Source organism: Prevotella sp. oral taxon 313, assembly GCF_003043935.1.
GTDB lineage: Bacteria > Bacteroidota > Bacteroidia > Bacteroidales > Bacteroidaceae > Prevotella > Prevotella jejuni.
In genome coordinates, this window is the sequence record NZ_PYXE01000001.1 from 1 (window position 1) to 57671 (window position 57671).

At 42.0% G+C, this 57671-nt stretch carries 57 protein-coding genes and 4 pseudogenes; 21 read left to right on the forward strand and 40 right to left on the reverse strand.

Annotated elements, in window-relative coordinates:
* From AXF23_RS15880 to AXF23_RS16540, 20 genes and pseudogenes are all read left to right on the forward strand, one after another.
* Positions 1-376 (forward strand): annotated as a pseudogene (locus tag AXF23_RS15880) (ATP-binding protein); the annotation flags it as partial.
* A gap of 273 nt (positions 377-649) precedes the next feature.
* On the forward strand, positions 650-799 hold the full coding sequence (locus AXF23_RS15885) for a hypothetical protein (protein ID WP_158267671.1): 150 nt from the start codon (positions 650-652) through the stop codon (positions 797-799).
* Positions 800-805: 6 nt separating this feature from the next.
* Positions 806-1063, forward strand: coding sequence for a hypothetical protein (locus AXF23_RS00075; RefSeq protein ID WP_107623861.1), 258 nt, complete (start codon positions 806-808; stop codon positions 1061-1063).
* 30 nt (positions 1064-1093) lie between these two features.
* Positions 1094-1573, forward strand: a complete 480-nt coding sequence (locus tag AXF23_RS00080) for an RloB domain-containing protein (protein WP_255413680.1) — start codon at positions 1094-1096, stop codon at positions 1571-1573.
* Positions 1574-1997: 424 nt separating this feature from the next.
* Positions 1998-2138: a hypothetical protein gene (locus AXF23_RS16155; protein WP_233251196.1), complete on the forward strand. Its 141-nt coding sequence runs from the start codon at positions 1998-2000 to the stop codon at positions 2136-2138.
* Positions 2139-2161: 23 nt separating this feature from the next.
* Entirely contained in the window at positions 2162-2317 is a 156-nt protein-coding gene (locus AXF23_RS16160; RefSeq protein WP_233251197.1) for a hypothetical protein, read from the forward strand.
* Between the two features lie 98 nt (positions 2318-2415).
* Positions 2416-2634: a hypothetical protein gene (locus AXF23_RS15760; RefSeq protein ID WP_146156711.1), complete on the forward strand. Its 219-nt coding sequence runs from the start codon at positions 2416-2418 to the stop codon at positions 2632-2634.
* A gap of 138 nt (positions 2635-2772) precedes the next feature.
* The gene (locus AXF23_RS16165) at positions 2773-2916 is read left to right on the forward strand and encodes a hypothetical protein (RefSeq protein WP_233251198.1); all 144 of its coding nucleotides are present in this window, start codon (positions 2773-2775) and stop codon (positions 2914-2916) included.
* Between the two features lie 11 nt (positions 2917-2927).
* A complete protein-coding gene (locus tag AXF23_RS16170; protein WP_233251199.1) occupies positions 2928-3077 on the forward strand; it encodes a hypothetical protein in 150 nt (49 codons plus the stop codon).
* An 11-nt stretch (positions 3078-3088) separates the two neighbouring features.
* Entirely contained in the window at positions 3089-3346 is a 258-nt protein-coding gene (locus AXF23_RS00095) for a hypothetical protein (RefSeq protein WP_025838453.1), read from the forward strand.
* Entirely contained in the window at positions 3343-3786 is a 444-nt protein-coding gene (locus AXF23_RS00100; RefSeq protein ID WP_107623863.1) for an N-acetylmuramoyl-L-alanine amidase, read from the forward strand. The genes AXF23_RS00095 and AXF23_RS00100 overlap by 4 nt, the downstream gene beginning before the upstream one ends.
* Positions 3787-3796: 10 nt before the next feature.
* The gene (locus AXF23_RS00105; RefSeq protein WP_107623864.1) at positions 3797-4204 is read left to right on the forward strand and encodes a hypothetical protein; all 408 of its coding nucleotides are present in this window, start codon (positions 3797-3799) and stop codon (positions 4202-4204) included.
* 82 nt (positions 4205-4286) lie between these two features.
* Positions 4287-4562 carry a LysM domain-containing protein gene (locus AXF23_RS00110; RefSeq protein ID WP_107623865.1) on the forward strand — a complete coding sequence of 92 codons (276 nt, stop codon included), beginning with the start codon at positions 4287-4289 and terminating at the stop codon, positions 4560-4562.
* 11 nt (positions 4563-4573) lie between these two features.
* Positions 4574-5419 (forward strand): hypothetical protein, encoded by an 846-nt coding sequence (locus AXF23_RS00115; RefSeq protein ID WP_107623866.1) that lies wholly within the window; start codon positions 4574-4576, stop codon positions 5417-5419.
* Positions 5409-5924 (forward strand): hypothetical protein, encoded by a 516-nt coding sequence (locus tag AXF23_RS00120; protein ID WP_107623867.1) that lies wholly within the window; start codon positions 5409-5411, stop codon positions 5922-5924. Before AXF23_RS00115 ends, AXF23_RS00120 begins: the two co-directional genes overlap by 11 nt.
* A complete protein-coding gene (locus tag AXF23_RS00125; protein ID WP_107623868.1) occupies positions 5917-6729 on the forward strand; it encodes a hypothetical protein in 813 nt (270 codons plus the stop codon). Before AXF23_RS00120 ends, AXF23_RS00125 begins: the two co-directional genes overlap by 8 nt.
* 9 nt (positions 6730-6738) lie before the next feature.
* Positions 6739-9651, forward strand: coding sequence for a hypothetical protein (locus AXF23_RS00130; RefSeq protein WP_107623869.1), 2913 nt, complete (start codon positions 6739-6741; stop codon positions 9649-9651).
* A 306-nt stretch (positions 9652-9957) separates the two neighbouring features.
* Positions 9958-10200 carry a hypothetical protein gene (locus AXF23_RS00135; protein WP_107623870.1) on the forward strand — a complete coding sequence of 81 codons (243 nt, stop codon included), beginning with the start codon at positions 9958-9960 and terminating at the stop codon, positions 10198-10200.
* Between the two features lie 53 nt (positions 10201-10253).
* A complete protein-coding gene (locus AXF23_RS00140) occupies positions 10254-11087 on the forward strand; it encodes a DNA adenine methylase (protein ID WP_107623871.1) in 834 nt (277 codons plus the stop codon).
* Positions 11088-11112: 25 nt separating this feature from the next.
* Positions 11113-11199 (forward strand): annotated as a pseudogene (locus AXF23_RS16540) (thymidylate synthase); the annotation flags it as partial.
* A 161-nt stretch (positions 11200-11360) separates the two neighbouring features.
* Here AXF23_RS16540 and AXF23_RS00150 read toward each other — a convergent pair.
* A complete protein-coding gene (locus tag AXF23_RS00150; protein WP_107623872.1) occupies positions 11361-11591 on the reverse strand; it encodes a S1 RNA-binding domain-containing protein in 231 nt (76 codons plus the stop codon).
* Positions 11592-11757: 166 nt separating this feature from the next.
* Here AXF23_RS00150 and AXF23_RS00160 point away from each other — a divergent pair.
* Positions 11758-13058 (forward strand): annotated as a pseudogene (locus AXF23_RS00160) (IS1380 family transposase).
* A gap of 248 nt (positions 13059-13306) precedes the next feature.
* On the opposite strand, the gene AXF23_RS00165 reads toward AXF23_RS00160, so the two are convergent.
* From AXF23_RS00165 to AXF23_RS00360, 39 genes and pseudogenes are all read right to left on the reverse strand, one after another.
* Positions 13307-13894 carry a hypothetical protein gene (locus tag AXF23_RS00165; protein WP_107623874.1) on the reverse strand — a complete coding sequence of 196 codons (588 nt, stop codon included), beginning with the start codon at positions 13892-13894 and terminating at the stop codon, positions 13307-13309.
* A complete protein-coding gene (locus AXF23_RS16455) occupies positions 13878-14012 on the reverse strand; it encodes a hypothetical protein (protein WP_255413673.1) in 135 nt (44 codons plus the stop codon). Before AXF23_RS16455 ends, AXF23_RS00165 begins: the two co-directional genes overlap by 17 nt.
* Positions 14013-14080: 68 nt before the next feature.
* Positions 14081-14771, reverse strand: a pseudogene (locus tag AXF23_RS00170) (IS30 family transposase).
* 674 nt (positions 14772-15445) lie between these two features.
* A complete protein-coding gene (locus AXF23_RS00180; RefSeq protein ID WP_107623876.1) occupies positions 15446-16765 on the reverse strand; it encodes a class I adenylate-forming enzyme family protein in 1320 nt (439 codons plus the stop codon).
* Positions 16755-16985, reverse strand: coding sequence for a phosphopantetheine-binding protein (locus AXF23_RS00185; protein WP_009011799.1), 231 nt, complete (start codon positions 16983-16985; stop codon positions 16755-16757). Before AXF23_RS00185 ends, AXF23_RS00180 begins: the two co-directional genes overlap by 11 nt.
* A 9-nt stretch (positions 16986-16994) precedes the next feature.
* Positions 16995-18254 (reverse strand): alpha/beta hydrolase-fold protein, encoded by a 1260-nt coding sequence (locus AXF23_RS00190; RefSeq protein WP_107623877.1) that lies wholly within the window; start codon positions 18252-18254, stop codon positions 16995-16997.
* 15 nt (positions 18255-18269) lie between these two features.
* Positions 18270-21794: a 1-acyl-sn-glycerol-3-phosphate acyltransferase gene (locus AXF23_RS00195; RefSeq protein WP_107623878.1), complete on the reverse strand. Its 3525-nt coding sequence runs from the start codon at positions 21792-21794 to the stop codon at positions 18270-18272.
* Positions 21795-21796: 2 nt separating this feature from the next.
* Positions 21797-22921 (reverse strand): lysophospholipid acyltransferase family protein, encoded by a 1125-nt coding sequence (locus AXF23_RS00200; RefSeq protein ID WP_107623879.1) that lies wholly within the window; start codon positions 22919-22921, stop codon positions 21797-21799.
* A gap of 246 nt (positions 22922-23167) precedes the next feature.
* Positions 23168-24037, reverse strand: a complete 870-nt coding sequence (locus AXF23_RS00205; RefSeq protein ID WP_107623880.1) for an alpha/beta hydrolase — start codon at positions 24035-24037, stop codon at positions 23168-23170.
* A 240-nt stretch (positions 24038-24277) separates the two neighbouring features.
* Entirely contained in the window at positions 24278-25783 is a 1506-nt protein-coding gene (locus AXF23_RS00210) for a phytoene desaturase family protein (RefSeq protein WP_107623881.1), read from the reverse strand.
* Positions 25780-27282 (reverse strand): phytoene desaturase family protein, encoded by a 1503-nt coding sequence (locus AXF23_RS00215; RefSeq protein ID WP_107623882.1) that lies wholly within the window; start codon positions 27280-27282, stop codon positions 25780-25782. Before AXF23_RS00215 ends, AXF23_RS00210 begins: the two co-directional genes overlap by 4 nt.
* On the reverse strand, positions 27279-28769 hold the full coding sequence (locus tag AXF23_RS00220) for a glycosyltransferase (RefSeq protein WP_199222141.1): 1491 nt from the start codon (positions 28767-28769) through the stop codon (positions 27279-27281). The genes AXF23_RS00215 and AXF23_RS00220 overlap by 4 nt, the downstream gene beginning before the upstream one ends.
* Positions 28766-29161: an ApeI family dehydratase gene (locus AXF23_RS00225; RefSeq protein WP_107623883.1), complete on the reverse strand. Its 396-nt coding sequence runs from the start codon at positions 29159-29161 to the stop codon at positions 28766-28768. Before AXF23_RS00225 ends, AXF23_RS00220 begins: the two co-directional genes overlap by 4 nt.
* The gene (locus AXF23_RS00230) at positions 29145-29624 is read right to left on the reverse strand and encodes a hypothetical protein (protein WP_107623884.1); all 480 of its coding nucleotides are present in this window, start codon (positions 29622-29624) and stop codon (positions 29145-29147) included. The genes AXF23_RS00225 and AXF23_RS00230 overlap by 17 nt, the downstream gene beginning before the upstream one ends.
* The gene (locus AXF23_RS00235) at positions 29599-30222 is read right to left on the reverse strand and encodes a flexirubin biosynthesis/transport protein LolA2 (RefSeq protein WP_107623885.1); all 624 of its coding nucleotides are present in this window, start codon (positions 30220-30222) and stop codon (positions 29599-29601) included. Before AXF23_RS00235 ends, AXF23_RS00230 begins: the two co-directional genes overlap by 26 nt.
* A gap of 16 nt (positions 30223-30238) precedes the next feature.
* Positions 30239-30592 (reverse strand): EamA family transporter, encoded by a 354-nt coding sequence (locus tag AXF23_RS00240; protein ID WP_042856151.1) that lies wholly within the window; start codon positions 30590-30592, stop codon positions 30239-30241.
* Positions 30580-32358 carry a beta-ketoacyl synthase N-terminal-like domain-containing protein gene (locus AXF23_RS00245; protein WP_107623886.1) on the reverse strand — a complete coding sequence of 593 codons (1779 nt, stop codon included), beginning with the start codon at positions 32356-32358 and terminating at the stop codon, positions 30580-30582. Before AXF23_RS00245 ends, AXF23_RS00240 begins: the two co-directional genes overlap by 13 nt.
* Positions 32359-32401: 43 nt before the next feature.
* Entirely contained in the window at positions 32402-32671 is a 270-nt protein-coding gene (locus AXF23_RS00250; RefSeq protein ID WP_254919384.1) for a phosphopantetheine-binding protein, read from the reverse strand.
* 39 nt (positions 32672-32710) lie between these two features.
* On the reverse strand, positions 32711-34435 hold the full coding sequence (locus tag AXF23_RS00255) for a beta-ketoacyl synthase N-terminal-like domain-containing protein (protein WP_107623887.1): 1725 nt from the start codon (positions 34433-34435) through the stop codon (positions 32711-32713).
* A 29-nt stretch (positions 34436-34464) separates the two neighbouring features.
* Positions 34465-34893 (reverse strand): acyl-CoA thioesterase, encoded by a 429-nt coding sequence (locus AXF23_RS00260; protein ID WP_009011785.1) that lies wholly within the window; start codon positions 34891-34893, stop codon positions 34465-34467.
* A 23-nt stretch (positions 34894-34916) separates the two neighbouring features.
* The gene (locus AXF23_RS00265; protein WP_233251202.1) at positions 34917-35384 is read right to left on the reverse strand and encodes a hotdog family protein; all 468 of its coding nucleotides are present in this window, start codon (positions 35382-35384) and stop codon (positions 34917-34919) included.
* 16 nt (positions 35385-35400) lie between these two features.
* Entirely contained in the window at positions 35401-36243 is an 843-nt protein-coding gene (locus AXF23_RS00270; RefSeq protein WP_107625743.1) for an LpxL/LpxP family acyltransferase, read from the reverse strand.
* A gap of 22 nt (positions 36244-36265) precedes the next feature.
* Complete coding sequence (locus AXF23_RS00275) at positions 36266-36508, reverse strand: acyl carrier protein (protein ID WP_107623888.1); 243 nt, start codon at positions 36506-36508, stop codon at positions 36266-36268.
* A gap of 22 nt (positions 36509-36530) precedes the next feature.
* Positions 36531-37625, reverse strand: coding sequence for a FlxJ family methyltransferase (locus AXF23_RS00280; RefSeq protein WP_107623889.1), 1095 nt, complete (start codon positions 37623-37625; stop codon positions 36531-36533).
* 2 nt (positions 37626-37627) lie between these two features.
* Entirely contained in the window at positions 37628-38143 is a 516-nt protein-coding gene (locus tag AXF23_RS00285) for a hypothetical protein (RefSeq protein ID WP_107623890.1), read from the reverse strand.
* Positions 38144-38169: 26 nt separating this feature from the next.
* The gene (locus AXF23_RS00290) at positions 38170-38733 is read right to left on the reverse strand and encodes a DUF4410 domain-containing protein (protein ID WP_009011780.1); all 564 of its coding nucleotides are present in this window, start codon (positions 38731-38733) and stop codon (positions 38170-38172) included.
* A 40-nt stretch (positions 38734-38773) separates the two neighbouring features.
* A complete protein-coding gene (locus tag AXF23_RS00295) occupies positions 38774-39316 on the reverse strand; it encodes a hypothetical protein (protein WP_107623891.1) in 543 nt (180 codons plus the stop codon).
* A gap of 36 nt (positions 39317-39352) precedes the next feature.
* On the reverse strand, positions 39353-40582 hold the full coding sequence (locus AXF23_RS00300; RefSeq protein WP_107623892.1) for a beta-ketoacyl-[acyl-carrier-protein] synthase family protein: 1230 nt from the start codon (positions 40580-40582) through the stop codon (positions 39353-39355).
* Between the two features lie 131 nt (positions 40583-40713).
* Positions 40714-41442 carry a flexirubin biosynthesis SDR family reductase FlxB gene (gene fabG, locus AXF23_RS00305; RefSeq protein WP_107623893.1) on the reverse strand — a complete coding sequence of 243 codons (729 nt, stop codon included), beginning with the start codon at positions 41440-41442 and terminating at the stop codon, positions 40714-40716.
* A 491-nt stretch (positions 41443-41933) separates the two neighbouring features.
* Positions 41934-42698: an ASCH domain-containing protein gene (locus tag AXF23_RS00310; RefSeq protein WP_107623894.1), complete on the reverse strand. Its 765-nt coding sequence runs from the start codon at positions 42696-42698 to the stop codon at positions 41934-41936.
* A gap of 48 nt (positions 42699-42746) precedes the next feature.
* Complete coding sequence (locus tag AXF23_RS00315; RefSeq protein WP_107623895.1) at positions 42747-44156, reverse strand: DUF2130 domain-containing protein; 1410 nt, start codon at positions 44154-44156, stop codon at positions 42747-42749.
* A gap of 108 nt (positions 44157-44264) precedes the next feature.
* Positions 44265-44750, reverse strand: a complete 486-nt coding sequence (locus AXF23_RS00320) for a DUF488 domain-containing protein (protein WP_107623896.1) — start codon at positions 44748-44750, stop codon at positions 44265-44267.
* Positions 44740-45351 (reverse strand): DUF488 domain-containing protein, encoded by a 612-nt coding sequence (locus AXF23_RS00325; RefSeq protein WP_158267672.1) that lies wholly within the window; start codon positions 45349-45351, stop codon positions 44740-44742. The genes AXF23_RS00320 and AXF23_RS00325 overlap by 11 nt, the downstream gene beginning before the upstream one ends.
* Positions 45352-45973: 622 nt before the next feature.
* A complete protein-coding gene (locus tag AXF23_RS00335; protein ID WP_107623898.1) occupies positions 45974-47413 on the reverse strand; it encodes an ATP-binding protein in 1440 nt (479 codons plus the stop codon).
* A gap of 13 nt (positions 47414-47426) precedes the next feature.
* Positions 47427-47807 carry a DUF488 domain-containing protein gene (locus AXF23_RS00340; protein WP_107623899.1) on the reverse strand — a complete coding sequence of 127 codons (381 nt, stop codon included), beginning with the start codon at positions 47805-47807 and terminating at the stop codon, positions 47427-47429.
* 393 nt (positions 47808-48200) lie between these two features.
* On the reverse strand, positions 48201-52163 hold the full coding sequence (locus tag AXF23_RS00345; RefSeq protein ID WP_107623900.1) for an HsdR family type I site-specific deoxyribonuclease: 3963 nt from the start codon (positions 52161-52163) through the stop codon (positions 48201-48203).
* A gap of 15 nt (positions 52164-52178) precedes the next feature.
* Positions 52179-53384 (reverse strand): restriction endonuclease subunit S, encoded by a 1206-nt coding sequence (locus AXF23_RS16045; protein WP_199222142.1) that lies wholly within the window; start codon positions 53382-53384, stop codon positions 52179-52181.
* A 2-nt stretch (positions 53385-53386) separates the two neighbouring features.
* Positions 53387-55945 (reverse strand): type I restriction-modification system subunit M, encoded by a 2559-nt coding sequence (locus AXF23_RS00355; protein WP_107623901.1) that lies wholly within the window; start codon positions 55943-55945, stop codon positions 53387-53389.
* A 48-nt stretch (positions 55946-55993) separates the two neighbouring features.
* Positions 55994-57007 (reverse strand): helix-turn-helix transcriptional regulator, encoded by a 1014-nt coding sequence (locus AXF23_RS00360; protein ID WP_107623902.1) that lies wholly within the window; start codon positions 57005-57007, stop codon positions 55994-55996.
* Between the last annotated feature and the right edge of the window lie 664 nt (positions 57008-57671).

The window sequence follows — 57671 nt, forward strand, 5'->3', positions numbered from 1 at the left end:
TCCTTTTGCCAGTTTATTGACTATTAATGATGATATGCCTGTTTTATCAGATGAAAACATTGCTATTGCCAAGAATTGGTTTCATGAAGAATTATTACTAATCGGCTTTCATTCGTTCATCCCTGGCTTAATTGAACTTTTTAGAAGAAATAAAGAAATCACTGAGTTTACATCAGCTCTACTCAAGGCTGTTGATTTAGGAATCAATACGGTCAAAGTTCAAACAGAGGATTTTGATGAATGGATTCGCTCCCACGATGAGGCAGAACCGTTAATAGAGAAATTAAACAAAATGCAATCTGGTGGAATATCTCAAATAACAGAGAACAGAATTAGACGAAATATCACCGTTGAAAATGGGGTTAGAAAAGATTAGCCAGATGATTTGAACAGTTTGGGAGAAACGGCTATTCAAAAGATATGGATATTGTGGCGCAGTCAGACGGAACAGTTCGCCTACTTAACCTTGCTCCTGCTTTTTATGATGCGATAAGGGATGGTAAAACTGTCCTAATTGATGAATTGAACATAGTATCCATCCACATCTTATAAGAGAATTAGTAAAAATCTTTTCTAAACAGAACAACTGGCCAGCTAATATTCACAACGCATGAGACCTGTTTATTGGATCAAAAATTTATCCGTACAGATGAGAGTTTGGATGGTTGAGAAAAAGGATGGTAGCACCCACATGTACTCATTAAACGATTTTAAGATTCATAATACCATCAATATTGCAAATGGGTATATGGAAGGACGTTATGGTGCCATTCCCTTTATTGGAGACCTAAAGATGTAATGACTTATGGACTTTTCAAAGTTTTCATATAAAAAAGATGACTCCGAACAGGAGCCAAAAACGTCTATTTGTTATCGAGAAAATGAAGATCAGACTGATGCAGAGGATAGGCAGACAGACGTAGGGCATAGTGAAGCAAACAATGTCATCACAGCTTTCAATGCCTCCCCAAACTACCAAAAAAGGGATAGTTTTCGTGAGCCATCACTTTTTTTTATTATCTCAGGTGAAAAAAAAGGAACGGATTTCCAAGAACTTAAATAGCAGGAATCACTGCCTTAAAAGCAATTTTCTATCAAAAAAAGGCAAGGATTACATCCTGATCAAATGCAGAAAGAATGGCAGAAGATTAGAAAGGATGGGAAATTTATAATTGATGACCAGACTTATTATTTAGAAAAAATAGATGAGGTTTTCTTGTTGTCTGATGTCGATAACTTTTACGCAAAGTTGCAGGTAATTCTTTCTTCTAAGTCAAATGATGATACTGGCAGATGGATAATAAGTAACCCTGCTTTGGAGATATGGCTATACTATTGTTATAAAAATGACCCTAATAATGATTTGAATTGTATAACATCATTATCTTCCCAATCAACGAAGCAAATACTAAAACAACGTTGCAACGACGTTGTAAAAGGAGGACTAAATGGATTAGGGCTTCGGGTATATGAACAATGGTATAAAAAACAGCAAAGAACATTAACGCTGAGGATGCTAATGGCATTCCTGTTCTCTTTGCTACACAAATGCACGAAATGGCGCAGTGCATAATAGATAAACTTAAATAAAAGTCGCTATCATGTAATTTCCAGTGGCTTGTACTCTCCAAAGTGCAAGCCACTGTCGTTTTTCCACTCTTGCATGACAACCGTCCGCAAAGTCCACATCTAATACTTAATAAGCCCTGCTAACCCTGCTAACCGCTGAAAACCTCTACCCACTCTCGCACCCTTCCTATCTTTGCAACGTGATTACACACAGAGAAAGCAAATGTTTAACTAACAAGTAAAGAAAGGAACAACAACTATGATTCGTTACAAGATTTACGAGAACAAGAACAAGAAGAGTGCGGGCTATAAGAATTTTATGCACGTGCCGTAAGTGAAGAGACTATCGACCTCCGCCAGCTTGCCGACTACATGGCTACGCACAATGTGCCTTCTCAAAGGGTTGCATCTATGGTGTATTGCGCGATATGGTGGCTTGCATCAAGGAAATCATTATCGACGGAAAGAACGTCAAGATTGACGACCTCGCTATCTTCTCGGCTGGATTGCGCACACTGGGTGCTGCTTCTGTGGAAGACTTCCTGCCTGCGAAAACATCAAGTGCGTAAAACTACGCAGCAGAGCAACCGGAGTGCTCCGTACGCTAAAACTCACTGGCGATGCTAACTTACGTGAGTTTGCACTCTACACCGTCGCCAAGAAGAAGAAAAAGCAGAAAGGCGGTGGAGGCGAACATGTGGGACCTGAACCCGTAGGACCTGTTCCTTCAGGGAAGGATAAAATGTAGAATAATAAACGAGTAGATAGGTTGACGAGTAGACCAGTTGATAGTCAAGCAACTTGTCTACTCGTTTATTTTTTCAACCTTTACGTCTCAAATATGACGTGGAAATAGGAAGCCTTCTCGTACCAGATGTTCGCCTTCGTGCATCTGAAACAGATGATAATGGTGAGATGCTGATAGTTCCTAAAGTCGGTACTGCAGTCATCATTGGAAGTCTGTCAGGAGACTATTCAAGCCTTGTCGTCTTAGCTGTGGATCATGTTGAATCTATAACGATAAATGGAGGTAAGCTTGGGGATTGGTTAATATTGAGGATTTAACCAAGAGACTTAATGAACTGGTTAAAGCTGTCAATAGCCATACACACCAGGGTACTCATGGACCAACTGGTCCACCTCTGACTAAGGCACAGGAGTTTAAGAAGACTGATTATGAAGACGTAACTATCAAACATTGATATGAAAGGTATTACATTGATAGACTATGAAGCGGTTATACAACCGCATCGAGGACCAGACGGAAAGATTATCTCTGGTCTGGTTATCGGTGACACGCTGCATCAGAATCAGGCTTTGATTCTTCACTTACATAAGGAGAGTTAAAAGAACGACCGATGACTGGCTGTGGTATCAGTGATATGTTGCTTGACAATGATCCTATTTATTGGAGGACGCTCATCAGAGAGCAGCTGGAGATGGACAGACAAACTGTGACTAATATAAAAATAACAACTAAAAGCATCGAAATAGATGCACAATATTAAACTTAAGCAATATGCAAAGAAACACGAAGGAATGGATACAATACGGCTCAGCCATATTTCTGCTTGCAAGTGGTGTGGCAATGGCTTTTCTGAGCTTCTTCTTCAACGGAGGTGATGTTAAGGACAGCGTGCTGTGGTATGTGTCACAGACATTGGTTTATGCTGGTTCTATCTTCGGTGTGGGTATCTACATCCAGAGTAAATGGGGCGACGTGAGAAATTACATCGACCGAGTTGTCAACTCTAAGAACGGAAAGGAGGAAGAATGAGAACGATTAAATATATTGCAATACACTGCACTGCAAGCCATCAGTCACAGACTATTGAGAGCCTACGACAAGAGTTCATTCGGAAAGGATGGACTAATCCAGGCTATCACTATGTGGTGTCGCCAGACGGCAAGATTACCCAGTTACTCGAAGAGGAGAAGGTGAGTAATGGCGTAAAGGGGTTCAATTCAGTTTCTATCAATGTCGCTTATATTGGCGGTATTGATATTAATGGTAAACCTATTGACAATCGCACAGAGGAACAGAAGCAAAGTCTGCGCTCGCTGTTGAAACTATTGCATAATAAGTACCCTACGGCAGTTATTCAGGGACATCGTGATTTTTCTCCTGACTTGAACCACGATGGTAGAATTACCTCTAACGAATATATTAAGGCCTGTCCTTGTTTTGATGCAAAGGCTGAATACGCAAACATCTAACAACAACGATATGAAAACATTAAAAGTATTATTAGCAGTTATTCTTACTGCCTTACTTTTCTCAGCTTGCTCTCATAAGGTCTATGTACCTGTAGAGAGTGTAAGCACCGATACCCTGCACGTCGTTAGCCACGATACTATAAGGGTTACGGAACGTCTTGCGCCAGTGTCACTTGCATTACCTGAGTATCATCAAGAGCGAGCAACGAAAGACTCTGTTTCTGTCTTGCAGAATGCCTTATATCGCTCAACGGCAAGAATACATAACGGTATCCTCACACACATATTAGAAAGTCTGCCAGGAGCTAAGGTAGAAGGTCTGACACCAGTGCATGACACCATCCGCATAACGATACACGATAAGGATCATAAACAATATAAAGAGAACCCAAAGATAGTTTACAAGGAAAGAATTTGAAATGGATTGAAAAGCGTGCAATGGAAACAGGCTTTATCGCATTCGGTGTCCTTGTGATGTTAGCTCTTTATTTCGTAATAAGATGGAAGTTGAAGTAAAAGATGGTCAGACCTTGGCTGATATAGCCATACAGGAGTATGGCTCGCTGGAAGCATTGCCTGCTTTGGCTGCTGCTAATGCTATTGGTATGACTGATACGTTAGAGGCTGGAAGCAGATTGCAACTTCCTGACGTAAGTTTCAACCGATTAATACAACAGTATTGCAAGGCTAACGATGTGTCTCCAGCAACAGAGAAAGGTATGACGGATGTCAAGCTAAGGGTGTTCGGTGGTGAATTTGCACCACAGTTCAATTAAAGTAGATAAATATGGCTCGTAGTATAGCAGAGATAAAACAAACAATGACAAATGCCTTTATGGCAGATGCTACAGTAAGAGAACAATACGGACTATCAGAGAATGACACTTTTGATGATAGTTTCTCAGCGGTCAGTATTGAGAACATCCTGTTTTATATAGTTGCTGCCTGCAGTCACGTACTGGAGGTTATATTCGACCAGTTCAAGGCGGATGTAGACGATAAAATCAGTCGTGCTGTAGTAGCAAGTGTACCTTGGTACTATAAGATTGCAAAAGAGTTCCAGTATGGTGATGCTTTAATCTTTAATGAGGCGACGCAACAATATGTCTACGAACAGGAAAACGAGAAGAAGCGACTTGTTAAATATGTTGCTGTACGCGATAGAGGAACGTCCGTAGAGATTCTTGCTTCTGCTGAAGCAGGAGGACAGCCGGCTATTCTTTCAGAAGATGTTTTAACAGCGTTCAAACAGTATTTGAATCGTGTTAAAATAGCAGGTGTTGTGCTCTCTGTTCGCTCGTTGCCTGCAGATAGAATAAGTATCAATGCAACTATACACGTCGACCCACTGGTGATTGATAGAACAGGTGTAAGAATAGCAGATGGTAGTTATGCTGTAGAGGATGCTGTGAACGCCTATGTCAGAAAGATTATCTATGGCGGTACTTTCAACAAGACGAAATTGGTTGATGCTATACAAAATGTAGAAGGTGTGCTGGACGTGGAACTGCATATCTGTAAGTACAGCACGGATGGGACTATATATAAAGAAATCAGCGGTAATAATTACACCGCTGTTGGTGGAAGTTTTGTTACTGTGAACCTAAGAAATACATTGAACTATGTGGTATAAGTTAGATATCATCAAACTTGGCTTTCAGCTGTTGCCTCCAATATTGAGAAGCAAAGTGCTCGTAGCACTACTCAAAGCGATGCTGCGTGGAATAAGGGATTTGTATAACCGATTTTATAGTTACCGTTCTCACGTCTTGAATCGTCTCAACATAACGGCAGGTGTTCAGTATATAGAGAAGATCCTAAATGATGCCTTCTTTCTTTCAGAGCATCAAATTTACATCGTCTCTGCTGATCAGAGAGTACAGACTGTTTTACATTTCAAGAGTGAAGGTCTGACCCCTGTTTATGTGAGTGGTAATCCTCCGCTGTATGTCAGAGCGTATGACGATGTCCCTAAGCAGCCTTCTTTCATTGTCTATGTACCGTCATTCCTATGTACATCAATAAATGCTGCAGAAGACAAGTATGGAGGGCATAATTTGACAACTATATTAAACCTATTGAATCATTATAAACCTGCGGGACGCTCTTTCCGCATAGAAATATACGAATATGAATAAGATGCTCTTTAGTGAGGGTGGGCAGCCCCTCTACATCGATGATCTCAAAACATTGCAGGAGAATCCAATCAATCAGATGTCTGCACTTCTTCAGGCTCTTGGTGCTAACACATCAGCCTTTCTGCTTGAACGCTTCCAAGGAGAGTTGAAGAAACTTAATGAAGGGGATAAGACTACTACTTTTCAAACTAAGAAGAACTGGTTGGTGCTTGATGGAATCATTTATGAGATAAAGGAAACTACACTGGTTGCTAATAGTTGGAATGATCCATTATATGTTGGTGTTAGAAAATCTACTTCTGATGTACGCACATTTGAGGATGGCCAGGAACGTGCCTGTAGAGAAACTGCAGAGGCTTTCTTGACATATGAAAAGACAGAAGGTGTCTTTAATGTCAGTGAATTGAAAACGCTCTTTGACCTTATAGCTCCATCAATAGTTGTTAAGTTGTCTGAAACAGAATATAAGGATATGCCGTGGGTACTGAGGAATGGTTATTCAGGACAAATACAATCTAAAGTGAGATCTGACTATACTATTATAAAGGTTGATGTACAAAGTGAAAAGTCAGAATGGACTGATGGTCCTGGAGTAATCTTCGAATACCCTACGACACGAGTGCCAGTACCACCTATTGTCTCTGGTGCTATTGTTGTAGGAGTAAGCTCATACAATGGTCAGGAGCAGGTTGTTCACATCCAAGTGCTATCGGGGAAAGGAAAACTCATAGGAAGCTTGGGGGCATCCAGTCTTCCATCTCCTGCTAACTGTCCAATTAATACATATTTCATCATTCCAAAATAAAAAGTAATAATGGATACAATATACAGTTTGCTCAAGCGAGCAAAGGAACTTAAAGAGAAAAGTCAAGTAGATAGTATCACACCTGAAGAGGTGGGTAAGCTACACGAGGATACATTAGCATACATAGCCTCATTGGAGCAGTCTGCTGATGGATTTGGTATTAAAAAGGTTTATCAGTCTAAGTCAGCTATGGAAGCTGATACAGACCCAGTCGAAACTAATGGCAAGACTCTCCGCTATGGTCAGTTAGTGAGCATCTATGACGATGCACACGCTGATAGTTCTGAGAATGGAAATATTTATGCTTATCAGAAGCCAGGGTGGCTGCTGATGGGAAAGATCAGTGGTGGAACGACTCTTTCTATTGCGCAGGAAGCCGGTGATAGTACAACCTCTGTTATGTCGCAAGCAGCGGTGACAAAAGCGTTGGCGAACGTCAAGGCAGTCACGGATGACGGAAAGAACTTGCAGGAGGTTTACAGCACTCTTTTTTTGGGAAAAGATGCGAAAGCGACATCATACATTGATGTTATGGAGGTAGGGTATGCACTTTTCCCAGATGGGCGTATTGCACCACGTGCCGCATGGAAGGCTACGAAAAACTTTATCGAATTAGGGGAAACATTAAGAATTAATGTATCTTTTGCTGGCGGTGATGCTAACGTAAACTTCGTCTGTTTCTATGGTAAGAGCAAGGAGTTTTTGTCAGGCATCCCTGCGGGGGATAAAAAATATAATGCTGAAGTATCAATTCCACAAGGGGCAAAGTATATAAGGTTCTGTACCACTATAAACTCTTCTGCTGTTGCAAAAATATACAGAAAAGAAATTACACCTATCAGAGATGTTGTTCAAGCCATCATGAGCGCTATCAGCAAGGTTAAAGAGGATTTTATAATTAAAGAAGCATTGCCTGATTATGATTTCAGGTTAAAGTCATCAGAAGAGGGTCTATTAAAAGAAGATACTGGTAGTTATGCGCCAAACAGAATTTGGGATTATACTCCAGCATACCTTGATTTGAGTAATGTTACAAAAATTGTCGTCACGTCCTCTGGCGTAGGTGCTTCTATTGTTGCATTCTACGATGAGGAAAAATCATTTGTTGGAAACGTAACGCGTTCATTGAATGCAGAAGAAATCAAAATACCTGCAAATGCAAAGTTTGCTCGCTTTTGCTTTGGGTGGAAAAAAGGAAGCGCCATCGTTTCTTCATACAGAACATATACGCTGAATGAGTACGTAGAAAACAATATCAGACCAGCAGATGTTTACTGTGACGAAGTGAACATAAATAATGTTGATGCGCTTTTAGTAGAAGGTTCTTCACTAACTGCGAGCATCGCATCTCCTATAGGGTTTGGATGGTTGTCGAAAATGAACGACTTGGTTGATATTCTTATTGTCAACGACGGCAGACCAGCTCAGAGTCGCACCATTAATATCAATGCACTATTCAAGGGTGAGCTGATGAACATGTCAAACAGTTCGTTATCTGTTATTAACTATAAGTATCTACTACTGATGAATAGTGCTAATGGTAGTTCGACAGGTATGGAAGGATTTAAGGAACTCGAAAAAGCATTATCTTTTTCAAGTGCAAAAAATGTGACCCTTATACTGGGTGAAGAAGAATGGGGGGCGAATAGACATACCGACCTCAATAAGAATTTTGGAAACTTATACAATATTCCTACTGCCGAGCCAATAGCTGCTATGTCTTCAAGATTATCTACTGGGTATGCTGGGTTAAAACTATCAAGTCACGCAGGATGGAGATTAAGTTCGTGTTACGCAGCTATGCAAGAGTTTATCGAAGCATTGCCTGTGCGTAGAAGTATCAAGATGTTCCGTGTTCGCCCTAACATTAATGTCTCAAAAATAGACGATTTAGCTTTTTCCACGAATGAGCAGCGTGCTTTACTATGGAAGTCTTGTCAAGCAGGTCAGCAGGCAAACATTGCATTACTTGGACGTGCTATGACATTTAACTCAGCTGATAACTTAGACCAGCGAGACGGCAGGTATGATACTTCTGTGACCTATTCCGAAAGTGCGAGTGAAAGATCAGAGTCGGGCAAACTGTTGTCTGGAGGGACAATAGATTGCGTCGGATACTCCCTTATCCAGTTCGTTGTTAATGCTGATGCTGTGTATAGTTGTAATATTACTTTTGAAAGCGATAAGAAAATTAACGCTTATACCTTGAAGTACAATGATGAAGCTCATTCCAATATCTATCACAAGTATGTAGAGATAGAGAGTAGTTATGTTGACGGAATAGTTAACATAAAGATAGACAACGCAAAGGGGCTTCTTTGCGACGGCAAGATAACACTGTTATTGTATGCTGATGAAAGTTACAAGGTCAGCAATCCAAGATGTCAATACACAGGAAGGCAGAAATCGGAAGGAGTCTTTAATTATCATCAAAGATTACACGGAGATGAATGTCTTCAAGATACTTCTGTTGAAGATGTAATACTAAGCGGAGGGGCGGCAATCATAACCCCTCCTGTGAACCTTTTCTTGAAGAGTAATTGTAATAGTTCAGGAAAACTTGTCGCACTATCTTCTATGACAAGTGCAATAAAAAAGAATTTTGCAAGCAAATCTAACAGGATAGCTATAAGGATAGCGGCACAGAATTTTTTCAAATTCGCCACCACAAGGTATTCTGGAGCGGAATATGAAGACTATGTTACCTCGGGACATATTGGGCTTGAGCCTAATGGATACGACTATGCGTACATCTATGTAATAGTTGATGGGGCGATTCAGAAGAAATTGGTGTGGTCGGGCTGGACAGAGGTCTATTGTGAATTTGACTTGCAAAAGGGGAATCACACGTTGACAATTCAGAGAGCCACAGAGGGTAATCAGCCTATATTGATTCATGATATATCAGTGCAAGATGCCTAATACACATATGCTTAATGAATTTTATATATAAGAAAGTGAATATGGCAGAGCTGGGTTTAATTTTAACGCCTCTGTTGGTGAGTCAAGTCAGTTCTGTCAGAAAAGAAAATATTATGTTATAATCAACTTTTATTGTGCTGAAATAGGGGGTAAAAAGCCCCCAGCCTGTTAATAAGCAACGCCAATCACTTTTAACAATGTACGCCACAAGAGCGCGATCGGGGGCAAATATCCTCGCTCGCTCTTGTGGCGTTTTATTGTAAAATAAAAGTGATTGGCTTTGCAAATTTACGAAATTTATTAGATATGAAGATAATTGAGATTGTAAAAATTAACAGGGAACTATTAAGAAACCTCCATATTGCTGGAGTTAGATTGGATGACGCAAAATATATAAATTTATATACAGAATATAGACACATGTTGGAAAATCATGAAAAAGTGTCTTACATAGTGGCAGTTCTTGCAGAGAAATACGCTATTAGTGAACGTAAAGTATATGGACTTATCAAGCGATTCCAAACTGACTGCAATTTGTTTGCAGTGTAATCAGTATATACGTTTATGCTTGTGAAAGAAAAACTCACGACCTTTGCATCATTATGAAGAAAAAATATTATTCAGCTCCGCTTCCATTCGTTGGACAAAAGCGGATGTTTGCAAAAGAATTTAAGAAGGTGTTAGAACAGTTCCCAGACGGAACAACATTTGTTGATTTATTCGGAGGCAGTGGCTTGTTGTCGCATATTGCAAAGTCCGAGAAACCACATTCTAAAGTCGTGTATAATGATTTTGATGGATATAGGCTACGTCTGGAACACGTGTCACAGACTAATGAATTACTCTCAGAACTTAGAAAGATAGTTCGTGAGCTGCCTAAGCATAAGCCTATCGTTGGAGAAGCACGTAAACGAATTTTTGAGTGCTTAATTAAACATCAAGATCGTTATGGTTATTTGGACTTCATCACGATATCGTCTTCTCTCTTATTTTCGATGAAGTATTGTCTGAATATTGACGACATGAACAAGGAGACGTTGTATAACAATATTCGCTCTACTGATTATCCGCTTTGTGAAGGCTATTTGGATGGTTTAACAATTGTTTCAGCAGACTATAAACAAGTCTTTAATCAGTATAAGGATACTCCAAATGTTGTATTTTTGGTTGACCCTCCTTACCTCAGTACCGAAGTTGGTACTTATAAGATGTATTGGAAACTTGCAGATTACCTCGATGTACTGTCGGTTCTTGCTGGACATTCATTTGTTTACTTCACAAGCAATAAGTCGTCTATACTTGAACTCTGTGACTGGATAGGTCGAAATAAGCATATCGGTAATCCATTTGAGAAGTGTACTAAGGTGGAATTCAATGCTCGCATGAATTATAACTCAACCTATACAGATATGATGCTGTATAAGAATGCTGGTTAAATACTATTCAAATACTGATAAAACGATGAATAAATACTACAAGATTTTAGACCGGATTATTCATTCTGGAAAACAGCAGTGTAACAAGAAAGGGGAAATTAGGTATCTGTTAATGGTAATGAAGATATAAAGTTTGAACTCAACGTATAATCTAAAAGGTGGCAAAATCTTGCAGAATTATCCAAGTCTTGCAAGAATTTGCCACCTTTTTACTATTGTGTGCGTGTTGAGAATTGTTACTTTTCGTTTTGCATCAAAATATCACTTTTCGTTTTACAACGCACCTACTTTTCGTTTTGCCGGATTAATGACTTTAACATTAAGATAGTCACCTACAGATAATTTAGAAAGAACAACGGACTCATTAGACCAGGCTATATCATGAAGCTTAATCAATCCGTCAACGCCATTGGGCATCCTTGCAAACGCTCCAAGCTCTTGCTTGATGCTGGTAATTCTTACGCAAATAGTCTCGCCAACTCTAAGCTTATTATATGTTGTCATAAACAATATTATCTTTAGTATAATTCTTCAATTCCCTTAATTCCGCAGCATAAATTCTTGTAAGAACTCCAAGTGCCTGAGAAACAAAGTTCTCAAAACACTTGGATATGTCAGAAATTTCACCTATCTTGGTGCTGTAAACATAACAAGTAAGCAAAAATCTGACATGACAAAGGTAGCAATTATAAACGAGAATATCACTTCTTTCGGAGGAATTTATCACATTATGGACGTTTTCTCAAAGTTGGGCTTTGAAAACTTACCGAATCTATATTGGGCAAACGTGGAAGTAGCGGCAAGGCATTCAGCCATGGAAGCATCCTGGGCTCTCTCTTCTTCAGCTACCTTTGTGGTGGAGATTGCCTTGAGGACATCAATGCGCTTATAGGGCAGTTCAGGCAGAAACCTGATACGCTGTTACCCGGTGCCGACACTGTGGGGCGCGGACTGAAGGAGCTTGCGGAAGGGAACATTATCTACAAGTGCGAAACCTCCGGCAAGTCGTATAGTTTCAACACTGCAGAGAAGCTGAACACCTTACTATTACGGATGATACGGAGAATGGGGCTTATAAAGGCGGGCAGCCATGTTGACCTGGACTTTGACCACCAGTTCGTTCCAGCCCACAAGTTCGATGCAAGGTATTCCTACAAGCAGGACCATGGCTATTTCCCTGGTTGGGCTTCCATCGGGGGCATCATAGTCGGAGGTGAGAACTGTGACGGAAATACCAATGTGAAATTCCATCAGGAGGACACGCTCCGTCGCATTATGGACCGTGTGACCTCCGAGCTTGGTGTCGTGATAGAGCGTTTCCGTGCCGACTGCGGGTCGTTCTCAAAGGAAATCATACAAACCGTAGAGCAGCGCTGCAACACGTTCTACATTCGTGCTGCCAACTGCGGCAGTCGCTACGAGAATTTCCAACAGTTGAAGGAATGGAAAAACGTTGAGATTGGCTATGAGAAATGCGATGTCACATCCATCAGCATGGACAGCTTGATAGAAGGAAAGTCATACAGACTTGTCGTACAGCGTAGTCCTTTGAAAGACAAGGATGGCAAGCAACGGACGGATATGTTCGGAGTAATATACACATACCGCTGTATCCTCACCAATGACTGGGTATCTACCGAGAAGGATATCATTACGTTTTATAATGAGCGTGGGGCAAGTGAAAAGAACTTCGACATACAGAACAATGACTTCGGCTGGTGACATCTTCCATTTTCCTTTATGGCTGAGAATATGGTTTTCATGATGGTTACCGCCATGCCGAAGAACTTCTATCTCTATCTCGTCCGTCATATCAGCGAAAAGGTCAAGCCGCTGAAGAAGACAAGCAGACTGAAAGCCTTTATCCTGCATTTTGTCAGCGTGCCGGCAAAATGGGTGCGAACGGGAAGGCAGGACGTTCTGAACCTATATACAAATAAAACCTACTACTCTGAAGTCTTCCTTGAATAAACAGTTTTTCTTTGTGGTTTTCATATTCCCCATTGGTTTGGGTGGGGGATTTCATGCCTATGCAAGAACCAAGAACCCCAGAAAAGTCCCAAATCAATGGATAAATACCAAAATGTCACGTCAATATATAAAAGTAGATCGCAAAGAATAATGCTGCGGAATTGAGGTATTATATATCTTCCACTCTGTCATTAAGTTCTTGCTTGCTTCTCTTCTTCTAAACAGTCCATATACTCTTTGAAAACATTTTAATATACAATGAAAAGGATGAACCAGAAGAGTAAAAGTTTACCAAGCCATTGGTCTATAGACAATTTCTTATCAAGATATTTTTTCTCAATCCATTCAAATAGTATAGTCGAGAATGCAAATAAAAGAAAAAAGTAAGAGATAGAGAATCTAACAATATCTGTATAGAAATAAGCTTTTGATGGTTCCTTGTCTGCCATTAATCCAAAACACGCATCAGGTAGCAAGAATTCGCCTTCATACAAATAAAAATAGATTTTATCACTATTCTTAATTTTCTCCTTATCTAAAAAGAATCTACGTTGTAACCCTATTATAGGAGCCCAATTATAGAGGAAAGAGGCTTTCTCTATACATCTTTTCGTTTTCACATCATAAAGATTGCTGACTCTTATTCGGCGTAGAGTAATAGCTGTACCTCTTGCACCTTGTACAGAACTCATTGTTAATTTCCCATCTTTATTTAAGTCAACATAAACTAACCTTGCATTACTCACTTCATACGTAATAAGACCTATTGTAAGCGCAAATAATAGCAAGAACAGTGTTGTGCATCCTTTATTTATTCTATTATATGTCTTCTTCATACTCTAATATTTTAGCTCTTGCTTTATTCTCTTCTTCTAAACAACTCATATACTCTTTGATGGCATTTTTTAGCAAGGGATTCTCTACTGCAGCTAACATGTCCTTTAAAAATACCATTCCTAAAGCTGTTAAGACATTACTTTTAGTAAAACTTTAAAACGTGAATTCAACAAGCAAGTACAAATTTACTTAATTAGTTCGTAAAAGCACTCATGTAGTGTTTAAATTCTAATTTCTTTCTTGGTCTCATGTTTATTTTCTTAGAATATTTTGTGACTTGTTGATGGCTGACATGTACAAACGTATCTGTTTTGGGTACATATTACCTAATCAGTCCGTTAGCATTTTCTATAGCCCCTTTCTGCCACGAAGCGTATGGGTCAGCAAAATAGATGGTAGCACCAAGGCTTTTGGCTATCATTTCATGACAAGCGAATTCTGTACCATTGTCAGTTGTAATAGACTTGACATGCTCTTTGAATGTAGATAGTAAGTGTATTACAGTCCGTACCAGTTCTTTGGCATTTTCCCCTTTTTAAGTTTTCTCATAAACAACATAATATATTTGCCGTCCTTAGCCAATACACCAGATATTTGTTCTGGAGACCATTGCTCGGTAACAAGAAGGCGTTTCGCTTCTTCTATGACATCCTTGTCAACTGAACGATTGCCTGGCTTTCTGCGCCTTGTTTGTACTGCATTTGCTTGAGCAGTTTCCCAATTATAGTGTCTTCTGACTCCACTATTACGTCTTATCTCGCTAGACACTGTACTTGTACTTACATTTATTGCCTTGGTAATCTCTTTTTGTTTCGTTCTATTTTGGAGTAGCACAGAAATTGTGTACCTTTGCTCCGAGGTTAATTGTTTGTACATTGCAATGCAAAATTAATTAATCTTTGGGAGACAGAGGTCTCCTTTTTTTATGCATTGCTCATTGATTTTCCACTCACAGGGGCTGCTCTCCCCCAAGTCCCTCAGTGTTTTCAGGTATAGATTATTAAACTGCATCAGCACTTGAGATTGCAGTTCTATGTTGAACTTGCGTAAAGATACATAACATCAGCTTATTTATATAGACTTCATGAAAATTATCTGCACATTTAAAGGACAGTCCCTCTATAACCCATGAATAATCAATATGTAAACTATTTTCGTCTTGCTTACAACTAACACATGCCCATTAAGCTTTAAGAAGACGCCCTTCTGCATCCAAGAACACGCCCCTCTTGGACCTTGAAGATGTCCTTCTTGTGTCTTGACAAGGCCCTTTTCTCTTCATAAATACAAACATCTGATTTATAAATAGTTATGAAATCAATTCCTGCAGTTTCTTCCTTCTTGATATAAGAACAAACTTGTGTTCTTTTGTTGTAGTTTTTCATCACAAATCAAAAGACCTATTAGATTCCACACGCTCTAAGAGATAAACCCAGCGATACGGTTTTATTCATACGAAAAGAGCGACAAAAGAACTTACAAACACAAGATTTCATAATACAGTTTTGCTAACATTGTGGCAATGGAAAAGACTGAAATGCCAGAAAGCATCAAGTATTTTTTGATGTAATAACGTATGACTTACGATCAATTTTGCCATTGAACGTACGACGGATAGCAGTGGACTCTTCATAGAGGAGTGGCACTTTATAGGCTTCAAGTTTCTCTTTAAGGAACAGAATCAACTGTTTCTTATCGTAATTAGTATGTGGTACGACAATCAACTTCACCACCGTACCCATCACAGGGTGCTCAGCAGGAACGCAGATACAGTCTTTCACGCCATGAAAAGCCAATGCCACATCCTCCACTTCAGACGGCGCCACCTTATATCCACCCACGTTGATGGTATCATCCCCCCTACCCTGCAGGCGCAAACGCCCTTCATCATCAACGAAACCCAAGTCGGCTGTCGTCACAACACCGTCTTGCAGCACACGCCACGTAGCCTCTTCGTCCTCCCAATAGCCCGTCATCAGCGTCAATCCCTTGCAGGCAACGTGCCCATCAGGCGTAATGAAAAACTGAGCATGGCGCATAGCCCGTCCCACACAACCAGCAAGACACTCACCATCGTTGAAGTTATACGTAGCGATAATACCCGTTTCCGTCGAAGCATAAGTATTAAACAGTCTACTCATAGGTAGCAACTCACAGAATTTCCGCATATCCGAGGCAGCCATTGGAGCCGCTCCCGTCTCAATAAAGTCCACCTTCTGAGCAACCTTCTGTAGCTCCTTAGCCCACAGCGTGACGAGCATTCGGATGGCAGCAGGTACAAGAAACGTTGCAATCTTCCCCTCCGTACGGTCTATAACATCGAAGAAAGCTTTGATATCCTTCATTCCGTCGATGATATGGATGGTCCCTCCGACATAAATCGTTGGATAAACCTTCGACAAACTACCGATATGATTTAGCGGACCATTGATGATAAACGTCACATCAGAGCTAAACCCCTGTGAGAAAACAAGGTTCTCGGCGTTCGCCCATATCGTTTGATGACTGATCATCACCGCCTTGGCATTGCCCGTAGTACCCGTAGTAAAAAGGATATCTGCCACCCCTTCAGGTGCAGAACTTCGTGAAAGACGTGCTGAATATTCGTCCAGCTTACTCTTCGGAAGGTCCTTATGCAACGGAACAGCCACTGCTCCAGCCACATGAACAGCAAAATATGTAATGAGAAAGTCGGCTGTTGACGTAGCAATGAGGGGCACCAATCGTCCCTTCACATCCCCCATAGCATCCATTTTCGCCGTCACATCCTGCCACAGTTGCCCATAGGTGTAGGCCACATCACCACAGATAAGTGCCGTCTTATGGGGTTGCTGTTCAGCGTACTGCCGTAGTTTATCCTCAATTTGCATTCTCGCTGAGTTTTGTTTTTACAAGTTCCACCAGACTATCAAGCGACTTGAAGTTCTTTGGTGTCACGTCTTTACGGTCTAATTCAATACCATACATATCCGAAAGTGTCATCAGAATCGTCGTAATTCCAAGCGAATCAAGTTCTTGAAAAAGGAAATCTGAATCGAAATCTACGATTGGCAACACCTCTTCTAATCTCTTACGAATCTCTTCTTTCATATCTTTTACTTATTTATTCGTGAATAATCGAGGGAGAAAGTTTAGTAAGTAACGGCGCCAGTTCTCCCATGTATGACCGCCAGAAGTCTCATTATACATATAGATACAGCCCATTCTCGAGAGTCTTGAACGGTATTTATCAACAAAGGGCTTCAATGGGTCACTCTTACCAATAGCTATATAATAAAGTGCAGGAGGGTTCTGAAACTCCCGTTGCAGCTTCTTGTCGAGGTCCTTATACATGTCAACATCCGTCAGAAGAGGCCGTTTCTCGTCGTATCCCTGCTGCCACAGCGACGGCATTTTAGCCATAAACTTATCCAATCCACGTGTGACTTTATTCAACGACTTGATGTTTCCATCGGTAAGGAAGCTCACAGACTGCGGAGAGAAGAGCCCCACGTAATCGAAAAGGTCGGGATTGTTCGCCGTAATAGCTATTGTGTGTAATCCGCCCATTGACAGTCCGGCTATTGCTCGGTGCTTTTTATCGTTCAAAGTACGGAACTGGTGCTCAATAAAGGGTATCACCTCCACTGGGAAAGCCCGTTCTGTACGTCCCAACCATGAGGAGACATTCACGTGCAAAGCCTTTGTTTTCATGTAAGGACTGTGCCCCGGAGCAGCATCCTGTTCGGCTATTCCATTCGGCATGACGACAATCATCGGCACAGTCTTGTGTTGAGCAATCATGTTATCCATGATTTGTGCCAGTCTGCCCATGCCCAACCACGCCAGTTCATCACCTCCTGTACCATGCAGAAGATACAGAACCGGATAACGTTTCTGTGGGTTCTTATTATATTCAGCAGGCAGATACACCGACAGGCGGCGCTGTTTCATATTCTTGTCGAACTCCGAATGATACCACAACTGCTGCACCGTACCATGCGGAACATTGTTATCCATGTAGAAAGAACCAGGGTATCCCCCCACAACAAAGTAACTCAACGAGTCGTCAATGTCGCATACCACGTTCGGGTTCAGTGGGTCTGTAACCTTCTTCTTACCACCTATTGCAAAACGATAGGTGTACATCTCCGACGGGAGAGGTGCTGTCCGATAAACCCATGCACCGTCCTTCCCCACCATAGACATAGACTTTGGAAACGAACCTTCTATCGTTACATGCTTCACTTGCTTGTTAACGTAACGGAAAGTAACCGTCCTATCACCGTCCACAAACGGCATACGTTTATTTGAAACCGTCTGTGCTGACGTCACAAGGGCGGCAAATGAAAGGATGAATGTACATAAAATCTGTTTCATATCACCTGCGTTTTATCATAAACTTATAATCTTTATTCCTGCTTCCTCTGCCTCTTTCATGTCCACATGGTCCATTACTTGAAGGTTATCGGCTATCCCCTTGGCACAATAAGTGAGCAGAGCACGTTTGCTTTCATCCTCTTCCAGCACCGTGACAAGCACTGATGGATGCACCAAAGCATAGAGAAGTGCAAACTCACCATGGTCGTTGTTCTTTATCAAAACGGCAGAAGAGCTCTCGGAAGTGTCTATCCAACGTGTGAAACAGTTGTTTCGCTTGATGTTCTTATGCACCGAACGATAGATTTCCACACCCTTATAGCAATACCGATCCTCAACAAGTGGGGCGAAATAGGCTGCCGTTTCAATCTCACGTGCCAGTCGTTCATACTCCTTTTTATAGAAAGCATGCACACGAGAGGTCATCTCTGAATAAGTGGTATGCCCATCCTGGCGCACCCGTTCATAGCCTTTCACCGTGATAGAGCCCGTGAAAACCTGGAAACTATTGCGTGGTAGAACCACGTTAAGCCCATGAATGATGAACGGTTGGATGTCAAGTCCGTAACGTTCTGCGAATAGGAATGCCCCTTTATGAAACCTACTGATGGTTGAACGGTCGTTACGTTTACCCTCAGGGAACACCACCAAACTGTAACCGTGGGCTATGTAGTCTCTTACAAGCTCATCATTGATAGCGCTTTTATCGTCTAACGTAATGAAACCGTTCCACTGATAGATCTTTCGGATGACCCTATTACGACTCACTTTACTGTTAGAGACGAGGATAGTCTTCGGACTTAACGCCATGAAGACAGCCGAGTCGAGCATGGACTGATGGTTACAAACGATGATGGAAGCCGTACCGAAGGTCTCCTTTGTTATCCCTTCAACACGGAATCTGACGCCTGGAATATGGCGTAAGTCAAACAAGAACAGCCGCTGTTGGTATCTTCTGAACCATAGTCGACGCTTCTCCGACTGCGGCAAAAGCCCAAAGAGGATAAATCCCAACACATAAACCGTTATCAGCTGACTAAAGAAGACAGCGGCACAATAGCCCATCACGGCAAGATTCTTCAGTCTTAGCGGTCGGCGTCTGTAGGCTCCTCGTGTCTTAACAAGGACGTTGAAGATCAGTGGAGGGAAGATATAAGCCATTAAAACAACCGAGAACATACCCGCAATGGTCACCTCTGCCAGTGAATGGAGTGCTGGATGACGTGCTATGATGAGCGTTCCAATACCGATAAACATTATCAATGCCGAGATAATTATCGAGTGTTTATACGATGCAAGCATCTTTCTTCGATAGGCATACTCGTACATTGACCCTTCAGTCATGAAGATCGTATAGTCGTCACCCTGCCCAAATATGAACGTGGCAAGGATGATATTGACAATATTAAACTGCATTCCGCACAGTGACATGATGCCTAATATCCACAACCAGCTCACTGCCATAGGTACAAAAGAGAGCAAAGCTAATTCCAGATTACCAAAGGATAGCCACAAGAAGAGGAACACTATCAGTCCACAAGCAAAGCCAATGTAATTGAAATCACTGGAAAGATGATTAGCAATGGCACTGTTCATGCTCGTAATATCAAAGCTAAAACAGTCCTTATCAGCCAGTTTCGCCTTCACTTGTGGCATATCTTTGTCCTTAACAGAGAGCACATTGACGATGTTATACCGTCCTTCCGCCTTGTCAATACTGATGTTTCCAGCGAAAAGGGTCGTTGTCAGCGGAGCAAAATAAGCTGGTTGCTGTGGCTGATAACGCTTGCTGAGCAGTGAATAGTAGTCGTTGAAGCTGTCAGGAGCAAAGCCTTCCGCCTGCATGGCAGCCCGAAGTGCCGTCGTCAGTTCGGTCTTGTGGCGTTCAATAAAGCTCTCCCACAGCGCCAAACGGCGCTTCTGTTCAGCCATCGACACGACAAACTGACTACAAGAAGAGTAGTCATGCACCGCTTTCTCACGTACCAATCGGTCCAAAGAGGGCTGCAAACGCTGGCTCTTCTCCAATGCTCCGTCCATTGTGGAGTCACTTGTTACGGCGTAAACCTTCTGATATCCACCGTTCACTGTCATCATTTTCTGAAAATAAGCCATATCTTCTTTCTGCTCATCGGTCATGTAATTGATGTTAGACATGTTAGCATCAAACCGTGTTTGGAAGCTGAAATAGCCGAAAATCAGCGTCAGAACGATGACAATAGCCACGAATACGGGCTTATTCTCCAATGAGATATCACTCAAACGGTCGAGGAAAGTGTGCTTAACCTCCTTTGTTTCCTTCGTGATATGCGGCAGATAGACCAGAACAAAGACGATGGTACCCACCAAAAGGAAGGAGCTGAAGAGGCCTAAGTCCCTTAATGCCACCGACTGTAACGGTACAAGGGCAAGGAAAGCACCAACGGTTGTGACGTTACCCACCAACAACGGCATGACAATCTCACGCAAAGCACGTTTCTTATCAGGTGTATGACTGAGGTGAGCAATGAAGTGTAGCGGATAATTGACGGCTATACCGAGTATAACAGAGCTGATTCCGATGACGATTATAGACACACTGTCATGGAACAAAGCCAACCCTCCCATGGCGAAGAGCCATCCCCAAGCAATGGAAAGGACGATGAGTGAAATGTTTCGGACACTGCGTAACGTGAACAACAACAGTGCCATAATAAGCGTTACGGCAATGATTACCGAGAGGATACTGTCCGATTTTATCTGGGAAGCATTCCCAACAGCTATCACCGGACCGCCAATAATGTGTACATCAAGGTTCTTTGCATGTGCCAGTGCCCGTTTTCCACACCCCTGCAGCATGTTAATCAGCTGCGTATTGTTCTCCGTTTCGCTTGCACCATAGGGTGAATCAATCATCACAATGGCACGTTGCATATCTGGAGAGAAGATGTGTCCGTCATAAAGTTCATACTTCAAACCTGTGTCCGAACGCTGAAGTTTCTGCACAACAGGCGTAAAGAGGTTCAGTGGGTCACGTTGTATGTTGTCCGAAAGGATGTCACCAGCAGGAAACATCAGCATCTGCTTGTCTTGCTGAAGCTGCTTTTCAACGTATCCAGGACTACGAAGAGCACTGTCCATACGGGCATAATCATGCTCAGTAAGGAAGTATGGGATGTTCTGATAGACGAAGTTCGTCACGGAAGTCATCTTCTCCAAGTCCACTTGTGACGTCATGTTCTGCACGATATGCGCCGTATCAGCCCGTTGAACCTCATCAACAAAGGCGTCAACAGCCGTTACCATGGCGTCAGCATCCCTCTTTGTCGTGTCTCGATACTGAAAAACAGCAAAGATTTTATTTGCTCCTGATATGTCCTGATACACCTTCAGCGCATTATGATGGTTGCTATCCACGGGTAGAAAGTCGGCAATATCCTCCTTATAACCCAACCGTAGCACTGAAACAGTCAGCAACAGCGTCACAACGACGAACGAAACCAAACCCACAAGGCGGTGTTGTCGCAGATAATCATATAGCTTCAGTATTGTTTCTGTCATCCTTATTTATTGTTTACCGGGTTCGAATAAATCCCCAGGAATATGTCTTTGAGCTTGTCAACGTCGCAGGTGTCATACTGTTCCAGCGTCTGCAGGCGTTTAAGAAACGCTTCTTTCTCTGCCACGGTGTAGCAGTGTTTGTACTTTGTTGTACCATATCGCAGGTCATAGGCTATGTAATTGTTTGGATAAAGCCTATAAGCAGCACGGATACGACGGTCTATCAGGCGTGCCACCTGCTTATGATAATCGTTATTTGTCAGTCCATCAAACTTTGAAAGTTCGGCATAAGAGAGGGGTTCACATAGTTCAAAGTGCACGCGTCCCTTCTCTTGTACGATACCCGTGAGGATGCTATTGAGGTCTTCCCCAGGCTTTTTGGTATATTTAGAGAACTGTGATTCATAGAGTTCGAGCGTCTTAAGCACGTCACAAGGCTCCCACTCGTAAGACACAGCAATAGGCACGATGTGCAAATCATCGATGGCTTTGATCTTATCTTCGGCACATGACATGCAGAACATCTTGATAATACCCTGATCAGTGACGTCGTTACCATCCTTCGTCCTACCGTTTCGCTGGGCAATCCATGCCGATTCTCCTTTCTCAGTGATGACATAACGAATATAATCAGACAGATGTCGGGAGCTACGATAGAAATCTTTGATGTTGTTTCCAGGCCGTTCTACCTTGAACATCTTGTTACATTTGCCGATATCTATCACTAATTGATTAATCATCAGGTTGGCTCCGAAGGTTATTTCAGTTGTTTCAAAGTTCTGCGTAACAAAGTAATACTGCAGCAAACTGGAGTCTAACATGATGTCACGATGGTTAGAAACGAAGAGATAGTGCCTCTCCCTGCTCAGTTTGTCAATTCCCGAACACGTGAACTCCTTAATACTGTGCTCTATAACCCGCTCATTGACAATGCGCATTGTCTCCGTTTGGAAGTCACGAACAGTCTTGTAGCCTGCAATACGCTTGCGAACAGCCTCTAAAGGTTCGTCCGGATAGACGTAAGAGGCAAGGAGTGGGAAGGAAGAACTATTAGCTATGCGCACCATAGCAGCCGGAATCTCCTCTGCATTGTACGGTCGGATGTCATCAAACTGTGTCTTCTCCATTGCTGTATATATCTTTAATTGTTCTTTAAAAGGTTGTCTTTCTTATGTGTCCCATACGTATGGAACTATCTGTTCTGCGCCTTTGTAGCTGTCCTTATCACGTCTTTTGCAATGCGTTCTCGGTCTTTTCGGAAAATCACAAGCCGTTTGTAATACTTCTACAAGACGTCTGTAATACTATTACAAGGCGTCTGTAATCTTATTACAAAGGCATTGTAATTTCTTATATCACGGCAGATGACACTGTCAACGATGCTTCTCGAGTCTGCGAAACCACGTTATGAACGCCTCTTTCCACTGTCGGCATTCTGCCGTTCCCTTATGGTTGGAAGCTCCAAAACCGTGTCCACCCGTCTTATACTGTATGTAACGATGGGGCACATGCTGTCGGGTGAGTGCCGAATCGAGCAGTTCTGAATTGTGATAGTGCACGATGGGGTCGTCTTTACAGTTGACTAAGAACACTGGCGGACAATCTTTCGGCACATGACGCTCCAAGGATAGTGAATCACGCAACTGCTTATTGCGCAACCGACTGTCGCCCAACAGGGCACGACGGGAACGCTTATGGACACAAGGTTCAACCATTGTGACGACGGGATAGACAGGAACGACAAACCACGGGCGCTGCTCTCGGGGTAACAACTCAGCTGCCGACATCACCAGATGACCACCCGCTGAAAAGCCCATAGCTGCCACATGCAAGGCATCAATGCCCATTTCCTCGGCATGTGCCTTGACATATTGCATCGCACGTTGCAAGTCATTGAGTGCATCAGGATATCGATTGCCACGGAAGACATACCGATAAGGAGTCATGAAAGCCCCTACTCCTGCCGTCCGATAGTGCAGAACGAAAGCCGAGATACCATTGCGTTGCAGCCACTCGCCCACATCCTTACCCTCAGCACCCATGTCATGCCACAGATAACTACCGCCTGAACAAACAATAACGGCAACGTTTCCCTTGCCTTTTGCCAAGTATGGCGTCATCATAACAGTCTTTCCAACCGCCGTTCCTTGCCATATATTGATCCGCTGTGGCTTCTCCTTCTGTGCAAAAGTGCAGAGAGAGAAGAGCAATGCCACTACGATAAGCATATAATACTTCTTCATTTCTAACTTTGTTTTGTGGAGTTGACGAGTTGATAGGTAGATGAGTTGACAAGTTATTGGTTAATCTTCTCCAACTTAATCAACACTAATATCCAACCGACTTGATGTATCTCATCCATCCCACTTAGTCGTCCTATCCATCCTGATCTCCTCCCACATACACCCTGTTTGGCGCATCCCAGTGTCTACGTCCCTGTCCTATCGGAGAGCGGTTAGGGGTGAAACGGGTTAGAGTTCGGATTAAGACTGGTCGTGATCGGGGTTGAGTCGTCTTATCACATAGTTCCTTCCCAATATCGCCTCAACGGTATTTATTGCCGTAAGGGGCACACCGCAGAAACCAGGAAGGTTGTTATACTGTCCCGTAAGCAGCAGGTTATCAACCTTTGTCACTACTGGTAACTGTGACAGAACAGTGTTCTTATAGTCCTTACTGAAGCCACACATCGTCCCTTCCTTGGCTCCGTAATAGTCACGAATGGTGAGTGGAGATGCCGTATTGACCTTATCCACACAAGCATTGAAGCCCGGATGAATCTCTTCTATGCGTTCAAGGAGTTTCTGCGCCTGCTCTTTCTTCCACAACTCATAGTCTTTTCCTCTTCTGCCGACGGTGGTCTGCGCCCATTTCTCCACCTCATCAAATATCATTGGTGCTGTAATAATCGCCTTATCAGCATATTTTCCTTGGTTGTCTTCAGGAGGTGTCATGAAAAGAAAGCCCAACGGCCATGTGTCATGGTGCTCACCAAAGTGCCACACCTTATCATATCGGGTCATGTAATACTCAGAATGATTGATGTAAGGGAACGTCTCTGGCTTGAACTTCACATATACCGAGAAGGCTGAATAGGCATTCGGGATGTCGTTAAGCCTGGTCCGATAAGCCTTGGGGAACGCTTTTTCAGACAGCAAAGGAAGTAAAGTACAGGGGTGGATGGCTGAGATATAATGGTCAGCACGGTACTCGTGCCCCTTCGTAGACCGTACATAGTCAACGTGACGGTCGTTTACTTCCACCCATTCTGCACCCTCGTTACATCTGACCTCGCCTCCCGCCGACTCAATAACAGACACTAACAGCTGTGCAAAGCGGTCGCTCCCCCCCACAAAGCGGCTCGCTCCCTGCATGTAAAGCACACTCACAATAGCATGAACATAAGCAGGTGTTGCGTCAGCCATGCCCCCATAGAGTGGATTCATGTATGCAACGACATTGCGAAGCTTAGGGTTCTGAATGTATTTCGCTATGAAAGCATCAGCAGCAAGGTTGAATTCCTCCGAATGAACAGGAAAGACATCATTGGAAGGACGCAGATAAAAGAGGTCGGTTTCATCCGTCAGACGGTGTACAGCATCCACGTATGCTTCAAGATTTGTCCGTTCTTCAGGGAAATGTTCAGCCAGAGAACTAACAAAACCCTCCTTACCTTTCTTTATATGATAGGTTGTCTGGTCCTCAGCAAAGTAGAGACTGTCCGTACAATCATCGTCAACGTCACGCAACTGCACCTTGTCTGCAATGCCGAGATACTCACAGATACGATAGATATTACCTCCAGGGCGCATCCCACCGATGACATGCATACCCGTATCGAACTTCATTCCAAAGCGTCGAAAGTTTTGAAGTCCACCGCCCGCAGTGTCGTTTTTCTCCAAAACGGTGACCTTAAAACCCTCACGAGAAAGGATAGCACCCGCAAAGAGTCCACCCAGTCCTCCACCAATTATCACAGTTGTCTTCATTCGTTAGCCTCCTTTATCTGTTCATAGATGGTCTTTGCCGTCAACAACTCACTGCAAGTGACAATCGTTCCCACCAAAACGCCTAACATTCCATGGGAATTTATGTTCTGACCAGTGAGGTAAAGATTTGGGACCTTCGTACGTTGTGGAACACGACAAGCACTGCCCAAACTGATATCCTTAGCATTGCCATACATTGAGCCACCCTCCGTCCCAGTGTAATCAAGATAGGTCAGCGGTGTGGAGGTATAGTAATTCTGTATCTGAGTACGTATGTTGGGGAAGTGTTCTTCCAATACATCGATGAGTCGTTCAGCCTTTTCGCGTTTGAAATCCTCATAGTCTTGTCCTCTCCTCCCGACCTTTGTGCCCTTCCATTGCTCCACATCAGCCATCTGCATATAAGAAAGGATGACGCCCGTGGAAGCATATTGCGTGTCGCCTTCTGGACAGAAGTGCATGTAGAGGAAGCCTTTTGGCCAGCTTTCAGGCGAATACCGTTCACAATCCCACGGTGTATCGCCTTGATAACCATAATAATTATAGTTGAGATAAGGGACCGTCTTTTCCTTGAAATGTAGATAAACAGAGAATCCACCCACGGTTTGTGGGATATGATTAATACGTTTGCGGAAGGCAGGACGAATCAGTTTCGTGTCTAACAGTTCCAAGGTACGCATCGGATGGGCATCAGATATGATGATGTCACAGGGCAAAGTGTCTTTTCCATTCACCTCTACTCCAACGGCATGTGTGTCATCACAGATAATACGGGTCACCTTCTTACGGGTCAGGACCTCACCTCCATAACGGTTAATGGTACCCATTAAGGCTGTAGCAATACTGTCACTACCCCCTTTAACACGGAAAGCACTCTGGTTATAGAAGTCCATTATGAAGGCATGTGTGGCAAAAGGCGTCTTGTCTTTCTCTGCTGCATAGAGCGGAAGGTTGCCCACAAGGACCTTAGCCAACAAGGGATCGGTGATTACTTCTTCTATGACGGCATTGATAGAACGCAGCTGATACTCCATATTCAATGGCGAATCAGAGTCTGCATACTTAAGAGAATGGAGTGAAGAGGCATTGGCAATCTCCTCAATAAGGTCGTAATAACGAACGAGATTGTCATGCTGGGAAGGGAAATACTCCGTCATCTGCTTGAGAAAAGCCTCCCTGCCATTGGCAAAAGCATACTTTTTCTCGCCCAATGCCACGACATCATAACCTTGAGGATCAAGCTGTGAGAGCGTCACAGTCTTGTCTATCTCCAAGTAACGCATGAGCTTATCAAGGGTCTGACCATGTGCTGCACTGCCTATGAAGTGCATTCCTGTCTCGAACTTTGCACCACGGCGGGAGAAACATTGCAGACAACCACCCACCTGAACGCCCTGTTCAAGTACAGTAACGTCATAACCATTCTTTGCAAGGATAGCCCCACAGGACAGTCCACCCAAGCCACTTCCGATGATGATAACCTTCTTCTGTTGTGTCATTGTTCCATTCTGTTAGCTATTTCTTCATACTTCTCTTTGTAACGCTTGCGCATTGTGGAAGCCTGTTGCTTCAGATCACCCATGGCAGAGAGATCCTCTTGGGTCAGTGGCTTGTCCACTTCAACGAAGAATTTACCCTTATGGAGGTGCCAACCAGTCTTTGGAAGAATCTTACCAGGTCCGTAAAGGATCATGGGAAGGATCTCTAAGCCGAACTCACGCGCCATATAGAACGCTCCTTGATGAAACCTTCCGATACGACAATCCTTAGATCTTGTTCCCTCAGGATAGACGGCTATGCTGTAGCCACGCTCTATCAATGAACGTAAATGGGGCATTATCTCATCCAATCCCTCCCTAACAGGTAGATATTCTGCGTTCCGAATGAGTGAACCATAGAAGGGATTGTTCCATACCCAAGCATTGGTGAGGAAGACAATCTTCGGTGTGAAAACCAGCTGACACATCAAGTCAAGATGCGACTGATGGTTACAGATGATAATACGGGGCTTGTTGAAATCGATACCTTCAGCCACCTTATACTCATATTTCGTACCAGGAATGCCATGATGAATCATCACAAAGCGTGAAGCATGATAGATAAGCTGATGCAAACGGTAACGACGACGTTCGGTCATCTTACCGACTTTCGTATAAATCCATACGAAAGGAGTGAAGACAACCAGCGTGAAAAAGAGGAAAAAGAGTAAGGAGTAAGCTGTACGAAGAAAGGTCATCAGTGTTCGCCACAGTCGTAAGGGAAGTCCATAGACCACTGCCAAGAAACAAAGGACGGTGTTCAGAACACTGATACGTGCAAAATCCTTTCCCGGACGGAAGTGACTTACACGCTCATTGCGTGGCGGATAATAAACCTGTACGGGTATTGGGACAAGCTTGACACCATGCCAAGAGGCAAAGACAAGCAGTTCCAACTCTGCTTCATAGCGTGAAGTGAGCAATGACAGTCCGCACAAACGGTGCAGAGGATAGAGCCTATAACCTGTCTGGGTGTCAGGTAATGCCCTTCCTGTCTGTACATAAAACCAGAAGTTAGAGAACTTATTAGCAAAGGAACTACCCTTGGAGCGGTCGACACCTTCCAACTGTCGGCTACCAATAATCAAGGATTGAGGGTACTCTTGATTGGCTTTCAAGAAGAGTGGGATGTCCTCTGGATAGTGTTGTCCATCCCCATCAAGAGTGATAGCATAGGAGAAACCCATCTCTAAAGCCTTTCTGAACCCCATCTTCAAAGCATATCCTTTCCCTCGATTCTGCGGATAGGACACTATCGTTATACCATCAATGGCATCTAAAATGTCGGTAGTACGGTCTGTACACCCATCTGTAACGACAATGACATCGTCACAGTAGAGCAGACTCTTCTCCACTACTGTCTTTATCGTTGTGTCATTGTTATAGGTGGGAATGATAACACAGATACCTCTATTTCGTAATTGTTTCTTCAGTTCCTCATTCATCATACAGTCCTCAATACTAAGGAAATCTTTGCCATAAGCTTCTCTTCTGCAAGTACTATCAACTGTGTTTCAACACTTGCTCCATCCTCTGACGTTACCAATTTCTTCACTTGATACGTGAGATGTAATGTTTCATCGGGTGAGATTACAGAAAGGAACTTCACGTTCTTCACCTTTGTAATCATCAGCTTACAGGGTGTAGAACACTGCTCAGAGAGTTGTTCTTCAACAAGTTCCTTGCCCATTTGAACGATACATACACCTGGAGTAATAGGTTCACCTGGGAAATGGGCTGCATAGATAACACAAGAAGGGCTTAGCTCGATGGTGTAATTCACAACACGATCTACCTCTTCCTTGCGAATTATCTTATATAAATTATTCTTTAGTTGCATCGTTCTCTCCTTCCTCTATACTGGCATTTTCATCATTACTCATCACTGAAAACTTGTAACTGATGTGATATTTCTCATCTTTATAGGTTGGATTACCCTTCATAAGGTTCTCCATAACATACTGTAAGTCATTTTTTAGTACACGACGGATATACCATTTATCAAGCATTGCAATGACCTCTATCAACTCTACTTTCTTCGTCTGAGGCTGATAAGTGAACTCTAATGCCGTGATACCAAACTCATTGAACAAGACACCATGATAAACATCTGCCTCACGTACCATGATAGTAATACCGCTGAGATAGCCTTTTGACAGTTCAATCGTAGTTGCATACCTTGTTTTACAGCCTATACTATCCGACAAAGGAGCCTGTTGAACAATAAGACTATCCTGTGCTTGTACCGTCAGAGAAGCGAGGGAAAGCAGTAGAATACTAATTAACAGTAAATACTTTCGCATTAATAGGACTATTTACTTTTACATTCGTCATTTCAATAACTGTACAATCGCCACGCTTTTCTATAAGTTCAACCTTGGCAACCATGGCCTTTTGACGGTTGAAATGAAGGATAATCTTCTGAAACATCTGCTGCATCTGCTTCTGCTGTGGATAGAGAGTAGCGACATACTCGGTTGCTGATGAAGAGAGACTAACTTTGAAATCACGTTTGTCATTGAGGGCTTTTCCCACAACACTGTTCATCATTATGCGTGCTATCTCCTTAAAAAACTTACTCTGATTGACATTGATAACATCATTGCGATTGCCCTTACTGATCAGAACACGTGAGCCATTCAGTACGAAAGCATAGGCATAAGGCGAGGTGTACTCCCAACGGAGTTTATCACTTTGCTGGTAATACATCTTACCACGTGACACCATCTTATCATTCAACATGCGGAGAAACTTCGTCTGAACGAAATCACATTGCATGGTTTTCATACTTGCTGCAGCAGCTTCTATCTGCTGTCTTATCTTTGCTTCACTGACAGCTTGTGCTGAAACAGTCGTCGTGGTGATACAGAACACCACCAAAATTAACAATAACTTTTTCATTTTACATCTTATTTTTCTACTTGGCAATCAAGCAACAGCCTAATATTATCAGGCTCACTCCTACCCACTTCATCACAGAAACGGACTCATGGAAAAAGAGTATTGCCGCAAGAAGTCCAAATACATAACTCAAACTAATCATCGGATAAGCCACACTCAGAGGGTAATGCTTAACGATATACATCCAAAGTATGGAACTTGAACCAAACAACAGTCCACTACAAGCAAACTGCCAATTCAATAAAAGGCTACACCAGAACGTACGAGTCCAGCCAAAAGGGAGCATTTTCTGAAGTGCAAACTTCAAAAACACCTGCCCTCCTGCCAACAGAGAACTCTGAATAACGGACAAGATAACTACTCGCCACATGATAATACCATTGCGATAGCATGGATTGAAGGCTGCTCTTCTGCCCCATCCCGCTTCAATAATGAATTAAAAAGTGGAGTACTCTCATCGTGACATCCCACAAGAACTGTCTTTGCTTTCCCTTCTTTTAGTAGCATCTCTGCATCACGCAATGCCCACGACAGAGATTCCGTACCCTGTGTATAGGTAACATTATAGCCGTGACAGTGCGTTTTAATGGCGATATTACTACCTATGGTATTATGTGTACTTTGCATGAAGTAAGTGGGTTTCAGCATTGTCTCACCCTCCTCCTTCATCTGTTCCAACAGTCGCTCGCTATATTCCAAACAACCATACATCGTTCCAGTGATGATGGCATCAGGTTTTTCAACGCCTGCTTGGGACAATGCTTCCAAAGAAGAAAGCAACGAACTCTTCATGATTTTGCCCATGCGACGTGCCTCTAAAGGCTTGACATACTTACGAATGTCTTTCAACTGTTCCTCTGAAATAAGTTCAACACGGGACAAGACCTTAATATCTTTCCCTGTTCCAACTGGTTCTTCTATGGTTGTTGGATGGGCAGAAAACAATAAAGCAGAGTCGTTACCACCGAAACCAAAAGAGTTACAGAGTACGTTTTCCAACGTGACACTCTGTTTGCCTAAGGTCGGAGTAATACCCTTCTCCATCTGATGTGCCCAACCTAAGTTGGCAGGGATAAAATGGTTCTGCATCGCTAAGATACAGATAACAGCCTCAATACTTCCTGACGCACTCGTAGTGTGACCAGTAAAAGACTTTGTGCTGGATATCAACGGGATCTCATCGCCAAAGATTCGACGTAAGGAAACACTCTCACTTTGGTCATTATTAGGTGTTCCTGTTCCGTGAGCATTAACATATTGAATATCTTTCGGAGTGAGATGTGCCATGTCCAAGGCCTCTTTCATAGCAAGATAAGCGCCTTCGCCATCTTCAGACGATGCTGTTTGATGATATGCGTCACAGGCATTACCATATCCCGTAAGATATGCATGGACATTTACACCACGTTTATTGGCAGACTCCTCTGACTCTAATACAACGAAAGCCGCACCTTCACCCAAATTCAGACCAGCCCTTGTAGCATCAAACGGACGACAACGCTCATGGTCAAGAATCATCAATGAATTGAAACCATTGAGGTGAAAGCGAGATAAAGACTCAGTACCACCAGCTATTACGATGTCAGCTTGATGATCTTTCAGCAGTCGTGCACCAAACATAATAGCATTAGCTGCAGAAGAACACGCAGTAGACAAAGTCGTTACTTCCGTGAAGATACCAAAGTAATCAGCCATAGTGTTCGTGCAACTACCACAATCATGATGCCGAAGGAAGGATACATTGTCGTCTTCCGCAATATGATCAAAGTAGATCTCAGTGATATCCATCCCACCTACTGTTGTCCCAGAGACAAGTGCTATGCGCAGACTTTCACCCTTTTTCTTACGTGCAAGGATGTCATCGACACTGATTCCAGAATCCATTAATGCCTGGCGAACAGCAATGGTACCCATCAAGGCTGTACGACTCATCATCTGAGAGACAGGGATCCCAAGCATCTCTTTCATCTGTTCATTCGCCAAATCAACCTCTCCTACAGGCAATTCATGATGAACTGATTGAAGATGCTTTAGCATCCCAATGCCACTCTCCTCCGCTATCAATGACCGTAACACCTCTTGTTTGTTAAAGCCAATAGCAGAGATTATGCCTTCGCCAGTAACTGCAATATTCATTTTATTGGTTTATCCGTTCGATATTATTACCCACAAAGTAGCTTTATTTCTTTCGGTTCTTGCTGACATAGTCGGCAATAGAAGCCACACTGGTGAAGATTTTCTTACCTTCAGCAGGGTCTGCCAGCTTGATACCGTACTTCTTTTCCAAAAGAACAATCAACTCCAAAGCATCGATTGAGTCTAATCCCAGACCTTCACCGAAGAGAGGCTCGTTCTCATCAATGTCGTCAGCTGTCATTTCTTCGAGGTTCAAAGCCTCTATAATCTCGTCCTTTAGTTCTTTTACTAACTCGTTCATTGTTATGTCTATTTTATATATAATATGATTTTTCTGTTTTATTGTTAATTATTACACCTTATTAATAGATGCTATATACATATCGGCTTCATAGTGTTCACGGTCTTCATAATCTATCCATCCAGTCAATAAGCTTGTTGTTTGGCGGTCTAAGAAAGCCGTTTGTATCAATGTCTGCATCTGCTCTTCATTCTTTTCAGGCAGAATATAGAAAGATGTCTCACCATGATAGTCATTGCGAATGGCAATCTCGCCAGTAACAATATTCGGTAAGGTGTACACAAAGACGGACGGACTTGGGAAATAATTCTCCTTGTCTGCAATTGAAGCTAAGTATTTTTTATCAGAGGAAATAGATGAAGAGCGATTGAAAAGTACCACTCCTCGGTTCCTTTGATGTTCTTTTATAGATATTCCTTCCGTCTTTTCTGCCTGCAACAAGAGCTCTGAAGCAATGAAACCCAACCGACAGAGACCATCCATTTTATAATACTTTGGATAGTCTCCTATCATCTTTTTATAGATTGTTGTGAGCAAACTCTTCTCGTTTGGTTCACCATCAACAGGGAGAAATCTACCATCAAGCCATGCTCCTTCAGGACTGATACGCACATGATGCATCTTTCTGAATACTGAAGGGACACGCTCTCTCCTTTCTTTTAAAGATACAAAAGAGCTTTCAACAGACTTCGCATAGAGAGTAGCATTACATCCGCCAAAGCCTGAAAGCATCTTGATAAACCCTGTCTTATGGGTTGGACTGTGCTCTGCAGACAGCATAACTTTACCAGAGACGCCTATTTCGTCATATCCACGAGTCCCTAAGATGGTGTGATCATCGACAGATTTCATACAGAGAATGGTCTCAAAGACTCCTGCTGCACCTAAAGAATGACCGATATAACCCTTTAAAGCATTGACAGGAACATCAGAAAGGCCTGCTCGCTGAATAGCAATAGACTCCATTTGGTCATTGAATAGCGTAGCAGTTCCGTGTGCATTGACGAAAGCTAAATCATCTTTCTCAACATTTCCCATCGTCTGCTGTAAGGCTTCAAGCAGTCCTTCTGCCGTCTTCGATGGTGCACTGATATGAAAAGCGTCGTTTTTTACATATCCATGTCCTATCGTCCAAACCCGATTATCAGACCTACCAATAGCTGAAGTACCAGAGGGAAGACGATTGCACAGTACCACTGTTGCTGCGCCCTCACCTAAATTAAGACCCTGACGCTCTATGTCGAAAGGTCTACAAGTCTCCGTCGACATGGCATTAAGTGACTGGAAACCAGAGATAATAAAGCGTTGAGGACTATCAGCTCCACAGACTACAGCATGATCATACACTCCTAACTGTAACAGTCGAGAAGCCAAGATTATTGCTGCACAACCTGATATACAAGCATTACATACCACTACTGGATGGGTTGTAAAACCTAACCGAGTGGCAATTCGTTGGGCAGTCTCACCCAAATATAGATTTTCGTCGGCCTCTTCCCCTAATCTTTCTATCACCCCTTTAGTAGAACTTAGAATGAAAACGGAACGGTCATCGGCTACATTAATACCCGAGTTATCAATGGCCTTGCCTGCAGAACGAAAGACTAAGTCTTCAAAGTCGGCTGACATCAAGGATGCGATGAAACCGTCTGGGATACCATCCGTCATTGGAGCATAGGCACGAATAGCCGACTTACCAGCCTTTACAGCCTGGTAATTATCCTCTGATGTGTCGCCCAGAGGAGAGATAATATTATCAGCTAAAACGTAAACCATGATTTCTTCTTATCCTTTCCTGTACATTATTAATTCTTATCCACCTGTCCCCAGCGTTCTTTCCACAGCTGATAAAATGGAGGATTATCCCACACTAACTGATAGTTGAGGTCCATAAACACCTGTACGGAGTGTCCTGTTGCTATCAGACTGTCATCTTCCGCATCATGAATCTCATAGTCAAAGACTATCTTTGCAGCCTCTGTTGGACGATAGATAATGTCTATACGAGGCGTCATCCCATATCTAATTGGCTTCTTGTAGTGAAAGGAGAGGTCGACTAATGGCGCAAAATAGCCATGATCAAAGAATCCCATGTACTCCAATCCATACTGCTTCCCAAATGCTTCACGTGCATCTTCAAAGTAAAGAGGATAAGAACCATGCCATACAACATTCATGGAATCAACCTCACTGAAGCGAACTGCAAACGTTTTCGATGCTTTTAATTCTTTCATTTAATACAGAAAATCTTCCTTTTTCAAGCGCCTTCTTGCTCCTTAACGGCTATCTTTATCTCTGATGTAACAATCACTTTATCGCCGCATGTTATGCATGCTTCAGCCAATGTCATACCAAACACTTCTTCTTTTACCTCTACACGAGTCGTTATGACGTCTCCAACATGGGGTAAATCAATGATTTCAAAGTTACGAACTGCACCGATAAAGCCCAATTGGATTCCCTTTTTTAGGATGTACTTATTGACATATCCTATGCGGGCTGCACAGGTTTGGGCGATATTCTCCATCAAACCCGAAGCTGAAAAACAATCATCATCTACAAAGATATTGCTTTTCTGCACCTCAGTCTCCGTAACAGTAAGTATCTTATCAAAATGTACCAGTGTTCCAATCATTACGAAAGGCTCCTGTTGTGGCAGTAAGACATGTACATCTATCGCACGAAGTTCCTCTTCAGAAGGATTCTCTACATCAAAAATTACCATCTTCTTTATCATCAACTTAACGTGACCAGAAGTCATAGAAATTAAACCATTGCAAAGGATACTGTCGCACTCTGCGTTCAAGTTCCTTCACATAACTATCAGCTAATTGCTGCATCTGCTGTCGACGAGGTGCTTGCTTGTCGTAAGAAAGACGTGCTACATATACCTTATAATGCTTAGCAGACGTCTTCATGACATTGACTGCGAGGACGTCCAGCCCTTTCATTGTAGCTACAGAGAGTGGACCAGCAGGAAAACGAGCCTCAGCATCCATAAAAACAGACATTACAAACTTGGCTGAACCAATAATTCTGTCGGCTGGCATGCTCATGATCTCATTGTTATCCAAAGCCTCATTCACAAGGAAAAGATGGCTCATATCCTCCTTAACAGGTATCATACGGATATTATGATGACCCAAAACTTCCTGTCTCCCTGCCATCACAGTGGCTTTTTCGCCCCCAAAGACTAACGCATTGAAGCGTTTTGTCTTTGAGATAAGAGAGTAACCAGCCACCTCATAACAGCCAATATGGGAACTGAAGATCATGAATCCTTTCGGTTCTGACTCTAACAGGCGAAAGTTCTCATACCCTTCGATATCCAAATGAAAATGTTTACCAGCAAAGACTGCAAAGCGATCTACCACTACTTGACTGAACAAACAGTGATTGACATAAACACTCCATGCCGCACGCAAACGCCCATAGCGTAAGCGATAACGGTAGAAATGATAGGATGAGGTCCTACTATGATTGGTATTCAGTAGCAGACAGACTGGTATAACGAAGAGGGATGTGACTAAATAAACCATCCTCACATCCAACCAACGCAACGATTGTATCAATAATCGATGCATCCAGCCACTACCAAATGTTGTGTTAGCCAACCTTACTTTCTATATAGTCGCAGAATTGTGATAAGGTAACAACTCCCTGCATCTCTTCTGGTTTAATCTTAAAACCGAAGTTCTTCTCGACAATAACGACTATATCAACAAAGTCCAGACTATCAATACCGAGGTCATCCTTCAGCCTTGCCTCTGGTGCAATGTTCTCTTCATCAATCTCAAGATCCTCTATGAGGAAGTTTCTTACTTTCTCTTCAATTTCTTTTCTTTCCATTATACGTTATAATTTATACTATTTATTTCAACTTTACTTCCAATATTGTGTGTCCTTGTCCAATACCATCATGGGTCTCAACAACCTTCAATCCAGCTCTTTCAATCTGCTTGATCATATCATCAGAATGATACATCTTGCTATTTCCATTTGCCATAACAGTGAAATAGACACTTGTCATAGTTAGGCATAGTGATGCTGGTTCATACTTTTGTCGGTCCCAGAAGGTCTCCATTATATATAAGGTGGAATCCCTCTTCATCACCTTGGCGACCCGAACAAGAATACTATAGATTTCTTCTTCTGAGAAACAGTCAAGGAACTGGCTCATCCAGATAGCGTCCCAATTCCCTTGTGGTAGACCATTGTTTTCGTCAAGGATATTTGTGGAGTAGCCATTGATGCGTTCTGCTCCATCTCTCCCCTCAATATTCTTCTTCATCATTCCAATCTGACCTGGTAGATCAACGATGGTAACATTGACGTCAGAATCGAACTCAACGCAGCGCAAAGCAAAACGTCCAGTATTTCCACCAACATCCATCAAGTGCTTAGGATGTTTACTGAACACAACCTCCAACGCCTTGTCAAAGGAATGGTCACTATAGAAATGGTCAAAGCCAAACCAACTGTCCTGCACTTGCTTATCAAGTTTTGACAATCCTTCATAGATTGTTGGCCAGTCGCCAAGGGTTTTGAGTCCTGCTGGCTTCCCCTCCTTTAATGCTTCATCGAGAAAGAACATGCCCCGATAGTTGACATCATGATTGAAGTCTATATTTACACGTGTAGCAGGGTCATTGAGTAGGAACCAACCTGTCTTAGATATGGTGTAGCGGTCTGTATCTTTATTCACCAAAACAGTCCCCGCACTCAGTGAAGCCTCGAGCAAAACCTTCAAAGCATACTTTGAGAGTTGCGTTTGTCTCACCAGTTCATCCAATGTCAAACCCTCTAAACTATCACGCAGCGCATCCAGAATACCCCATTTCACCATCAGGCGAGACACCTGAAAGATGACTGGTCCCCATGCAATATACTCTGCAAGACGTTGTGCCTCACGTGCAGAGAGCTGTTCCTGAGTGTATCTATCACTTTCTGATTGGAATAGATTCATCCTTATTTATTTGCCTTTTTAATTTCTCTTATAAATAACTTAGCGAAAGATTCACCTAATTCATCCATCGGATCCTTAAATGTTATTGGGTCATCATTATCGCCATCGTCAGACTTAAACGCCATCGTTGCCTCTAGCTTTGTGGAACCTACCTCACGTAAATAAGCATTACCACTAATACTTCCGTCTTTATAAACAACCAATGGGGTCAGAACAAGGATATATTTAGTGCCTCTGGAATGAGTCGTTACACTAAGATTACGCTTATAACATTCGTCATTGAACTCTTTAACAAAATAGTCAAGAGAGCGTTCTTTCCAATCAGCTACTCTTCTTCCAAGCGATAAGAAATCCTTAAAAGGGAGATCTTTATTGTATTTAATCCTTGTCAAATCTAAGCAGACAGCAACCGTCTTCTCACCTTTCAGGCAACAAAGACTGCCACTCTCTAACTTCACCTTTGCAATACAAGATAGGTTCAGAATTGACAGAAACATCAATATGATAATCTTTCTCATATCTTATATCACAAAAAGCGTTATGTTTACTTTGCCTTCTTTATTAGCTTAACAACTTGTTCAGCCAATTCGCGATAGGTTTCAATACGGCGCTTCTCATTACCGTAGCCTGCACCAGCAACTCCATCAACATCAATAACAGCAAATGGTTGCTTCGTGTTCTTCTCATAGAAGTTCATCAGAGCACTCATGTGAGCATCACCAGCACCAAAGCCTATGAGGACAGAGACACCAGTACTACCATAATGGAAGTCTTTCACCTCAATAACTATGGTATAGTCAGCTTCACTCTTCTTATCCGTGATCGTCACACTCTTCGTTTTATCATTGAAGCGCTCCATGAAGTTTGCTTCTGCACGTTCAAGTTCTGACTGATAATCACGCTCCCACTCTTTGCCTTTCTCTTTCAAGAAAGCCTTCGCATCCTTACCTTCTAATGTTGCATGACTATAGTCCCAAACAACATAAACTTTTGCTTTTGAGGTCTTTAATGGAGAAAGTGAACCGCTCTTTAATGTTACATCTGCCTTAGCAAACACACTCATCACGCAGCACACGATAAAAGATAATAACAATACAATTCGTTTCATAATCGATAAAATATAAATTAATAATCAAATAATAATCTCTTTAGATATCTAAGCCTACTGTTAATTCTATACCATTTGCATCACCGTTTATAGTCCCGAAACCCGTATCTATCTTACAGTTCTGAAGTGTATAACCAATCGCAGTACTGAGTCCAAACTTACTATGACCAAAATAGAAGTGACATCCTACTTGTGGCGCAAAGTATAAGCCTTCACGGTCTCCCACACTATAACCGACTTTTGCACTTATATATGGGGAGAAATTCTTACGCAATTCCTTATGAAACTCCAGACGTGTGTCTACAAACAGAGGAACACTCCAGTATTCACTGTCCCACCAGTAGTTTACGGCTACACCTCCACCGATAAATAATTCCGGATTAATCTGTACGCCATGGGAAGTGGAAAAGAAAGTACGATTCTCTTTCACATCACCTGTCCCAAACACATTACCTTCTGAGATGAATCCCCTATAACGTGGAGCTTGCTCCCAACCATAGGTTTCATCACTCTGTGCATTTACAATTGGACTGTAAAGAAATACAGCGATAAGGACCAACAAGGTCTTTACATACATTTTCATAATAATATAAATTAAGTTTTAATTAGTCAATACCCATTAGTCCTTAAATTTCTTAATGACCAGAGCGGAATTAGTACCACCAAAGCCAAATGAATTACTCAGAACTGTATTTACTTCTGTGTCAATAGTTGTTGTAGCAAGGTTCATCTTCTCTGAATGTTCATCAGGATTCTCAAAGTTGATGTTAGGTGCTACGAAATTATGCTGCATCATCAAGATACTATACACTGCCTCTGATGCTCCAGCCATCCAACACTCATGTCCTGTCATACTCTTGGTAGATGAAATGAGGGCATGTTTACCTCCAAACATACGGTTCAAAGCAATTGCTTCATACATATCTCCTTGGTGTGTACTCGTAGCATGGGCATTGATATAGTCTATATCATCAGCTTCCATATCTGCAGCCTTCAACGCACGAGTCATGGCAACAACACTTCCTTCATCGGATGGTTGACTGATACCACCGCCATTGCTTGAGAAGCCATACCCAACAACTTCGGCAAGGATATTCGCTCCACGTGCCTTCGCATGTTCATAATCCTCTAATACCAATGATGCTGCTCCACCACTCGGTATGAGTCCGTCACGATCTCTATCAAACGGGCGACTGGCTTTTGTCGGCTCATCCATGCGAATAGAGAAGGCGCCAAGTGCATCAAATGATGCCATTGAATAATAGTTTGTCTCTTGTGCACCACCGCAAAGGACCATATCCTGAAGTCCTTGCTTAATCATCATAAAACCTAAACCTATAGAATGACTACCACTGGCGCAAGCTGAACTAACAGTGAAATTCACACCGCGCAAATGGAAGATAGTACTGAGGTTCATATTGACCGTTGAGTTCATCGACTGGAAGATGAGTCCATAACCTAACATTGCAGAATCATGTTTCTCATCCATTATCTTTGACGCTTCAATGACAGGTTGGGCTGAAGAGTCATTACCAAAGATACAACCTACTTCATTCTCTCGCAGATAGTCATCCGTGATACCTGCTTGAGCAAAGGCTTGCAAACTTGACATGTAGGCATATCGTGCCTCTTCTGACATACCTGCTCGTATATGACGGTCAAGCATCTTCTTCGTGATGACAGGTTCTGCAACGATACCCGTCAATGCTGAACGATAGCCATAGGTAAGGCGTTCTTCCTGAATGCCTATGCCCGACTTTCCTTCATATAATGAATTCTTTACCATTTCAAGGTCAGTACCAAGGCATGACCATATTCCCATTCCTGTTATTACTACTCTTCTTTCCATAAGTTATTTATTAGGAGTTATAAAAGTTAAGGAGTTTGAGGGATTAAAAGCCAACAGCAGAAATCCCCTAATATCAGCAATAATACATTTCGCTTTACACTTGTAATTCCTTAACATCTCACAACTTCTCATCAAGTGTACAACCCTCCATTCACATTAATTACCTCACCTGTAACGTATGCAGCAGCATCCGAAGCAAGGAACGCCACGACCGCAGCAACCTCCTCTGGCTTACCGAAGCGTCCCACAGGGATGAGCCTCTTCAGTTCATCCTCTGGTAACTCCTTCGTCATATCAGTCTGTATGAAACCAGGCGCTACAGCATTCACTGTGATATTTCGTGGTGCAACTTCCTGTGCCAACGCCTTTGTTGCACCTATTAGAGCAGCCTTTGCTGCACTATAATTAACCTGTCCTGGCATACCTTTCAGTCCTGACAGTGAGGCCATATTGATAATTCTTCCTCCATGTCGACGTGGCATCATGTGTTTCAATAGTCGACGTGTGATATAGAAGAAACCATTCATATTCGTATCCAAAACGCTATGCCAGTCGTCTTCCGACATCATAAACATGACATTATCTCTTCGAATGCCCGCATTATTCACCAACACAGAGATGAACTCATCTGGATGAGCAGCCTCCCAACTATCAATAGCAGCTTCGATAGCCTTCGGATCAGCAACGTCAAAGGGTAGGAGTTCAGCATGACCACCCTTCTCCTCTATCAGTTGTTTCACTTCTTGAGCACATTCTGAATTAGAATGGTAATTGATTATTATAGAATATTGTTCGGCTAAGGACAAAGCTACAGCACGTCCTATCCCTCGCGAAGCACCAGTAATTAAAGCATACTTCATGTTTTATTAGCTTTTAATTATACTTAAATAAAATAAGGAATACACTCTATATCATTATTTACCGACAAAGGTATGACTTTTTTTTGAATTATATTATATTCCTAAGTATTTTTTAATATTCTCTCGTAGGATATTCCCCTCCCATCATAGATACCAAATGATTTTTATCGTTGATACATCCCTTTATTCCACAACTATAAACGTAAAGACTTATTAATCTATATTTCACCTACATATTAAAGCAATGTGCCGTTTTCCTATAAGTAGAAATAAATCCATTCCCAAAGTGTGATACTTTCTGTTCTGATGATGAAAGTTGATGAATACAGGCAGGGTACAACTATAATATTAAGTTTGAGACAGGTGGAAGAAGTCACGTGACTATTTGACAACATAGATGTTCATAGACTGTATGTTCGTATGATATCAAACGTTCAAACAAGAGTTCTACTCTTTTTCGTGACCTCTATCCATCCTATTATAACAGGAGTTTACTTCTTTAATTTGAAGACCATATCAAAGTAATTGATTTCCTCCATATTCCAATTTATTGCTTTCAAAGATGAGCCATCTTCTAATTGATAGTTCCCATAACCCATTTCTGCCACCTCGAAGGTCATTGTTCGAATAGGTGATTCAAGGCGTACAGTGAAAACATCCTTAAAAATATCTTCTGCTGTCGTTTGCTCCTCAACCGATTTTTCCAGTAAAGCAACGACCTCATCAGTAACACCTAAATGTAACATACCATCCTCAACGATATCGTCCAAACTACTCTCTGTCAGTGGAACAACAAGGCAATCGCCCTCTAAGCGTGGTGCACGACGTACCAGCTTATGAGCTGGTGGTAGATTGTTCTCGTCAATCTCGGGTGTCTCAAAGAGGTTCAACTTCCCTTTAATCCCTCTAATAGGTTCATCGAAGATATAAGCATCCTCTATATACCATTGATGTTCCACTGGTACTGCCCAAACCGAAGTAGAGTCGTCGCTATCTCCATTTACCGTTACATAACCAATGATTGCTGAGTATTCCAGGTCTTCATACTCAGGGAAATTACCGAACATTTGATTGTTCTCTATTTCATTGTTTACGTTAAAGATGGTGCGATCAGCGAAATTCTTTGGAACCTTCGTCGATGAGGCATGTATCAAGATGCGGCCCTTATAGTTGGGAGCCCACGTTCTATTCTCTATGTCTTTCAGCCCACTCACCAATAGTGAGGCCCATGGCTGTCTTACGGATAACGTCTTCATTTTCTCAAGTATTTAATAGATAAGGATTCTGCAGTAACGACACAACGCCTATTCCTCGTCGTCTGTAATTTCTACTGCTGCCTGTGCATTCCGAGCCTCATCAAACTTCGCCTTCATCGTTGGGTTATTAGTTGTGAGTCTACGAATGGTCAATTTCTCGGTATCCTTAGTAGCAAGGCGCAGGTTGTTTTCACTACTAACCAACTCCGCACGCACCTTTTGCAGTTTAGAGATGGTAGCGTCTATATCCCTAATCGCATCATCAAACTTTCTCGTATAGAGTTCATAATGTCTACTAAACTTATCTTTGAAGTCCTCCATCTTTGCCTCAAAGTTCGTTACATCAACCTCCTTACTCTGTGCTAAGATGAGTTGCTTCTTGTATTCCAAAGCGTTCTTCGATGCCTGCACCAACAGTGTGATGAAAGTCACAAAGAATTGTGGGCGAATAACATACATCTTCGGGTAGACATGACTCTTATTCACGATACCACTATTATATAGCTCACTGTCTGCCTCCAACAAACTGACCAACACGGCATACTCACATCCTTTCTTCTTTCTATCCTCATCTAACTTCTTCAAGAAGTCGTCGTTCTTATGTTTGGTGGCAGTAGTATCCATCTCGTTCTTCATTTCAAACATGATAGATAGGTATTCTGTCCCATCCTCTCTATCTCGGAAGATGAAGTCGCCCTTCGTACCATCACTCGCATCATTGTCTTTTTCAAAATAAGCATTAGGCATCAGTGGACGCAGATAACGTTCGAACTCATTACTACAATGCTGCTCTAACGTCTCACCAACCATCTTTGTCGACATCTTCGACTTTAGTTCTTTGTAATAGTCTATCTGCTCTTGCTTCATACGCAACTCTCTCTCATGTTGCTTCTGCAAGTCTGCTTCATGTAGCTGAGCCTTACTCCTCTCCTGCTCTATTTCGTTCTGCAGCATCACAATCTTGTTTTCTTTCTCTTGTGCTGCCTGCTGCGCCTTGTTACGCTCATCCATCACAGCCAACTGCAGTTTGTCTCCACTCTGGCTAATCTCTGATTTCAACTCACTGATAGTCTTTTCCTTCTCAGCGAGTGCAATCTTCATTTCACTTGTCTTCTGCGACTCTATCCCTTCTAACCGTGCTTTAAGTTTCGCTATCTCCTCACTCATCTCCGATTTCTGTCGAGACAGCTCACTCTCTTTCTCACCTTTTAGTCGCTCTATCTCAGCCACCTTCTGACCTAATTCCTTCTCCTTTTCCGACAACTTATTTTGGAATGTCTGCTCGGTCTTCGTCGTAACCAACGCCAATTCAGCCTTGTTACGCTCGTCCATCTCAGTCATTCTTCTCTTCACCTCAGCTTCGATTTCCTTAGTCTTAACTTGGTTCAATATAGAAGCATAGTCGGCCTCATCCACCTTGAAGATATTTCCACACTTAGGGCATTTTAGTTCTTTCATAATTCTTTTCTTTAAAGTTATTATTTATGTTATGTGTGCAAAGGTAATACACATGAGTGCAGCCTTTCTGCATAGAAGATTAATTTTCTTATTTGTCAAAAGATCAGTTTATAAATTAGTAATAGAATAAGAATATATTTCATGTATTCGGTTAACAACTAAAGAATGGTGGCAAGCCTCAGCTTTTTCTTCTACACAGAAAAAGACTATCCGATTATAACCTTCGCTCTCTATCGTACGCATTAGAGCTTCTATATCATATCCCTCGAGTATCTGATGTACATACTCATGCACAAATACGCTACCCAGCTTCGTACGTTTTTGTTTCGTCTCGCCTATAACTTTATCCGCCTCTTTTTGCTTCATTCTAATGTCCTTTGTAGGGGATAAATCTTTTATGTAGAGATAACCAATACCAAGTTCCTTCAACTTAGCTTGTAGATAATTACTATTGACATACTTATACTGATTTCCTCGTACTCCACGCCGTTGGCGAATATCGACAAACAAGTCAACTTGTGCTGCAATCAATTTAGAGAAAAATGTTTCTTCCGTTGAACCATAAACTCCGATAGTGTAAATTTCAGTCTTCATATTGATAACTCAGTTGTATTGTTGATTTGTATGATTTGCGAGACTTGAAATAAGGCTCTGGCTGATCTGAGAATAAAGAATTAGGCTCCCAGCCACGACATAAGCCTCTTATCACATCCACTTCTGAAATAGTTTTAGATACATCTATGATGTGACGCATATTAATCTTATACTGAAAATAAAGTTCACGCCCTATCAGTTTACTTCTGTGACATTCTGATGGGTTACTTTCACTACACATCAATGCAACACGAAGACCATTTTCTGAAGCAAGAACCAACCTTTCCAATCCTCTCTTGAAACGATAATCTTTTGCCATCTCCTTATAGTCAAAGAAACCATCATCATCAAGACACTCGGTACTTAAAGGTCTACCTCCTATATATGAGTCACTCTCAGGATTACCCCACCAATCGTATTTTATCTGGCAGTAACTATTCAAATCTCGCTTCAGAGTCTCTTGATTAAACTCAGGATTCCACTTTGAATAGGGTACAGTCCTCACGTCAATAAGATAGGATATCTCGAAAGAATTAAGCTCTTCGATAAACTCCTCTATGGACTTATGTCCGTGACCTATAGAATACAGTGATGTCTTCATACTCATACCTTTTACTATTGCAAATATAAGATTTTATTTTTTAATAACCATTCATAAGGTCGTAAAAATAATACAAGAGGATGAATTACCATAAGTTTTAGATTGCGGGTTCTTTACTGTATATTTCATTAAAATTGTGGGAAGCATTTGTTTTGAACTTATATCACAACAACCCTCCATCCAACAACTTTATTTTTAATTCAGTTTGCTGTCATTTTAACATTTCCCTATAATACCCTATGCATTAACGCTTTAGCTGTCAGAGATGAGTGACAGAAGTGACAGGAACTCCAAGATATAGTCAACACTCCAACGATAAGGTTGTCCTCAAAATATACGTACCACATGACATACCACTTCAACTTGGAATGGGACTGGTGATACTGTGAACACGATAACCTAAAGCTATAATCATATCAAGGTTATAGAATGTAGTCAGATAAGGTTTGTTATATGCAGCAGTTTTCTGGAATTTCTGAACAACTGCTTTTTCTTGTGATTCTCCTTCTTCAAGGACCAGCAATAAGCTGATTAGGGTAGACTGGATTTTCTTTGCAAATAAAAAGTTACTGATTATCATGCTGTTACATATAAATATGATTTTCTTTGCAAATAAAAATCTCTATACATAATATGGTAAATAAGTCATAAATTTCTTCGACTTAGTCTCTGGGTCCACGGGCTTTATCAGTCCTACCTCTACTGTATCAGCAATTATACGAGAAGCTATAGATGAATCATTCTTTGTAAGTTCAAAACGTTCCCTAACAGACAAGTTGTTGATATACTCTCCATTTTCATATTTCAAACAAGCATGTTGGTAACAAGCAGACACCTTTTCATCCTTTATCATATCCTTAAACTTTTTCTGAGGGTATAGAAAAACTCTTGTATGCTGTTCGCCTTTGGTAAATTTAGGGGCAGGCAGAAACATCTGCTCAATTGCGGAAATAGCTCGGTCTATTCCGCTACCGCGTTTTTCACAAATTCCCAAAAGAAACATTGTCTGAGCCAATTCTTCATTACGTGACTGCGGTGGTAGGTCTATCAGCCTATTGATGTCATTAAGTGGCGCTCCTGCATTAGTAATAGCTAGTCTATTAGAGAAAATTTCTATAGTCACAGGTAGTCCCTTTATTCCGAAGTCTTGATGGACAATGGCATTCGCAACAAACTCTCGAATTGCAATTTGAGGATAGGTTGGAATTATTTCTCTCTTTACCCCAATACTCTCTTTACCTGTATTTTGCATGATAAAATCGATTAGGCCTTCAAAGCCGACGGCATATCCGTAGGTGCCATGTTGCTCGAACTCTTGAGAACGATTGTTCTTGCCACTATATTTTCTCACGATTACTTCTCTACCACGCAGTTTAGGGAAATCCTTCAAATCCCTTGCAAAGAGTAAAGCTCCCAAATTAGTGATACCCCAGATTCCATTATTCCCATGACAGAGATTGTATTCACTTAAACGATTAACTATTGAGTCTGTCGTATTTGGAACATCTCTCCCCACAAGTTCAAAGAAAGACTTGTAATCCAGATATTGAAGAATCTGTCCCTTTGTAAGCTCAGATAAAGCTAAACGTTCTTCAAAGGTGACTCCCTTAGATGTCGCAATCATTTCTTTAACTTGATCACGAGACATCTTTACTGTCTGGCCTGCAGAACGCAAATACGAATCAAATATATTATGTCCACGTAGAACTACTGGTTTGTCATGCTGTTCAGGTATATAGATGAACAACAAATCATAGCCATTAAATTTCATAACACTATGAGATATAGGAATAGAGTACTCCAGATTATTCTTGGCTATATTCCCCATTTTTTGGACAATTGTCTTAATATCCTCTCGCGATAAATTAAAACAACTTCCATCATCATTTACACCATAAACAAGGACACCACCTCCTTTGTTATTTGCAAATGCGCTTATGTGTTGGGCAAGGCGGTCCGTCTTACATGACAGACCACTTTTCCAGTCTAGCTCGTTCAATTCTGTCGGAACGGGACTAAGACTATCCTTAAGCGTCTTAATGGCTTTTTCTTTCCAATCCATGTATCTTTTCCTTTCAATTATGTTTAATCTCTTTGATTTGTGATATCCCACCGACTCCAGCATCGCCTGCCCAGCTTCGAATTCCTCTCTTGAAACGATAGTCTTTTGCCATCTCCTTATAGTCAAAGAAACCATCATCATCAAGACACTCGGTACTTAAAGGTCTACCTCCTATATATGAATCACTCTCAGGATTACCCCACCAATCATATCTTATCTGGCAATACTTATTCAAATCTCGCTTCAGGGTCTCTTGATTAAACTCAGGATTCCACTTTGAATAGGGTACAGTCCTCACGTCAATAAGATAGGAAATCTCGAAAGAATTAAGCTCTTCGATAAACTCCTCTATGGACTTATGTCCGTGACCTATAGAATACAGCGATGTCTTCATACTTATACTTTTTACTATTGCAAATATAAGATTTTATTTTTGAATAATCATTCGGAAGGTCATAAAATTAACACAAGAGAATTAAGTTCCATAGGTGTTAGATTGCAGGCTCTTTCCTTTATATATCTATAAAATAGAGGGAAAGCCTTTGCTCTGAACTTACATCACAACAACTCTCCATCCTCAAACTTTATTTCTCCCTTCGTTTGCTGTCATTTTAACTTTGTCTTCCAACCCACTACAAACTAACGACTTAATCATTCAGAAGGAATAATAAGTATGACAGAAAGATTATTCTTCGTCCTTCTGCAGCCTACTGTCAATCATCTCCTTCCTGAACTGTTGCGCTCTTTGCAACAGTTCAGAAAGAAGACATCACATCACCATCAATGTCTACTTATCATCTGGGCCGTCTTCTGCAACCCGACTATAACTTACAGCGTCATTCTCTGGCAACTCATAAAGCGGACAATCTCTTCTTGCTTCCATGTCATGACCAGCACTCTCAAGATCGGTGATACAAGAGCCTGTTGCAAAGAAATACATCGTAATGATAATACTGATTGCAGCGTCCACTTCTTTCTCCGATGCTGTAGGCGAGATATGTGACTCATTATTACGCCACTCCTTCACCATCAGCAGATAATGATAGAGCTGTTTGTATTGCTCATCCGCACTGTATTTCAAGCTCCATAATGGTCGTATGGCATGAATAACATCCTTCCACGTAACGGATTGTCCTTCATATTGAGGACGCACCTCTGTCTTCCTCATTAAGAAGAAGAGTTTTTTCAAGTATGCTTCAAACTTAGTGACCAATAGATTGAAACTTACGAACTTGTCTACGATAGTAGCCTTCTTAACAAACAGATTGGTAAAGGCACGCATGATGAAGAGTCCTACTCCATCTAACTTTTCCAATGATTTTTTTTCTAATACGTAGAACACACTATCAATGACCTCGTCCTGTCGACGCATATACTTACCGACTCCTGTCAAGGTATTAGTTAAGATTTCATCTATCCTTGCCTTTACCTTTTCAATATCCAGTGCTGGCTCTTCTGGTTCTTCTTCTACTATTGGTACTACAGTAGTTTCTTCTTCCTTTTGTTCCTCATCACTTTCAAGTGTGACATCATCCTTTAGCCATGCATCAAGTATCTTCTTCCTTGCATCCAAGTCAAGTATGAATTTCCGCAACACACTGTCTGCTTTCGGTAAGACCATAAAGGCAGGAATCGTCTCACCTGTTATCTTTGCTAAGAAGGCACATGTCTTTTGTAGGTCGAGCGTAAGCTTTAAGTTCTCAAAGCGATTAAACTCATTCAGGTTCTGCTCATTGACATCACTACTCATGATATTAATGAGCTGACTTGTATTAAGTCCTGTTGCCTCACTTAACGTCATGATCTGTTTGCGCAATTCCTTTATCTGATACTCTGCGATATAGTCGTATATCGTTTTTCCCTTATCGAGGTGTAAGTCTCCACTCTGTATGTCATGCAAGATGATAAGCGCCGTGTGCTGGTCTTGTTGTGACAATGATGCGAAAGTCTTACAGAGTTCTTCCAAAGCCGTCTTAGTAAGTTCACTACCTGGTCCTTCTGTATATAAGTTCTTAATAAACTTATGGAACTTTGCGTCTATAAACTCTGCATTGATAGTTCCCGTACCTGTTTCGGTGATATAAGTATCAATCTTATATTCCCATTCGTCTTTAGACTCACTGGTTGTTGTCCCATCAAACAATTCACGATAACGCTGTAACAAGATATAATAGGTCTGCTCGTCTATTTCCATCTCTACCTTTGTGTACGTGTCACCATGCTGGAACTCATATAAAGTCTGCTCCCACACGAATCCTTGTAGCTTTGCTGCTTCTATCAAATGGGTCATCTCCGAGAAGCATTTCGCAAACATATTTCTGTCTTCACGTGAGTCAGGTAGTCGCTCAAAGTCTTTGATATTATGAGAATAGAAGATGTCTCTAATGGTCAGGAAACGCTGATTGATATTAGAGAGGTTCTTCTCTAACTTGTCTACAAACACCCCTAATGGTCTGTCTACATACACCTCTAAGGCGTCGTTGACATTCTGCTCCATGGTGTATGGGTAGCTATACCACTTGATAACACCAAATGGCTTACCGTCTCCAAACAAGCGATTGGTACGAGAGAAGGCTTGAATAACATCCACATACTTCATCACCTTATCAACATATAAGGTGTTGACCCACTTTGAGTCATAACCTGTCAACATCTGCGTCACAACGATCAGCAGGTCTATCTGTTTGCTATGGTCTGCTTCTATGTCGATATAGGGTTTCTTATGTGCCAACCTTTTAGCCACATCCTTCTTGTATTTGGCATAGTTAGAGAGCTGAAAGGTCATCCCGTATTTGGCATTATAATCTCTCAACATCTCGATAAGTGCATCCTCACGTGCTATCCCACCATCAGAGTTATCGATGTTATTATCGAAGATGGCTACTACGTTCATGGATGGATAATGCTCTTTGAACAGTTTGTAATAGCTGATGGCTTCTGAAATCTTCTTCGTTGCTAAGATAGCATGGAACTTACTGTTCTTGCTCAGTCTGTCCCATCCTTTCATAATATCCTGCACTACAGCCAAGTAGTGTTCGTCTCTCTCATAGAAGTCTTTTGGCAAGTAATATTCTATGCCATGCACCTTTTTCCCATTATCGGTATAAGTTGCTGGCATTTGCAGCTGGGACATAAAGCGGTCATAGATACTGCGTAGTTCGTCGTCGCTCTCTATGAGTTCTAAGTATTCTTCCGTTGTACGCTTCTTTACTTCAGCCTCTGGGTCACGCTCTTTTAGCTTCAGGTCTATCTGTCTGAACGCTACTAACTCGCGCAACTCATCATCACTGCAGGTGTTTACCCTATATGGGTCAAAGCCCAATACATTCCCGTCTGGGATGGCATTGGCGATGGTGTACTTATGAAGCATATCACCAAAGAGCGTCGCTGTCATTATCTCGTTCTTTGCGTTCTCTTCAAAGACTGGTGTACCAGTGAAGCCGAAGAGTAATGCACGTGGGAAGGTGTGCTTGATACTGATGAGCATTTCACCAAACACACTACGGTGACACTCATCAATGATGAACACCAAGCGTTTCTTACCTATCTGGTCTATTAGCTCCTTAGAGATGGCTGCTCCTTCCTTTACGTTACTCATCTTTTGGATAGATGTTACAATAAGGCGGTCGTCCTTATCCGTACTTTTCAGTTTGGCAAGCAACACTTTGGTGTCCGACGTGTCTTGTATGGAGTCTGGCTCTCCTGCAAATCCTCTATATTCATCAAGCGATTGCACAGCGAGTTCTATGCGGTCGAGTAGGAACACTACCTTATCTGCATCACCAGAGTTGGCTATCAGTTGTGCCGACTTAAATGATGTCATCGTCTTACCCGACCCTGTTGTATGCCATATATAACCGCCTCGGTGCTTATGGTCGTCCCAGTTTGTTTGCTTTACAACATCGCTTATCTTGCTGACGGCGAAGTATTGATAACTACGAAGCACCTTCAGGGTCTTGTCCTTGTCGTCGGCAATGGTGTAGAAACCTACTAATTGGTGTGCCATAGGGATTGACAGTAGGTCGGTGGCTACCTTCTTCCAGTCGTTGACTACCGTGTTGTTAAAGTCTTCCCAATGGAAGTAGTACTGTGGTTGGAAGTTGTCTGCTTTACCAGGGTTGGCAAAGTAGAGTGTCTCCTCTGGTGTCATTGCTACAAAGACTTGCACCATAGAGAAGATACCTTGCGTGAAGACGCCTTCGTGCATGTAACGTTTCAACTGGTAACAAGCCTGACTCACGTTCACCTTGCTGCGTTTTAATTCTATGTGGATGACGGGCATACCGTTGATAAGCAGCATCAGGTCGCCTCGTCGGTCACCAGCCATAGCCTCCTTGGTCTTGAACTTTGGTTGGCGAACTATCTGATAACGACTTTGTCCTGCAGAGATTTCCTTGGGGTCGAATATCTTTAGATAGACAGTCTTACCATAGTTATTACGATCCTCTTGGCAGTCTCGCTTGATGCAAAGCTGCTGTCCATTGATAAGGTTGTTAATAGCGTAGGGCGAATCGCAAAGGTTTACTTGGTCAATAACCTGTTGCATCTCACTTGCTGTGAGCGGATAGTTACCCAACTGGTCTACGCCTCGGTTGTTATCATAGATGATATTAGCCCAGTTTTGCACAAGCTCTTCTTCGGTTGGGTTCTTTATTACTTCGTTCCAACCGTGCTGGAGCAGGTGGTTAGTTAATGCTTCTTCAAATTCAAGTTCCTTTACGAAACCTTGTATGTTGTTACTCATAATCATTCTGTCATTAGGTTGTTATACAAACATCTTGTCTAAGCAAGCTGCCTTTATCTGCCTTAGCTTCTCTAATCGCTGCGTCTGAAGAGCTATCTGCTTGTCTAAAGAGGTGAAGTAGGAGGCGATATGCTGTTGCTCTTCTACTTTAGGTACAAGAAAGACCATTTCCTTAAATTCATCAAAGCTAATAGTTCTTCCATCTCGAATACCGTATGTAATCATCTCAAGACTTTTGATAAAATGTTTTGATGCTAAGACATATTTCCAATATAAATCATGATTTACCTCTTTGTCCTTAAACTCCATGATGGTGTAAGCAGGAGAACATATACCTTCTATTGCAGAGTGTGCAAACCCACCTTGGAACGAACGTAAATGCATAACAAATTGTCCAGGTCTGATGTGCTTGTATGTTGACTCATTTGCCTTGTCATGAAATATATTATATCCAATGGACTCTCTTGTAACCATACCTTTATCTTGCGTAGCTGATAAGACAGGTAATCCTGAGAAGTTCCGTTCATTAACTGTTTTAAATATCTCTGCAGCCTTAGTAATAACCCACTCTCCTTCAAACCCTTTGAACCTAATCTTAGGTACGGTCTCTCCCTTCTGTGGGAACATTGCTTGTAGGCTCGCTTCCTTCACTTGCTTTAATGAAGCAAGACGAGAAGAGGCTGTGGAGATTAATTCATCAACCTTATCAAAATAACTACATATAGCCTGTTGTTCACAAATAGTTACTGGCTTTGTTATTTTACCATTCAAGGACATCTCGTCACTTATATTCATGGTATTCTTAGCACCCTTGTTTACTAACGGTATAAGATATTTATTTATACGCTGTTTAGGCTCAAAATATCTTTGAATATACTTTGAAAATATACCTTCTTTGACATTATAAACAGCGTACAATACAGATACAATACCAGCTTGATAGTTATTCTCTTTAATTATACCAAATGGCTTATCTCTAAGTGGAGATTTTGTATAAACTATTTGTCCAGGGAGTAATATCTTATAGCCAGACACAGACTTTCCTGCATAACTCCTACCAAGGTGTTTTATTTGATTTACTACACCAAAGTCATCAGAGACTGAGAGAACCTCATCCTTTCCATATTTATTCTCTTTATTAACCTCTGTTGAGATATCAAGACAATTATATAGATAGCTATATTCCCACGCATCATTAAATCCTTTTATTCTAATCTTCGGCTTCATACTTACTCCTTTATCAACTCCTTTAACCCTTCTATTGCACGCTCATCACCTGTTAGTTGGTCTATGAGTCCTGCTAACTCTTTGTTTGTTGAGGCAAACTCGTCATTGATTTGCTTATAGCTGACTGCATATTTCTTGTTCAGAGCAACGACAGACGTCTCGAGTGTGGCAAGTACCGAACGTAATGTATCGTCTATTCCGTTGCATACTGGCTCTATCCACTTCTCATGTAAGAATGTTGCCACCTCTTCATCGGATAGGTTTTCAATAGCTTCTACGGTCTTATCAATAAGCTGTTGCTTCGCTGTTCTTATCTCTTTGTTCGTCTTTGTCTGCTCATTCCAAAGTGCAACTATCTTTTCGAGCTTCGCCTTTGTCTCTGGTTCTACGTCAGCCTTAGGCTTTGCATTGGCTTTGATGGCTGCCTTGTCGAAGGCATTGTCTTTCTCGCTTTCGCAATAGCTTTCTGTCTCTTCCTCTGTAAACGAGTCGTGTAGGTCGTCGAGTTCGCTCGTTATGACCTCTATGCGTTGTTGCATATTGGCAATAGCAGTAAGTTCTGCTTGGAACTTCGCCTGCTGAACAAACTCAAAAGGAATGATGCGCCCCTTTACACCGTCTGGTACTTCTATCTCTTCCTCGCCCTTCTTCACCATCTTATAAGCTGTCTCCACCTCACGAGCAGCGTTAAGTCCGTCTTGCTGTAGGGTCTCAATGTCGTTGACTATCGTCTGCCAGTTATCAGCTAAAGCCTGATAAGCAGCATACTTATCCACAAGTGCTATATTCTCCACACGCTTAAAGATGTCGGTGGCTATCTCGTCTAATGCAGTGAGTTCGTGAACAGTCATCGTGTTGTCTATCAATCGTTGGTGCATAGCGTCGGTAAAACCATCAAAGGCATTGGCGAACTGCTGGTTAAACGACTGTACATCCACATTGTTTTCTATCGTCTGCCTCACCTCCTCCGTGCGCAAAAGAGAATAAGGTTTGTCCGCCTCTGGCGCAAACAAGTCGGCTCGCAGAGATGGGAAAGCCTCCCAATAGCATTGCAGACTGTCTATTTCAGCGTTAGGAATACCCCCAAAGACTGTCGCATAAATATCGTAATGTTCAGTCTCCTCATTGCCATCTACATAACGAGGGATATTCAGGTTGTACCCGTTCTCACGTATCTCATCACGACTGACAGTGCGAGAGAAGCCCTTCACCGTGGCACGGTCGCGCACGGTATCAGCAATCTTCTTGATGTCACAAGCCCGCAGCTTGTTTTGTTTTCCATCTTTCACAAAGCACTTGCTGGCGTCTATCACGAGTACATCGTCATTCTCACGATGTTGCTTTAAGACCATGATAAGCGTAGGAATACCCGTCCCAAAGAAGATGTTAGCAGGTAGACCGATAATCGAATCAATGTTGTTTTTCTCAATAAGGTTTGTTCTGATCTGTTCTTCTTCACCTCCACGGAACAACACACCATGAGGAAGAACTATCGTAAGGATGCCATCTGGCTTCAGATGGTGTAACTCATGGAGCAAGAAAGCATAGTCGGCTTTGCTTTTAGGTGCTACACCGTAATTCTTAAATCGGGCATCCATCTCGCGGTCAGTTGGGTCCCAATGCTGGGAATAAGGCGGATTGCTCACAACGGCATCGACGTAGAGCGGCTTGTTCATTTCGCTTCCTACCTGCTGTAAAGGCCAGTCCTCATCTAACGAGTCGGCACAACGTGTATAGATATTGCTGGGCTGAATACCCCGCATAACAAGGTTCATACGGGTGAGATTGTAGGTGTTCTCTATCTGCTCCTGCGCATAATACTTCACTTTATTCTTATCGGCAATGTGTCGGCCAACCGACTTACCGATTGTAATCAGCAGTGAACCAGACCCAGAAGTAGGGTCATAAATCTCTATCTGAGGCTTATTCCTCTGATTCTCCGCCACGAGTTCAGACATAAGGATAGCCACCTCGTGGGGTGTATAGAACTCGCCTGCCTTCTTACCTGCACTGGCGGCAAAGTTACCAATCAGATACTCATAGACGTAACCCAAGACATCATAGTCCTGTGAACCATCTGTTGGGATATCTTTGATAAGTTTGATAAGCTCTTTAATGGCACGTGTCTGACTTGCCGTACTGTCGCCCAACTTACTCAAACCAGCCTGTAACGTCTTGAAGATACCATCATAAACAGGCTTATAGTTTGGACTTACTAAGCGGTCGAACGAGTTAAGAGAGACACTTAAGTCGCCTATATTGAAGTCGCTATCGGGTTTTATCCATGTTGAGAAGAGATGGTCGTAGGCTATGAAGTAGCCTATGTTGTTCTTACAGTAGTCTATGATGAGTTTAGCGTTCTCGTCGTCGTAGTCCTCAACAAGGTTTACTAAGTCTTCTTCTCGCCATCCTGCCTTCAAAAGATAGTTCACCTCGTTATCAGAGAGGAACTTATAGAATATCAAACCAAGAATATAATCCTTATACTCAATGGCATCTATCTTCGAACGCATCTTATTGGCAGCTGCCCAAATCTTGTTTGCAAGTTGTTGTTTGTTCATATCGTGGGTTTCTATTTTTTGTTCTTTTATTTCTTATCTGATGCAAAGTTAATGATTATCTGTGCAGTCTTCGTGCATTGATAGATATTTCTGCAAATTATCTTTTAGCTTGTCTCTAATCTCGTTGCGTAACCATTCGGGGGAGAGTACCTCAACATCGGGGATGAAGGAGAGGATTTGTTGGGATAGTTCACGGTTGGGTTTCACATGGATACTGACTGTGTTGGGCTCGGACAACACACGCTGTGAGGAGTGGATGGGCTTCGAAAGAACGTAAGGGAAACGCTGAGGCGAGAAGCGCAAGACAACCTCCTCGGTGGCTACATCACCGTAAGGAACCGACACGCCGATGACGTCATCGAAGTAAGATGTGAAGTCGGTAGTGACGTTCTCAACGAAAGGTTTAGTGCTACTGGCGTAGCTTTCGATACGGTCTAAGGCGTAGCTTTCAATCCTCCCCTTCTCATCATTCAGCCCAAAGAGGAACCAACGACCATTGTATTGCTTGACATAATAGGGATAGACCACGATGTTTCGCTTCTCACCCCAGTAGGATTGATAAGCTATCTCGAGCGTCTGATGATTGATTGTAGCGTCGATGATGCCTGCCAAATGCTCTAATCCTTTGAGCATATCATTCTGTTCAAAGGCGATAAGGTTCTCGGAGTTGGCTTTAACCCCGAAGCGATATTCCAAGTTAGAGATGACTTCTTCCAGCCAAGCGTTGGTTGGTATGCCACGATAACGGCTGAGCATGTCGATTGTTGAACGAAGGTTAGCCACCTCCTCTGTGGTCAGCTCGTTATTAAAGATAGAGTAGTCGGGATCAGAATAATGGTAATAACACTTCTTCCCGTCGTATTGCTGTGCTCGGATCGGTGCATGATAAGGACTCAAACGCAGGTTGGCAATGTCCTCCCGTATCTGTCGCAGACTGATGTTATAGCCCAACTTCTCACTAACAAAATCGACTAAATCGTCTATATTAAACCTCCGATGCTTATTACTGAAACACTGATCCAAGATTTGATAGCGCAGGTAGGCATTCTTGTTTACTGGCATTGCAATGATAATTATTGGTAGAGTAACTTTTACTTTGCTTAGTTATATTACCCACAAAGTTAAGTTTTTTTAATGAAAAATCATCCCTTTTCCGTCATAATCTCCTGCTCAATGATGAAAAATAAGGCCGATTCTCCCCTTTTCAGGTTGCCCCGTCTCCATCTCTGTCTACCATTCGTGCAATTAGTGACATTCGTAGTTTTTCATATATAGTCCCCTCCTCCTTGTCAAATAATCAGTTCCCTCCACTCCTATCGAGTGTATCGTTTCTATATGTGCTCACCATTCGTGCAATTAGTGAAATTCGTAGTCTTGTAAGTATTAGTGCGTTTTAGTAGTATCGAAAAAGTATGACAAAGTTCCGAATTTAGTTTAGTAAATGGCAGGAAAGTTTATGTTTAGAAATTGTGTTTATATCTATCACTGTATCAAACGGTTACAAACAGCGTTAAAGAAGGGCCTTGTCAAGCCTCAAGAAGGGCGTGTTCTTGAGCCTTAAAGGGCATGTTCTCGAATGGAGAAGAGCATGTTCTTGAATTGAGGGAGGGGCGCTTTGATTATTAAGTATGCCTTTGGACTTTTTATTTCTTTACATCACGATTCCTTAGGGAGTCCTTTCTCACATGGAGGGGAGTTCTTTTTTTCACGGAGGGGAGTTCTTTCT

Excerpts from the sequence above, each read along its gene's own strand:
- AXF23_RS15885 (WP_158267671.1), top strand. The coding sequence starts at position 650 with ATGAGAGTTTGGATGGTTGAGAAAAAGGATGGTAGCACCCACATGTAC.
- AXF23_RS00075 (WP_107623861.1), top strand. The coding sequence starts at position 806 with ATGGACTTTTCAAAGTTTTCATATAAAAAAGATGACTCCGAACAGGAG.
- AXF23_RS16155 (WP_233251196.1), top strand. The coding sequence starts at position 1,998 with ATGGTGGCTTGCATCAAGGAAATCATTATCGACGGAAAGAACGTCAAG.
- AXF23_RS16165 (WP_233251198.1), top strand. The coding sequence starts at position 2,773 with ATGAAAGGTATTACATTGATAGACTATGAAGCGGTTATACAACCGCAT.
- AXF23_RS16170 (WP_233251199.1), top strand. The coding sequence starts at position 2,928 with ATGACTGGCTGTGGTATCAGTGATATGTTGCTTGACAATGATCCTATT.
- AXF23_RS00095 (WP_025838453.1), top strand. The coding sequence starts at position 3,089 with ATGCAAAGAAACACGAAGGAATGGATACAATACGGCTCAGCCATATTT.
- AXF23_RS00100 (WP_107623863.1), top strand. The coding sequence starts at position 3,343 with ATGAGAACGATTAAATATATTGCAATACACTGCACTGCAAGCCATCAG.
- AXF23_RS00105 (WP_107623864.1), top strand. The coding sequence starts at position 3,797 with ATGAAAACATTAAAAGTATTATTAGCAGTTATTCTTACTGCCTTACTT.
- AXF23_RS00110 (WP_107623865.1), top strand. The coding sequence starts at position 4,287 with ATGGAAGTTGAAGTAAAAGATGGTCAGACCTTGGCTGATATAGCCATA.
- AXF23_RS00115 (WP_107623866.1), top strand. The coding sequence starts at position 4,574 with ATGGCTCGTAGTATAGCAGAGATAAAACAAACAATGACAAATGCCTTT.
- AXF23_RS00120 (WP_107623867.1), top strand. The coding sequence starts at position 5,409 with ATGTGGTATAAGTTAGATATCATCAAACTTGGCTTTCAGCTGTTGCCT.
- AXF23_RS00125 (WP_107623868.1), top strand. The coding sequence starts at position 5,917 with ATGAATAAGATGCTCTTTAGTGAGGGTGGGCAGCCCCTCTACATCGAT.
- AXF23_RS00130 (WP_107623869.1), top strand. The coding sequence starts at position 6,739 with ATGGATACAATATACAGTTTGCTCAAGCGAGCAAAGGAACTTAAAGAG.
- AXF23_RS00135 (WP_107623870.1), top strand. The coding sequence starts at position 9,958 with ATGAAGATAATTGAGATTGTAAAAATTAACAGGGAACTATTAAGAAAC.
- AXF23_RS00140 (WP_107623871.1), top strand. The coding sequence starts at position 10,254 with ATGAAGAAAAAATATTATTCAGCTCCGCTTCCATTCGTTGGACAAAAG.
- AXF23_RS00150 (WP_107623872.1), bottom strand. The coding sequence starts at position 11,591 with ATGACAACATATAATAAGCTTAGAGTTGGCGAGACTATTTGCGTAAGA.
- AXF23_RS00165 (WP_107623874.1), bottom strand. The coding sequence starts at position 13,894 with ATGAAGAAGACATATAATAGAATAAATAAAGGATGCACAACACTGTTC.
- AXF23_RS16455 (WP_255413673.1), bottom strand. The coding sequence starts at position 14,012 with ATGGTATTTTTAAAGGACATGTTAGCTGCAGTAGAGAATCCCTTGCTA.
- AXF23_RS00180 (WP_107623876.1), bottom strand. The coding sequence starts at position 16,765 with ATGCAAATTGAGGATAAACTACGGCAGTACGCTGAACAGCAACCCCAT.
- AXF23_RS00185 (WP_009011799.1), bottom strand. The coding sequence starts at position 16,985 with ATGAAAGAAGAGATTCGTAAGAGATTAGAAGAGGTGTTGCCAATCGTA.
- AXF23_RS00190 (WP_107623877.1), bottom strand. The coding sequence starts at position 18,254 with ATGAAACAGATTTTATGTACATTCATCCTTTCATTTGCCGCCCTTGTG.
- AXF23_RS00195 (WP_107623878.1), bottom strand. The coding sequence starts at position 21,794 with ATGACAGAAACAATACTGAAGCTATATGATTATCTGCGACAACACCGC.
- AXF23_RS00200 (WP_107623879.1), bottom strand. The coding sequence starts at position 22,921 with ATGGAGAAGACACAGTTTGATGACATCCGACCGTACAATGCAGAGGAG.
- AXF23_RS00205 (WP_107623880.1), bottom strand. The coding sequence starts at position 24,037 with ATGAAGAAGTATTATATGCTTATCGTAGTGGCATTGCTCTTCTCTCTC.
- AXF23_RS00210 (WP_107623881.1), bottom strand. The coding sequence starts at position 25,783 with ATGAAGACAACTGTGATAATTGGTGGAGGACTGGGTGGACTCTTTGCG.
- AXF23_RS00215 (WP_107623882.1), bottom strand. The coding sequence starts at position 27,282 with ATGACACAACAGAAGAAGGTTATCATCATCGGAAGTGGCTTGGGTGGA.
- AXF23_RS00220 (WP_199222141.1), bottom strand. The coding sequence starts at position 28,769 with ATGATGAATGAGGAACTGAAGAAACAATTACGAAATAGAGGTATCTGT.
- AXF23_RS00225 (WP_107623883.1), bottom strand. The coding sequence starts at position 29,161 with ATGCAACTAAAGAATAATTTATATAAGATAATTCGCAAGGAAGAGGTA.
- AXF23_RS00230 (WP_107623884.1), bottom strand. The coding sequence starts at position 29,624 with ATGCGAAAGTATTTACTGTTAATTAGTATTCTACTGCTTTCCCTCGCT.
- AXF23_RS00235 (WP_107623885.1), bottom strand. The coding sequence starts at position 30,222 with ATGAAAAAGTTATTGTTAATTTTGGTGGTGTTCTGTATCACCACGACG.
- AXF23_RS00240 (WP_042856151.1), bottom strand. The coding sequence starts at position 30,592 with ATGTGGCGAGTAGTTATCTTGTCCGTTATTCAGAGTTCTCTGTTGGCA.
- AXF23_RS00245 (WP_107623886.1), bottom strand. The coding sequence starts at position 32,358 with ATGAATATTGCAGTTACTGGCGAAGGCATAATCTCTGCTATTGGCTTT.
- AXF23_RS00255 (WP_107623887.1), bottom strand. The coding sequence starts at position 34,435 with ATGGTTTACGTTTTAGCTGATAATATTATCTCTCCTCTGGGCGACACA.
- AXF23_RS00260 (WP_009011785.1), bottom strand. The coding sequence starts at position 34,893 with ATGAAAGAATTAAAAGCATCGAAAACGTTTGCAGTTCGCTTCAGTGAG.
- AXF23_RS00265 (WP_233251202.1), bottom strand. The coding sequence starts at position 35,384 with ATGGTAATTTTTGATGTAGAGAATCCTTCTGAAGAGGAACTTCGTGCG.
- AXF23_RS00270 (WP_107625743.1), bottom strand. The coding sequence starts at position 36,243 with ATGCATCGATTATTGATACAATCGTTGCGTTGGTTGGATGTGAGGATG.
- AXF23_RS00275 (WP_107623888.1), bottom strand. The coding sequence starts at position 36,508 with ATGGAAAGAAAAGAAATTGAAGAGAAAGTAAGAAACTTCCTCATAGAG.
- AXF23_RS00280 (WP_107623889.1), bottom strand. The coding sequence starts at position 37,625 with ATGAATCTATTCCAATCAGAAAGTGATAGATACACTCAGGAACAGCTC.
- AXF23_RS00285 (WP_107623890.1), bottom strand. The coding sequence starts at position 38,143 with ATGAGAAAGATTATCATATTGATGTTTCTGTCAATTCTGAACCTATCT.
- AXF23_RS00290 (WP_009011780.1), bottom strand. The coding sequence starts at position 38,733 with ATGAAACGAATTGTATTGTTATTATCTTTTATCGTGTGCTGCGTGATG.
- AXF23_RS00295 (WP_107623891.1), bottom strand. The coding sequence starts at position 39,316 with ATGAAAATGTATGTAAAGACCTTGTTGGTCCTTATCGCTGTATTTCTT.
- AXF23_RS00300 (WP_107623892.1), bottom strand. The coding sequence starts at position 40,582 with ATGGAAAGAAGAGTAGTAATAACAGGAATGGGAATATGGTCATGCCTT.
- fabG (WP_107623893.1), bottom strand. The coding sequence starts at position 41,442 with ATGAAGTATGCTTTAATTACTGGTGCTTCGCGAGGGATAGGACGTGCT.
- AXF23_RS00310 (WP_107623894.1), bottom strand. The coding sequence starts at position 42,698 with ATGAAGACGTTATCCGTAAGACAGCCATGGGCCTCACTATTGGTGAGT.
- AXF23_RS00315 (WP_107623895.1), bottom strand. The coding sequence starts at position 44,156 with ATGAAAGAACTAAAATGCCCTAAGTGTGGAAATATCTTCAAGGTGGAT.
- AXF23_RS00320 (WP_107623896.1), bottom strand. The coding sequence starts at position 44,750 with ATGAAGACTGAAATTTACACTATCGGAGTTTATGGTTCAACGGAAGAA.
- AXF23_RS00325 (WP_158267672.1), bottom strand. The coding sequence starts at position 45,351 with ATGAAGACATCACTGTATTCTATAGGTCACGGACATAAGTCCATAGAG.
- AXF23_RS00335 (WP_107623898.1), bottom strand. The coding sequence starts at position 47,413 with ATGGATTGGAAAGAAAAAGCCATTAAGACGCTTAAGGATAGTCTTAGT.
- AXF23_RS00340 (WP_107623899.1), bottom strand. The coding sequence starts at position 47,807 with ATGAAGACATCGCTGTATTCTATAGGTCACGGACATAAGTCCATAGAG.
- AXF23_RS00345 (WP_107623900.1), bottom strand. The coding sequence starts at position 52,163 with ATGATTATGAGTAACAACATACAAGGTTTCGTAAAGGAACTTGAATTT.
- AXF23_RS16045 (WP_199222142.1), bottom strand. The coding sequence starts at position 53,384 with ATGAAGCCGAAGATTAGAATAAAAGGATTTAATGATGCGTGGGAATAT.
- AXF23_RS00355 (WP_107623901.1), bottom strand. The coding sequence starts at position 55,945 with ATGAACAAACAACAACTTGCAAACAAGATTTGGGCAGCTGCCAATAAG.
- AXF23_RS00360 (WP_107623902.1), bottom strand. The coding sequence starts at position 57,007 with ATGCCAGTAAACAAGAATGCCTACCTGCGCTATCAAATCTTGGATCAG.